A 46,674-nucleotide genomic window follows, 5' to 3' on the forward strand; every position below is an offset into this window, starting at 1 on the left:
AACCCGCTCCCACAGTGGTGGCGGTGTACCTGTGGGAGCGGGTTTACCCGCGAAGAGGCCGGTACAGGCAACCGAAAAACTGAAATGCCTACATCGGCAACAACCGATCCTGGATCACCTCTTTCATCACCAACGTCGAACTCAACCGCTTCACATTGGGAATGCTGGTCAGCTGCTCGTCATACAGCTTCTGGAACGCCGGCAGGTCCTTGGCCACCACATGCAGCAGGTAATCCGGGTCACCGAACAGCCGCTGCGCCTCGACGATCTGCGGTATCTGCGAAACCGCCGCTTCGAAGTCCGCCACCGGCTGGCGGGTAACCTCGCGCAGGGTGACGAACACCAGCGCGGCGAAGTTCAGGCCCAGGGCGCTGGGGGCCAGGCGGGCGTGGTAGCCGAGGATGGCGCCGGACTCTTCCAGCGCCTTGAGCCGGCGGTGGCAGGGCGACAGGCTCAAGCCCACGCGTTCGGCCAGTTCGGTGACCGACAGGCGCCCGTCTTTTTGCAGTTCGGCAAGGATTTTTCGATCGGTTCGGTCCATGAGGGAAGAATCTTCCAGGTTGCTGGCTGAGATGGGGAATATACGAAAGAAAATCCCCGGGCGATATCCGTAATCTTGCTTCCAACGAAACCCCTGTGGAAGGAAGATTCAAAGTGGCCATGAGTGTATTGGCGGCGTTCTGGGCCGTGTCCTTGCTGTTCGTGATCACCCCCGGTGCCGACTGGGCCTATGCCATTTCCGCCGGGATGCGTGGGCGCTGGGTGATGCCGGCGGTGGCGGGGATGCTCTCGGGGCATTTTCTGGTGACGCTGATCGTGGCGGCCGGGGTCGGCAGCCTTATCGCCGGGCACCCGCTGGCGCTGACCCTGCTGACCTTGGCGGGCTGCGTTTACCTGCTGTGGCTGGGCGGCAACCTGCTGCTGCGCCCGGCAGTGCCCGAGGCCGGGGAGGGTGGCGTGACGGACTCCGGGTCGCGCTGGGCGTTCAAGGGTTTCTGTGTAAGCGGCCTCAACCCCAAGGTGTTCCTGCTGTTCCTGGCGCTGTTGCCGCAGTTCACCGACCCGCAGGCGAGCTGGCCGGTGTGGTTGCAGATCCTGCTGCTGGGGCTGGTGCACCTGGCCAGTTCGCTGGTGGTGTACCTGATGGTGGGGTATGGCGCCAAGGCGGTGCTGCGTACTCGGCCGGCGGCGGCACAGATGGTCGGGCGGTTGTCGGGGATGGTGATGATCGTGATTGCGCTGGGGTTGATTGCGGGGCAGTTGCGTTGAGCGTCGGGAGGCGGCTGGCTACCAGGCTCTTTACGAAAAGTATGGTCATCCAACGTTGTGGGAGCGGCGGTGCGCCGATGCGACTTGCCCCGCGATCTGCCGCAACGCGGCAGCAAAGCCTGAGTTTGCGGCATCTTTGACACTGTTTGATATCGGGTACAGGAGTGCTTCGCACTCCATCGCGGGGCAAGCCCGCTCCCACGAAACTCTTCGTACAAAGCCTGGTGCCTACAAGCAGGCGATGCCGCGCGCCGTCACCTGGCTTTCAACACCTTCGGGTTCGAGTTGCCCCAGACCGTGTAGAGGTCGGCCAGCAACGCCCCGTTGATGGTTTCAAGCTCTGCCTGGGTGATCTCGTCAGCCCCTTGCTTGCCGTACAGCACCACTTCATCGCCCGCCTTGACCCCCGGGATATCGGTGACGTCGACCATCAGGGTATTCATGGTGACCTTGCCAATTACCGGCGCGCGCTTGCCATTGATCAGCACCGAAGCCTTGTTGGAGAAAGCCCGACGATAGCCGTCCGAATAGCCTGCGGGAATGTTGGCCACCTGCGAGTCACGGCTCAGGGTGTAGGTGTGGTCGTAGCTGATGCCACTGCCGGCCGGGTAGCTGTTGACCGCTGCCACCTGCGACTTGAACTGCATGACACGCTCGAACTCCTCGTGGCCGCCCACGGGGTAGCCATACAGCGCAGCGCCCGGGCGCACCATGTCCAACCAGCCTTCAGGCACCTCCAGGGTGGTGAAGGTGTTGGCGCAGTGCAGCAGCAGTTTGCTGCGATCGAGCTTGGCCTGCTGGATCAGCAGCGCCGACTGTTCCTTGAATCGGGCAAGGCCCTTGAGCACATCCTCACGTTCCTCCACTGGGAAGTGGGTCATGATGCCGACCACCTCCAGATGCCCGAGGGTAGCCATGGCAACTGCGTCCTTGAGCCCTTGGGGCGTACCCATTTCCACGCCGTTGCGGCCCATGCCGGCGGAGTTGAGTGCCAGGTGCACCTTCAGCCGCTGGCCGCTGCGCTTGGCCAGGGCATCCAGTTGCTGCGCCACTTCCAGGTTGCCGACCAACTCGTCCATGGCATAGGGCAGCGCATCCTGCACCTCGCCCAGGCTGGCGATGCGCAGCCGCATGAGCCGCCCCTTGAAGCCTTTTTCGCGGACCACGCGTGCCTCTTCGTTGCTGGTAACGCCAATGCAGCTGACGCCCATGCGCATGGCCGCTGGCACCAGCAGCGCAATGCCGTTGCCGTAGGCGTCGGCCTTCATGACAGCGCAGACCTGGCTTTTGCCGGCGACGAGTTTCTGGATACGCGCGATGTTGTGCTCGAAGGCAAGCTGGTCGATTTCCAGCCATGCGTTGCTGTGTGCCTGGGTCGCAGCAGTGGGTGCGTCGCTGCGGCCGGTGTCGAGCAAGGGGGCGGCGTGGGCGAAACTTGCGCCGCCGGCGAGCAGCAGGGCGATGGCGATGCGGCTAAGGGCGTGTCGGGTCATGTCGGGGTTTCCGTTCTTGTTGGTAGGGCGGGCTGGCGGTGCTCTCGGCAGCGCAACCCGCCCTCGGAAGTGTCCCGGATAGGCCGCAATGAAACCTGTCGTGATGGGGCTGGGCGGCGACGGATCGAGTCGTTGCAGACGCAATCACGACAGCTCGCGCTGGGCCCTATTGGCGGGGGGAAAGATGAATGCCCGCAATCATGCAGCGCACCGAGCCACCCGCCATTTCGATTGTCGGCACGTCCAGCGGTACCAGCCGCGCCGAGCGCTCTATGCGTTGCCGCTGCTCGGCCGTGAGGCTGTTGCATGCCCGGCGTGACAGCGCAAGAAGCCGCCCATCCCGCCCGGACAGCTCGATGGCGTTGCCCGCGAACTCGTTGATCTGTTGGTTGGTCAGGTCAATCACGTCTCGGCCGGATTCGATCAAGCGCATGCGTACCTCTTCGGCCCGCGCCTTGTTGGTGAAGGTGTCGAACCCCACCAGGGCGAATTCGGTCGCCACGCACATCAGGACGTTGGTGTGGTAGATCGGCGAGCCTTTTTCATCCGCCGTATCGAACACCATCGGCTCGAAATTGAAGTGGGTGCTGAACCGCTCGAGGGCTATCGGGTCGGCGCGGTTCGAGCGTGCGGTGTAGGCAACCCTGGACAAGTGGTCGAACACCATCGCCCCCGTGCCCTCCAGGAACAGTTCGTCTTGCTCCAGGCCCGAGTAGTCGATCACGTCCTGCACCCGGTACTCATGCTTGAGCATCTCGATGACATCGGCCCGGCGCTCGCGGCGACGGTTCTTCGAGTACATCGAGTAGATGGCGACATGGCCACCCGGGTGGGTGGAGAACCAGTTGTTGGGGAACACCGAGTCAGGCGTGTCGTGTTCGCCCAGGTCATCGAACAGGTGAACCCGCACACCCTCGGCCATGAGCCGCTGCGCCGCCTGGGTGACTTCGTCACGCGCCACTTCGGCGAGGGTTGCCGTGGCGATGTCAGGGTTGGCGCTCTGGAAGGCGTTGTCTGCTGCGGTTTCCGGGTTGGGGGTGAAGGCATGTGGGCGGACCATGACCACTGCCGCAGGTGCCTGAATCGAACGTGTTGGAAATGCCATCTGGTAATTACCGGGGTTGAGTGCGTGCAGCAACGTCAGGCTGCGCGTCGGGTTCGTTTGAAAGGAGATATACCCAGGCCACGGATCAAGTCCGAGCGTATCGGGATGTCAATTAAATAGAACACTTGGCAAGTGTGTTTTAACCGCAGGGTGATGCAATATCAGCTGCCGGAAAATTGTGATGAAAGAGGGCGTCAATATGAAGCGTGCAGGTTGCCAGTTTTGAAAGACTTCTACACAATCTGCGCCCCTCGAATGACAATCTGAACAGCCTGGTATTCAACATGGATAATATTGATCGGGCGCTGGTCGCGCTGCTGCGGGACAATGCACGCACGCCAGTCCTGACGCTCGCGAAAAAACTGGGGGTCGCCAGGGCAACGGTGCAGAACAGGATTACCAAGCTGGAAGAACAGGGCGTGATTCTGGGTTACACCATCCGCCTGCGCTCGGATGCTCCCGAGCAAGGGGTAAGGGCCATCACCAGCATCGCCATCAGTGGCCACCATGCTGCCGAGGTCAAGCGTGCGCTACGGGGGCACCCCAATGTGGTCGCCATCCACACCACCAACGGCCGTTGGGACCTGATGGCGGAATTGCGGGCCGACACGCTGGAAGGCTTTGACCGGGTGCTGAACTCCATTCGCTCGATCCCCCATATCGAGAACACTGAAACCAGCATTTTGCTGTCCACGTTCAAAATGTGATCACCCGGCCTGCAGGTTCCGGCCGTGCCACTGGACACTCTGTCAATCGAGGCTGGCACTCTGTATGAAGCGGGGTGCGGTGTGCGCAGTTTGTTATGTTCCGCTTGGCCAGGTCGACTGGCAGAATAAGTCGGCTCAATAGTTGAGAGTTTCAAAAAGCTAGCCAGTCCGGTGAAACTACTCACTGGATTTTTATTGTCGTTTGTGTGGTTTCCCATCCCTGTCTTGCAACTTTCAAGTGCTCAAGAGAACTGTACGTGCGTGCCAGTTTTGCAAGGGTGTGGTTAAAGACCAGGTTTTACCAAAAAGAATAAGAGGTTAATGATGCAACACACCTGTGACGCGCCTGACGCGACAGCAGAAGATGGCCGTGTGCTCAAGCGGCGGCTCGAGAATCGCCACATCCAACTCATCTCGATCAGTGGCGCCATAGGCACCGGCCTGTTCATGGGCTCTGGCAAGATCATCGCGCTGTCGGGCACCTCGATCATCCTGGTGTACGCGATCATCGGCTTTTTCGTTTTCTGCATCATGCGGGCGATGGGCGAGATGCTCCTCGCCAACCTAGAAATGGGCTCGTTCGCCGACCTCGTGCACCACTATCTGGGGCCACGCGCCGGGTACATTCTCAGCTGGTCCTACTGGCTCAGCTGGGTGGTGGCGGCCGTGGGAGATGTGGTTGTGGTGGCGGGCTTCATGCAGTACTGGTACCCCGATCTGCCCACCTGGCTGCCGGCTTTCGCCACGATGTTCCTGCTGTTGGGCCTCAACATGCTCGCGGTCAAGGCGTTCGGCGAGGTCGAGTTCTGGTTCGGGCTGATCAAGGTCGTTGCCATCGTGCTGTTGGTGATCACCGGGCTGGTAATGGTTGCCACTGCCTATACATCGCCAGCGGGCGTGACGGCGTCCTTCAGCCACTTGGTTGCCCCGGGCGTGGTCATGCCCCACGGCATTCTGGGCTTCCTGGCGGGCTTTCAGATCGCGATTTTTTCGTTCGTCGGCACTGAACTGGTCGGCACTGCCGCCGCCGAGGCGAAGAACCCGGAGAAAACCCTGCCCAAGGCCATCAACACCATCCCGGTGCGTATCCTGCTTTTCTACATCGCGGCGCTGGCGTGCATCATCAGTGTGGTGTCATGGGCCAACGTCCCCGCCAATCGCAGCCCGTTCGTCGAGCTGTTCCTGCTGGGCGGGCTTCCGGCCGCTGCCGGCATCATCAACTTTGTCGTGCTCACGTCGGCGGCGTCATCGGCCAACAGTGGCGTGTATTCGGGGTCGCGGATGCTCTACGGCTTGTCCCATCAGCGCCAGGCTCCCTTGGCATTCGGGCGCTTGTCGGGAACCGGCACGCCCGTCCGTGCGCTGATGTTCTCGGGTGTGTGCATGGCCCTGGCCTTGACGCTGCTGTTCGTGATCCCGGAAGTCATGACGGTGTTCACCTTGGTCTCGACCATTTCGGCAGTGATGATCATCGTCACCTGGTCACTGATCCTGATGGCTTACTTTGCCTACCGCCGGCAGAACCCGCAGGCGCACCAGCGATCCACCTTCAAGCTGCCGGGCGGCAAGGCCTGTGCAGCCCTGTCGCAGGTGTTTTTGTTGTTCGTGCTGTGTTTGCTGGCCTTGGAGCCGGATACCCGCACTGCGCTGTATGTCATGCCGTTCTGGTACGCCGGCTTGCTGCTGGCCTACCAGCGTCGCGAAAAAACCAATGCTCGCCAGATGGCGACCCACTAACGACGGCGATTGGCCGGGTGAGCCTTGCGCGGGTTCAAGGGGGATGAATGAACATTAAGCACAAGCTGATGTGGACCTTTGCCGGGATCGCAGTGATACCGATAGGCCTGGTTGCCATGCTGGTTGTCCTCAATCTGCGCAGTGAGGCGCGAGAGAATTTCCTCGACAACAGCACGCGGGAGATTCGCCAGGTAGGCAATGCGATGAGCCTGTTCTTCCAGGGCATCGAGCAGAACGTCAACTACCTGGCCGCGCAACCTTTGGTCACGGCCACGGGCAGTGAGGTCAACAAGTACCTGGGCGCCAGCACCGGCAATGAGCTTGGCGCCCGGGACCAGCAGATTTTCCAGTTCATGACCCATCTGGCGGACGCCCACCCCAGCTATGCCTACGTTTCCTATGGGCTGGCAGACGGTGGTTACGTGGGGTGGCCGGCCGTGAAGGACTTCGCCGACTACGATCCGCGCCAGCGCCCCTGGTATCAGCTGGCGATCGCCAACCCCGGCAAGACCTTGCGCACGGCGCCCTATTACTGGGCCGCCGATGACACCGTGCAGGTCAGCATCGTGCGCGCCGTCGCCAACCCACTGGGCAACCCGGGCGGTGTGGTCAGCATCGACGTATCGCTCAAAGGGCTGACCGAGATCCTCAAGCAGATCAAGCTGGGCGACAGTGGCTACGTGATGCTGGTGGAGAACAACGGCAATGTGATGGTCGACCCCCGGGACGCCAGCCACAACTTCAAACAGCTTGCCAGTTTCGGCGATGGCTACGCCGACCTGGCCAAGGCCGGCAAAGGCCTGCTGGAGGTCGAGATCAATGGCGAGCGCTTCATGGCCAACATCTACCCCGACGAGCAATTGGGCTGGACCTTCATCGGCCTGATCCGCCACGACGAAGTGATGCGCAGCACCTCGCGCCTGAGCTGGCTGATCGGCGCTATCGCGCTGCTGCTGGCTGCAGTGTTCGCCGTGGTCGGTACCGCGTTCGCCAACCTGATCGTACGCCCGATCAACAATGTCAGCCGCGGCCTGGAGGACATCGCCCAGGGCGAGGGCGACCTGACCCGCAACCTGGACATCCGTGGCCGTGACGAAACGGCGCAGTTGGCCAACTGGTTCAACCAGTTCCTCGGTGCCATCCGCAGCCTGATCCAGCACATCGGTGCGGCCGCCGGCAAGATCCTCAGCACCTCTGACAGTTCGACACGTGTTGCCCATGACATGGCCGAGGCTGCCGGGCGCCAGCGTGAAGCGGTGGACATGGTCTCCACCGCCTTCCATGAGATGGTCGCCACCGCCAATGAAGTTGCGCGTTCGTGCAGCCAGGCCGCGCAATCGGCCGACAGCGGTCAGCAGCAGGCCCGTGACGGCCAGCAGCAGATCGACGCCGCAGTGCACAGCGTCGATCGGCTAAGCCAGGAGATCGAGCAGTCGGCCCAGTCGATCCAGCAACTGGAGCGCGACAGCAACGCCATCCAGTCAATCCTCGGCACGATCCGTTCGATTGCCGAGCAGACCAACCTGCTGGCCCTCAATGCGGCGATCGAAGCGGCCCGTGCCGGCGAGCAGGGCAGGGGCTTCGCGGTAGTTGCCGACGAAGTGCGGGCGCTGGCCAAGCGCACCGCCGACTCCACCGCAGAGATCGACGGCTTGCTGGGCAATCTGGCCAACCGTACCGCGCAGGTCGCCGAGCAGATGCACGCCAGCCTGGAAGTCTCGCAGCAGTCGGTCAGTCGCATCGGCCTGGCCCGCGACAGCTTCGGCCAGATCCGCGAGTCGGTGGACGTCATCCGCGACATGAACACGCAAATTGCCACGGCGGCCGAAGAGCAGCACCAGGTGGCCGAGGACATCAACCGGCACATCAGCCAGATTCACGGCGATGCGCAGTTGGTGGCCGAACTTGCCCAGGCGGCGCGCCAGGATTCGCAGAGCCTGGCGGGCTTGTCGAATGAGCTGGATACGCTGGTGCGACGGTTCCGGACCTGATTGATCGGTAGGGGGCGTGCCAATCGCAGCCCCCCGCCAGGCCTACTCCACGCTCTCGACCACCCCTTGGTCCTCGCCCAGGAACCCGCCGCTCTGGTGCTGCCACAGCCGTGCATAGGTGCCGTTCTTGCCCAGCAGTTCGGCATGGGTGCCTTGCTCGACAATGCGCCCCTCGTCCATGACGATCAGCCGATCCATGGCCGCGATGGTGGACAGCCGATGGGCGATGGCGATGACGGTCTTGCCTTGCATCATCTCGTCGAGGCTTTCCTGGATGGCCACTTCGACCTCCGAATCCAGCGCGCTGGTGGCCTCGTCCAGCAGCAGGATCGGGGCGTTCTTGAGCATCACCCGGGCGATGGCCACGCGCTGGCGCTGGCCGCCGGACAGCTTGATGCCGCGCTCACCCACCAGGGTGTCGTAGCCGCTGTGGCCTTGCTTGTCGCTGAGCTGGCTGATGAAACCATCGGCCTGGGCATTGGCGGCGGCGCTGCGGATCTGCGCATCAGTCGCGTCGGGGCGGCCATAGGCGATGTTGTCGCGGATGGAGCGGTGCAGCAGCGAGGTGTCCTGGGTGACCATGCCGATGGCGCTGCGCAGGCTGTCCTGGGTGACCTCGGCGATGTCCTGCCCGTCGATGCGGATCGTGCCGCTGTTGACGTCGTAGAAGCGCAGCAGCAGGTTGATCAGCGTCGACTTGCCGGCACCCGAGCGGCCCACCAGCCCGACTTTTTCGCCGGGGCGGATGTGCAGGGTGAGGTCGTCGAGCACCTGGCGTTCGCCGCCATAGTTGAAGCTCACCTTGTCGAAGGTCACTGCGCCGCCGCGGGTCTGCAGCACGCCAGCGTTGGGCGCATCCTGCACCTTGGGGCCGCGGGTGAGGGTGGCCATGCCGTCCTGCACGGTGCCGATGCTCTCGAACAGCGAGGTCATCTGCCACATGATCCAGTGCGACATGCCATTGATGCGCAGTGCCATGGCGGTGATCGCTGCCACGGCGCCAGCGCCGACCTGGCCCTGGTGCCACAGCCACAGCGCATAGCCGCCGGCACCGAGAATCAGGGCGACCACCAGCGCCTGGTTGACGATCTCGAACTGGCTGACCAGGCGCATCTGGCGAAAGCCGGTGAGCTTGAAGTCTTCCATGGCCGCGCGGGCGAAGTGCGCTTCGCGCTTGGAATGGGAGAACAGCTTCACGGTGGTGATGTTGGTGTAGGCATCGGAGATGCGCCCGGTCATCGACGAGCGCGCATTGGCCTGCTCCTGGCCGACTTGGCCCAGGCGCGGCACGAAGTACAGCATCGCCAGCCCGAACAGCACCAGCCAGGCCATGAACGGCAGCATCAGCTGCAGGGCGAAACCGCCGGCCAGGGCGATGATCGCGATGAAGTACACGCCGATGCCGGGAATGATCTCGATGAAGGTGAACAGCACTTCGCGCACCGCCAGCGCGGTCTGCATCACCTTGGTGGTGACCCGGCCCGAGAATTCATCGGAGAAGAACGACAGGCTCTGGCGCAGCATCAGGCGGTGGAAGTCCCAGCGCAGGCGCAGCGGCAGGTTGATCGCCAGCACCTGGTGTTGCATCAGGGTGCGCAGCGCCACCAGCCCGATACTGGCCAGCAGCACCAGGCCGATGCCCCACAGCACGCGGCTTTCTTCACCGCTTGCGGCGGTGCCCGCCTGCCAGGCCGGGAGCAGGTCGACCACCTGGCCGAGGAAGGAGAACAACCAGGCTTCGTAGATCGATACGCCGGCACTGAACAGCGCAAGGGCGAGGATGTAGCCGCGCGCGCCGCGGGTGCAGGCCCATAGGAAACGCAGCAGCCCCACCGGTGGCGGCGGGACTTCATCGGGTGGGAAGGGGTCTAGCCATCGCTCGAACACACGCAGCATTCAGGTCTCCGAAAAGGTACGTCTGGTTTGTTTTTGACACGGGGGCGCCATGCCGCCCTTGCTTGCATTGCTTGAGGTCAGCGTGGCCAGATGGCGGCAACTGTCTTGCTCGCCATTCCAACAACTGCGCGATCCCTGTGGGAGCGGGTTCACCCGCGAACACGGGCGTAGCCCGTGCCAGGCACCGAGGTGTCATCTTCGCGGGTAAACCCGCTCCCACAGGCAGAGTGCAGGTCTTGAGCCCCGCGATTTCTGTTTTTACGCTGAAATCCTGGGGCCGCGCTGCAGCCCTTTCGCGACACAAGGCCGCTCCTACAGGGGAGGTGCAAATTCATTGTGTGGTCATCCTTTGACCATCGCCCGCAACGCCGCTTTCGCCTCGGGCGTCTGCAGGCGGGCGATGAACGCCAGGCCTTCGCGCTCAACCGTCGCCGCCAGTTCCTGGCGATGGGCATCCTTGAGCAATTGCTTGCTGATGCGAAGGGCATCGCTGGGCAGGCGCTGCAGGCGTCGGGCCAGTTTCACGGCGGCGGCCTGGCACTGTGCGCCGTCCTCCAACAGCTCGGTCGCCAGCCCCCATTGCACGGCCTGCTCGCCACTGAGCAACTGGCTGCACAGCAACACCTGCGCGGCCCGCGCGTGCCCCAGCAGGCGTGGCAGCAGCAGGCTGGCGCCGAACTCCGGGCATACGCCCAGCGGCACGAACGGTGTGCGCAGCTTGGTATCGCGGGTAACCAACACCTGGTCGCAATGCAGCAGCAGGGTGGTGCCGATACCGATCGCCGGGCCGGCAACCGCCGCGATCAGCGGCTTGTCCAGCGCCAGCACCGCCCACATCATGCGGAACACCGGGCTGTTCAGGTCGGTGGGCGGCTGGTCGAGAAAGTCCGGCAGGTCGTTGCCGGCGGTGAAGCACTCGGCGCTGCCGGTCAACACGATCACCTCGACCTGCGGGTCGTCGTTGGCCGCCTCGAACAACTCGGCCAGCCGGGTGTACATGGCGTTGGTCAGCGCATTGAGCTTGTCCGGGCGGTTCAGGCGCAGGGTCAGCAGGCCTTCGTCGAGTTCGTGCAGGATCAGGTCGGTCATGGGGCGGCACCTTGTGTTGTTCTTGTGCTGGGCTCAGAAAGTCGGCGGGGTGATCACCCAGATCACCACCGCATCGACGTCGCCAGGGTTGCCGTAACGGTGCGGCTCCTGGCTGGAAAAACTGAAGCTGTCGCCTTCGCTCAGCTGGAAGTGACGTTCGCCTACCCACAGCTCGAAGGTCCCGCACAGCAGGTAGCCGGCCTCTTCGCCGTCATGGCTGTAGCTTTGCTCGCTGTAGGTGCCCGGGGGGAAGCGCGAATGCAGCATTTCCAGCTCGCGGCTGGGCTGCGGGGTGAGCAGCTGGTCGACGATGCCGTCTTCGTAATGCACGCTCAACCGGCTGTTCCTGCGCACCACATAGCCCTCATCTTCCGGGGCAGTGACCGCTTCGCTGGCAAAGAACCACTGGATGGTCACGCCCAGGGTGCGGGCGATGTTGAACAGCGCCGGGATCGACGGGTAGGACAGGTTGCGCTCCAGCTGGCTGATGTAGCCGGCGGTCAGCCCGCTCTGTTCGGCCAGCTCGGCCAGGGTCATGCCGCGGCGCTTGCGCAGGCCGCGGATGCGGGTGCCGAGGAACTGCGGCGCGGGGCTGCCGTCCTCGGCAGGTGGCGGCGCTTTGGCAATGTGGCGATTCATGGCGGTTTCCAGTCGGCCCTGCAAAGTCCCGGAGTATAAACAGGCTCACAAGGCGGCGGCGACCTTCAACCCTTCATGGATTGCTTCCTCGGCGGTGCGCGGGGCCAGGCAGTCGCCGATGCGCTGCACCTGGGTGAGGTCCTTGATCTGCTCGGCCAGGGTGTCGACCGGCTGATGGCCCTGGCACAGCACCAGGGTGTCGATGCCTTCGAAGATCATCGCCTCGCCGCTGGCGGTGTGCTGCAGGTAGACGCTGTTGTCGTCGCAGCCATACAGGCGGGCATAAGGCGTGATCGGGATGCCCAGCTTGTGCAGCTCGCCGGCCAGTTGGTCGCGCACGTACAGCGGCAGGCTCTCGCCGCAATGGGTGCCGTTGACCGCCAGCTGCACCTGGTGCCCGGCGCGCACCAGGCGCTCGGCGATGCCGGGGCCGATCCAGTCACAGCGCCAGTCCACCACCAGTACCGAACGGCCGAGCTTCACTTGGTCGCGCAGCACTTGCCAGGCATCGACCACCTGCAGCTCGCCGCCACGCTCGAACGCTGGCCAGTAGGGCTCGGCACCGGTGGCGACGATCACCGCGTCCGGGCGTTCGCGCTCGACCAGGTCGCGGTCGACGCGGGTATTGCGCACCACTTCGACCCCGGCCAGTTGCATCTCCCGTTGCAGGTTGGTGCTGGCGCCGCCGAACTCGCTGCGCCGGGGCAGCAACTGCGCCAGCAGCACCTGGCCGCCCAGTTGCGCGCTGGCTTCATACAGCGTCACCTGGTGCCCGCGTGCCGCCGCCACGGCGGCGGCCTTCATGCCGGCGGGGCCGCCACCCACCACCATGACCCGCTTGCGCACGGTGGCCGGGGGCAGGTGGCCGTACTGCTGTTCGCGCCCGGTTTCCGGGTGCTGGATGCAGGAGATCGGCAGCCCGCGATGGAAGTGGCCGATGCAGGCCTGGTTGCAGGCGATGCAGGCGCGCACGTCCTCGGCGCGGCCGCTGTCGGTCTTGTTCGGCATCTGTGGGTCGCAGATCAGCGCGCGGGTCATGCCGCATACATCGGCCTGGCCACGGGCAAGGATCAGTTCGGCTTCCTGGGGCTGGTTGATCCGGCCGGTGACGAACAGCGGTATCTGCAGGCGCGACTTGAAGGTGCCGGCTTCACGGGCCAGGTACGCCGCCTCGATGGCCATCGGCGGGACGATATGGATGGCGCCGCCCAGCGAGGCGGAGCTGCCGGCGACGATGTGCACGTAGTCCAGGCTCGCCTGCAGGGCCTGCACGGCGGCCAACGATTCGTCTTCGGTAAGGCCCTCGGCATCGCGTTCGTCGGCGCTGATGCGCAGGCCGACGATGAACTGCTCGTCGGTGGCGGCGCGTACGGCGGCAAGGATCTCGCGCAAAAAGCGCAGGCGCTGTTCCAGGCCGCCGTTGTAACCGTCGCTGCGGCGGTTGACCCGGGGGTTGATGAACTGCGCGGGCAGGTAGCCGTGGCTGGCGACCACTTCGACACCGTCGATGCCGGCCTGATGCAGACGCCGCGCCGCAGCCGCGTAGCCGGCGACGATCTCGTCGATCATCAACTGGTCGAGCTCGCGCGGCATCACCCGGAAGCGCTCGTTGGGCACGGCGGAGGCGCTATAGGCGACCGCCAGCAGGCCGTCGGCGGACTCCATGATTTCGCGGCCCGGGTGGAAGATCTGCGACAGCACCACGGTGCCCTGGGCGTGGCACACCTCGGCCAGGCGCCGGTAGCCGTCGATGCAGGCATCGTCGGTGGCCATCAGCACATGGGAGGTGTAGCGGGCGCTGTCATGCACCCCGGCCACCTGCAGCACGATCAGCCCGACACCGCCCTCGGCACGGGCTTTGTGATAGGCGATCAGCCGCTCGTTGACCAGGTTGTCGGTGGGCATTGAGGTGTCGTGTCCGCTGGACATGATGCGGTTCTTCAGGCGCTTGCCACGGAGCTGCAGCGGTTCGAATAGGTGCGTGAAGGCGGTCGACATACGGGCAGGCTCCAGCGGGGTGTTGTTGTTTTTTCTTATAAAAGTGTACCCATAGTAAAAAATCAACTTGTTTTTTTACTGGTCGTTGTCTAGTTTCGACAGCACCCCGCCTCAGGGGTGAACCTCACAAAAACAACAAAGAGGGTCCATCGATGAGCGCTTTTGCACGAAAACCCGGGTTGTACGCGGTGCTGTTGTGGCTTGGTCTGGGCAGTGCCCAGGCGGGGTCGGACATGGTCGTGGTGGGCTATGGCGGTGCCGGGCAGAAGGCCCAGGACGTGGCGTTGTTCCAGCCGTTCAGCGCCCAGGACAAGAGCAAGCTGATCCAGACCGAGTACAACGGCGAGATGGCGCGGATCAAAGTCATGGTCGACACCGGCAGTGTCGACTGGGACGTGGTGCAGATCGAAGGACCCGACCTGCTGCGCGGTTGTGATGAAGGCATGTACGAGCGGCTGGACTGGAACAAGCTGGGCCACAAGAACCAGTTGATTGCCGACGCCGCGCAGGAATGCGGTTCGGCGGCGCTGGTGTGGAGCGTGGCGATCGCCTACGACCGCAACAAACTGGCCCAGGCGCCGACCTCCTGGGCCGACTTCTGGGACGTGAACAAGTACCCGGGCAAGCGCGGCCTGCGCAAGCGCGCGGTATATAACCTGGAGTTCGCCTTGCTGGCCGACGGGGTCAAGGTAGAGGACGTGTACAAGGTGCTGGCCACCCCGGCAGGCGTTGACCGCGCGTTCGCCAAGTTGAGCCAGCTCAAGCCCAGCATCCAGTGGTGGGAGGCGGGCGCCCAACCGCCGCAATGGCTGACCGCCGGCGACGTGGTGATGACCTCGACCTATAGCGGCCGCATCGCCGCCGCCGCACAGAACGGCAGCCCGCTGGCGCTGGTGTGGCCCGGCAGCCTTTATGGCATGGACTATTGGGCGATCATCAAGGGCTCGCAACATGTGCAGCAGGCCGAGCGGCTGATCGCCTACACCAACCAGCCCGAGGCGCAGGTGCGTTACGTCGAACAGATTCCCTACGGCCCGACCAACACCCAGGCGGCTGCCGCGCTGGCGCCGGAGCTGGCCAAGTGGGTGCCGACCTCGAAGCAGAACCTTGAAGGCGCCCTGGCCATGAACGTCGAGTTCTGGGTTGATCATGGCGAGGAACTGGAGGAACGCTTCAACGCCTGGGCGGCCAGCAAGTAACCCATCGCGGCTGGACAGTCTTCTACTCTCCAGCCACCCCTCATAAACCTGGAACCCGTGACCATGCCTACCGAACAACACCTGCGCGAGGAGCTGGCGGCCTGCTACCGGCTGATCGCGCACTTTCGCATGACCGACCTGATCTTCACCCATATCTCGGTGCGCCTGCCGGGCCCCGAGCATCATTTCCTGATCAACCCCTACGGCTTGATGTTCGATGAAATCACCGCCTCCAACCTGGTGAAGATCGACCTGCACGGCCATGCCGTCGAGCCTTCGCCTTATCCGGTGAACCCGGCGGGTTTTGTGATCCACAGCGCCATCCATGGTGCCCGGGAAGATGCGCAGTGCGTGCTGCATACCCATACCCGCGCCGGTTGCGCGGTGGCGGCGCTGGAATGCGGGTTGCTGCCGGTGAACCAGATCTCGATGGAGTTCTACGGCAAGGTCGCCTACCACGACTATGAGGGCGTGGCGCTGGACCTGAGCGAACAGCAGCGGCTGGTGGCCGACCTGGGGCAGCAGCCGGTGATGATCCTGCGCAACCACGGCCTGCTGACCGTAGGGCGCAGCGTGAGCGAGGCGTTCATGCGCATGTACTACCTGGAGAAAGCCTGCGAGATCCAGCTCGCCGCCCAGGCCAGCGGCAAGCTGGTGTTGCCGCCCCATGCGGTGTGCGCGCACACCGAGCGGCAGTTCAATGACCCCGGGCGGCCGTTGGAGGAGGGGCAGTTGACCGATCCGGACGCGATGCAGTTGGCCTGGGCGGCGTTGTTGCGCTTGCTGGACAAGGTGGCGCCTGGCTATCGCGATTGAAGGCATGGCGGGTGGACGTCGTTGTCAGGGCCGTCCTGATAAGCGCAAAAAATTGACGTCAACAAGTCGACTGGTAGAATCGCGCGCCCAGTGATGTCGTAGTGATATCATGCGCACGTGACCATTCAATGTTTTCCAGGACGAACCACTTCTTACGAGCCACAGGGATCCTTGGCGCCTTGTTGTTCCCAAGCGCTGTATCGGCGGCGACCCCTGGCGATACGGATCTTATTCGCGAGCGCCAGGACCGCTTGCTCGAGGAGCAGAGCCGTCGCCTGGAGGATCTCAAGAACCTGCCGGGGCAGTCCGGCAACCCGGTAACCCCTTCAGCGCCCAACGATGAGCGTTGCTTCCAGATCAGTTCCATCGACCTGGAAGGGGCTGACAGTCTGTCGAGTGCCGAGCGCCAACGCCTGCTCACCCCCTTCACTGGCCAGTGCCTGGGGGTGGCGCAGCTCGATCTGTTGCTCAAGACAATCACCGATCACTACCTCGGCAAGGGGCTGGTTACCAGCCGTGCGTATCTGCCGCAACAGGACCTGTCCAGCGGCGCTTTGCAGGTGCTTGTCGTCGAGGGGCGCCTTGAGCGTGTTCGTAGCGCCGAGGACAGTGAGTTGTCCGAACGCGAATTGGCCATGAGCTTTCCCGGTAAGCCCGGTGACCTGCTGAACCTGCGCGAAATCGAGCAGATGGTTGACCAGCTCAACCGCCTGGCGTCGAACAACGCGAAGATGGAACTGGCGCCCGGCGAGCGTATTGGCGGCAGTGAGGTTCTGGTCAGGAATACCCGACAGAAACCATGGCGGGTGGGTTTGTCACGGCATAACGATGGGCAGGCGAGTACCGGTGAGCAGCAGTGGGGGGCCTCATTCGATTGGGACAGCCCCCTGGGCTTGTCCGACCAGCTGCTGTTGCGCGGCGGGCATGACGCGGTCAGCGACCGCCAGAAAACCTCGAACAACGCGATGCTTCGCTACAGTGTGCCGTTTGGTTGGTGGAACCTCAGTTACACCTACAGCCAAAGTGAATACCGCTCGCAGATTCAGGCCCTGGGTTTCGACTTCAAGCAGAGCGGTGAAAGCCAGAATCATCAGCTGTACCTGGAGCGGGTGATCTTTCGCGATGCTGTCAGCAAGACCTCGGTGAGCACAGGGCTTGCACACCTGCGCACCAACAATTTCATCGAAGACAGCAAGCTCAGGAACAGCAGCAATCGCATCAGCGAGGCACAGTTCGGCGTCAACCATGGCCGACGGGTCGGCAATGCCTATATCAACCTTGACCTGGGCATGCAGAACGGTATTGGCGCCCTGGACGCCCAGGGCAATCACGCCCCTCGCCCTGGACAACAAGATGCCCGCTATCGCAAGTACACCGCGACGTTGAGCTACCTGCAGCCCTTCCAGTTGTGGGGGGAGTCCTTCAGCCTGAGCAGCCTGGTGACCGGCCAGCGTAGCGAGGATGTGCTGTTCAGCCCGCAGCGTATGAGCCTGGGCGGCCAGTCGTCGATTCGTGGTTACAAGGACCAGAGCCTGTCAGGTGACAGTGGCGGTTACTGGCGCAGCGACCTGCGCTGGAATCGCCCGGTCAGCATCGACTGGCTGCGCCCGGTGCTGGCTGAGTACGGCATCGGCCTTGGCTACGACCAGGGTGTCATTCGCCATGACCGCTACAACGCCGAAATGCACGGGCGTATGTCGAGTCACTCGCTGGAGTTGTTCGCCCGAGGGCAGAACATGGCCGCCAGCGTGACGTTCGCGCACTCACTGGAGCGCCCTGGGCCGATCGAAGCCCGGGAGACACCCACTTATTTCCGCCTCGACTTCTTCCTCTAGCCATTGCGCCTTCTGCTTAGACCGATACGAGATTCTCGACCATGGACGTTCGCCAGCTCGCCTTCCTTGCACGCCAGCCTTCCGCTGCCCTGAGACGCCGTGAGCACTTCCTTGGCCTGCCCAAGCGTTGGCTGGCGTTCATTCTGGCGAATGCCATGTTCTGGCAGCCGTTGCTGGTGCAGGCCGAGGGGCTGGTAGTCAGCGCTCCAGGCACGACGCTTGGGCAGGCGGGTAATGGCGTGCCCATCGTCAACATTGCCGCGCCCAATGGCAGCGGGCTGTCACACAACCAGTTCCAGGACTACAACGTCGGCAGTCAGGGACTGATCCTCAACAATGCCCCTAACCGAACCCAGCCCACCGAGTTGGGCGGGATCATCCTGGGCAACCCCAACCTGAAAGGCGGGGCTGCGTCGGTCATTCTCAACGAAGTCACCGGTAACAGCCCCAGCCAACTGCGTGGCTATACCGAAGTGGCGGGGCAGTCGGCGCATGTGATCGTCGCCAACCCCTATGGCATCACCTGCAACGGCTGCGGTTTCATCAACACCCCACGGGTGACGCTCACTACGGGCAAGCCTGTGATCGAGAAAGGCCGTGTCGAGCGCTTCCAGGTCGACGGTGGCAGCGTCAACTTCGAGGGCAATGGGTACCGGGCGGGCAAGGTCGAGCAGTTCGACGTGATTACCCGCAGCGCCCGGATCAACGCAGAGATCCACGCCAAGAAGCTGAACGTCATCACCGGGCGCAATGATGTCAAGGCCGATGACCTCACTGCTGTCGCCCGAGCCGCTGACGGCAGCCAGGCGCCGGAGCTGGCCATCGACAGCTCGGCGCTGGGCGGGATGTATGCCGGCGCCATTCGCCTGGTGGGTACGGAAAAGGGTGTAGGCGTGCGTCTGGCGGGCAACATGGCCACCAGCGCCGGGGACATCCAGATCGATGCCAACGGCAAGCTCACAATGGCTCAGGCGGTTTCCAGCGGCGCGGTCAAGGTCAACGCCGATAGCGTTCAGCTCGATGGCCCGGTCTATGCGGGCCGCGACCTGACGATCAAGGCTCAGGGGGATCTCGACAGCCAACAGAGCCTGGCGGCCCATGACAGCATTCGCCTTGAAAGCGGTGGCCGGTTGAGCAACGGCGGTAGCATCGATGCTGGCGTCAACCTCGATGGCAGCCGCAATGCCACCGGGGATGTGACGCTAACCGCTGATCAGGTGACCAACCGTGGCAGCGTGATCGCCAGCCGCAAGATAGACGTCGGTGCCACACAAACCCTGGATAACCAGGGTGCCAGCCTTGCGGCCAGCGAAGTCGACGTTTCGGCCGCGCGCATCGACAACCGCAAGGGATCGATCACTGCCAGCGGCGGTACTGCGACCGTGCATGCGCAGGAACAGCTGGATAACCGCGAAGGCAAGGTACTTGCCGGTACCTCACTGCTGCTGACTGGCGGTGAAGTGCTCAACCAGGGCGGTGCGCTCATTGCCGACAACCTGACCGCGCACCTGACCAGCCTGGACAACAGCCTGCAGGGCCGAGTCAGTGCCGAAAATGGCAAGCTCGAAATAATCGCCAGCGATGACCTGAACAACCAAGGAGGGCGCCTGCAGTCCACCACTGGCGCCATCGCGATCGAGGCGGCCAACATCGACAACCGCAGCGGCGTGGTTGTGGGCAAGCAGGTGCATCTGGCCGCCGAACAGGGGCAAATCGACAATCGTGGCGGCCAGGTACTGGGCACCCAGGTGAAACTGCAGGCAGCCGCTATCGATAACCGCGAGCAGGGCAAGGTACTGACCGGTAGCGGGGGGCTCGAACTGGTTGCAGCAGCAGTGCAGAACCAGCAGGGCGCCTTGCTTGCCGAAGACGGTGCGCTGGTACTGCGCATGGGGGATGAGGGCGAGCTGCACAATCAGGGCGGCAGCATCAAGGGTGCCAGTGTAGAGGTAACGGCGGCATCGTTGGACAACAGTGCGCTGGAGGGCACGCTCGGTCTGATCGCCAGCCTCAAGGGCAACCTTCAACTGATCGTGAAGCGGATCGACAACCGCGCAGGCCTGGTGGAGTCCGCCACTGGTCTGGTGGTCGAAGGCGAGCGGTTGGACAACAGTGTTGGGGGACAACTACGAGCGCTAGGCGGTGACGCCAGCCGAATTGTCCTGAACGATGAGCTGGACAACCGCCGTGGCAAGGTGGCGATCGGCAGCCATGGCTTCACGCTCGATGTCCTGAGCCTGCTCAACAGCGATGGCCATATCGAGCATGCCGGCCAAGGCGTGTTCTCTCTTGACCTGGCGGCGTTGCAGAGCAGTCGCGGTCAATTGCTGGGGCTTGGCACGGGCGACTGGCGTGTTGGCCAGGTAGAGGGTGCGGGCAATTGGCAGCTCAACGGTGGCCTGACCTACACCAGCCATCAGGGCCTGACGCTGGCCGTGGGCGAGCGAATCGCCAGTGCGGGTAGCTTGACCTTCGACATGGCCAGCCTCGACAACGCTGGCGAGCTGGTGGCCGACGGTGACTTGACCCTCAAGCTTGCTGGCGACCTGAACAACAGCGGTACCCTTTCGTCGCTGAAGCTGATCGACATTGGCGCCATCAATCTCACCCAGGGCAACGGGCGCCTGGCCAGTGGCGGCGATATCCGACTGACCCTGCAAGGCACGCTGGACAACCTTGGCCGCCTGGTCGCCGACCAGGCTTTGACCATCGAAGCTGCACGCATCAACAACCGAGGCAGCCTCGGCGCCTTGAAGTCGGCCCACCTGACAGCTGCGGATGGTGTCTACAACGACCAGGACAGTGTGCTGTTCAGCGGTACCGGGCTCAGTGTGCGCGGCGACACCTTGAGCAATTACTACGGCGATATCTACAGTGGCGGTGACCTCAGCTTCGCCGGCCTGGATGGCGAAAAGGGCAGCCTGTTCAGCAACCTGTCCGGCAGTGTCGAAAGCGCAGGCAACATCGACATCAAGGCCATCGAGCTGACCAACGCCAAAGCCGAGTTCAAGCTGGGCAAGGGGCTGGTGTCCGGGAGCCTGTCCTGGGTGTGTGGGCAGCACTGCGGTGGTGGGGATTCGTTCAAGCGCGGCACCATCACCATCACCAAGGTACTCGACGAGACACCGACCAAGAACTCGCCGTCGGCGCGGCTGGTGGCAGGTAAAGGCCTGACGGTAGACGCCCAGCACATCGAAAACCGCTACAGCCTGATGGCGGCCAACGGCGACATGACCCTGATCGCCGACAGCCTGCTCAACCAGGGTGCCGTTTCCCGTTCAGGCATCCAGATCATCCAGCGTGGCACACCCGGAAGGATCGCGACCGGGTACTGGGACCAGATGGAGTTCGTCGACGTCCCCGCGTTCAACGCCGCAGTAGCGGGCGGTCGTTTCGACGAGGCGGGTTTCAACGAGCTGATCAGTCGCTCTGCCGATGACCGCTTCAGCAGCATGAGCGACGTCACCACCTGGAGCCCGAACGGCAATACCGTTTACGCCGCGACCATCCAGGCCGGTGGCCAGGTAAACCTGACTGTTGCCAAGAACATTCAGAACGGCAGCCTGGTCGATAACACCCTGGCGCAATTGACGGGGAGCCTGGGCGATGACCAGACCACCGCCTCCAGAGTCGGCGGTATCGAGATTGCGATCAATCCGAGCAGCCCAGCCCCACAGCCCCCGAAGGATGTGACGCGGGTCGAGCAGGTCGGCGCCGATGGCAGTGTGGAGGTCAGCTTCGTGCCGGCTGATTTCAGCGGCTCGCCGTTCGTTGCGGTGGACCCGACGGCACTGCCGACGTTCCGCCTGCCGCAGGGCGACTACGGCATGTTCACCCAGGCGCGTAACCCGCAGGGCCGTTACCTGATCGAGACCAACCCGCAGTTGACCAACCTGAAGAATTTCTTCAGTTCGGACTACCTGCTGGATCAATTGGGCGGCTTTGATACGCAGCAGGCCTGGCGGCGCCTGGGCGATGGTGGTTACGAGACGCGCCTGGTGAGCGATGCCGTTCTGGCGCAGACCGGGCAGCGCTTTCTGGCCAATGGCCTGACCAGCGAGTACGAACAGTTCCGCTACCTGATGGACAACGCCATTGCCTCGAAGGACCAGCTTGGGCTGACCATGGGGGTGAAGCTGAGTGCTGCGCAGGTGGCGGCGCTCACCCATGACATCGTCTGGATGGAGGAACGCGAGGTCGAGGGCGAGAAGGTCCTGGCCCCGGTGCTCTACCTGGCCAAGGTCGACTCGCGTGATATTCGTGGTGGCAGCCTGGTGCAAGGCCGCGATGTGAATGTGCTGAGCGGCAACAACCTGGTCAGCGTCGGCGTACTGCGGGCCAGCAACGACCTGAGCGTGGTGGCGGGTAGCAGCATCTATCAAGGCGGCCTGGTCGAGGCTGGCAGAAACCTGTCGATGCTGGCCCAGGACAGCATTCGCAACGCAATGGCCGGTGATATTCGTGGCCAGAACGTCAGCCTGACCGCGCTGAGCGGCGATATCGTCAACGATCGTACGGCGATTCTGGTCGGGGAAGGCTCCGGCTATCGAACCGTGCTCGACGATGGCGCCGGCATCAGCGCGACCGGCAAGTTGAGCCTGAACGCTGGCCGGGACCTGACCAACAAGAGCCAGATCATCAGTGTGGGCGATGCCACGCTCAAGGCAGGGCGTGACATCAACCTGCTGTCGGTGGCCGACAGCAGCGAGATCCATGTCAGCCGCAACGGTGGTCACAAGTACAGCGTGACCACCCAGGTCAACAACCTTGGCTCCAGCGTGAGCAGTGGAGGTGGCCTGACGATCGAGTCGGGGCGTGACATCAACGTTGTTGCCAGTACGGCAAGGGCTGGCGAGGACCTGACCGTGAGCGCCGGCCGTGACCTGTACCTGGGCTCGGCCACGGATGAAGACAGCGTCGAGGCCCGCACCAAGCAGGGCAAGAAACGCATCAACGAGGAAGACAGCCATACCCGTCAGGCAGCCAGCGAGTTCAGTGCCGGCGGCAAACTTACCGTCGACGCCAAGCGCGATGTGACCGTGGTCTCCAGCAACCTCACCGCTGGCGACGACTTGGCGCTGAAGGCGGGCAAAAACCTGCAGTTGCTGGCGCAGCAGAACACCGACCACACCCTGTACGACATGCAGGAGAAGGGTGGCTTCGGTGCCTTGAAGCTCAAGCGCGACGAAGTCACCCAGGTGACCCATGTCGGCAGCCAGGTCAAGGCGGGTGGCGATGTTTCGCTGACCAGTGGCGGTGACCAGCGTTATCAGGTGGCACAGCTCAAAAGCGGTGGCGACCTGACCTTGGACAGCGGTGGTGAAATCGTCTTTGAAGGCGTGAAAGACCTGCATGACGAAAGCCACACCAAGACCAACAACAACGCGTTCTGGAGTTCGGCCAGCGGTAAAGGCCACACGAACGAAACGTTGCGTCAGACGCAGATGCAGGCGGCCGGCAGCATCACCATCAAGGCGGTCGAAGGGCTGCGCATCGACCTCAGGCAGGTTGACCAGCAGACGGTCAGCCAGACCATCGATGCAATGGTCGCGGCCGATCCGCAGTTGGCCTGGATCAAGGCCGCCGAACAGCGTGGGGATGTGGATTGGCGGCAGGTGAAGGAAGTTCACGACTCCTTCAAGTACAGCAATTCGGGACTGGGTGCTGCGTCGGCGATGATCATCGCCATCGTGGTGGCGTACTTCACCGCAGGCGCGGTGAGTGGTTTGGCCACCAGTGTCGGGTCTTCCGCCACCAGTGTTGCCGGTGCCGCCGGCATCAGCACCACGACAGCCACCACCATTGGTACGGCAGCCAGCGCCGCGACTACCGCTGTGGTCAGTTCGGCGGCCAGCAGCGCGGCGATCAGCACCATCAACAACCAGGGCGACCTGGGGGCGGTATTCAAAGACCTGACTTCGAGCGATGCCCTGCGCGGTTATCTTGTTTCCGGGATTACAGCCGGCCTTACCGCTGGGCTGTTCGACGATTGGATGGGGACTAAAACAGGTCCGGCCGGGGCACTGGAGAACGGCGGAAAAGTAGTCACTACCGAAAGCCTCTCCAAACTGGAAGGCATAGGCCGCTTCGCGGGCAACCAGTTGCTGCAGAACGGCACCTCTACCGTGCTCGATCGTGCCTTGGGCGGCGACAGTTCGTTCAGTGATGCCTTGCGCAGCAGTCTTGCCAATACCTTCGCCGCCGCAGGCTTCAACTGGGTGGGTGACCAGACTAGTCCTGACAGGTGGGACCTGAAGGAGGGCAGCGTCGCCAAGATCGGCCTGCACGCCATCATGGGAGGCTTGGCGGCAGAAGCGGCGGGCGGTGATTTCAAGACGGGGGCGCTGGCCGCTGGGGTGAACGAAGCGCTGGTTGGCAGCCTGTCGCAGTGGTACGGCACGATGGACCCCGAGCAGAAGAAACGCTTGCTGACGATGAACTCGCAGGTGATCGGGGTGCTCACGGCCGCCGCTCAAGGTGGGGACGAGGCGGCGCTGCAGACTGGGGCTTGGGTGGCGGGGACGGCTACGCAGTACAACTATCTGCTCCACGAGGAAGTGGAGGAGATGCTGAAGCGCCAGGACGAGTGCCCGGATCAGCAATGCAAAGAGGGTATCAGGGAGGAGTACGCTCAGCTCGATGAAGAGCGCAATAAGACGTTGCGAGAGACCTGCAGGCAATCGCCTGAGCTGTGTGACGTGTTGCTCACGAAATTGCTTGCAGACCAACCCTTGTTGCAGGAAAAAGTCAAAGCATTAAAGAAGGAGGGCAAGGTCGAGGTTGCCGTTGTCATTGGCTTTGTCGTTGGACAGAGCAATGAAACTGCGATGCAGGAGATTGCGTCTGCATTGAGCCAAGAGTCCGAGTTTAAGCAAGGGCTCGGCCAGGTGTTGCTGGGTGTGGCGACGGGTGGTGGTGGGCGAACGCCGAAGCCTTCAGTCAGTCAGGGTGGTGGAAAGACAGGGCCCACGGGGGGAGCAGGTGACGGGGGGGCGCTTGTTGGTCCAAAAGGTACTTTGCCAGGAAATCAGACAGTCGCTCAGTTTGAAAAGAGCATATCTACCTTGCCACCCGGGGAAAGGGTTGCCCATATCAAAGCTGCGGCAGCTAGCGTAATGGAGAAAAATGGAATGACAAAGGACAATAAATTGTCAAAAATAAATGGGCGCGATATATACAAGGCAAGGGATGGGAGGTTATATGCTCTAGATACTCAGCACGGGCGCTTTGAGGTTGTTAATTCTAAGAATGGTAGGCATTTGGGGGAGGTTAACTTTGATTTTGTGCAAACAAAATCCCCGGATGCATCTGGCGGCCATGATTTAAGGGTGAAATAATATGGCTACAAAAATTAAGTTGGTTGATTTTCATGGTGAATCTATTTGGCATGGAAATATTTTTAGGGTTCCAGGTAAATGCCCGTATGAGAGATTTGTTGATTTTATGGTGTTTGACAATCAATCTGAAGACAGGCCTTATGGGTTAATTGTGACGTCCGGATATAAGGCTGGGTTGATTCTGGTCTATCTGCCTAGGGAGTGCTCCTCTGTAGAGGGGGGGGTGAGTAAAAAGTGGGTGATGTCTAACTGGAGTAAATGGATTTATCCTGACTGTGGTGTCTTGGATGTCTATTTTGTTGATAGGTACGAAGTTCCGTCAGAGCTTTAAAGTGTGTAGTTGCAAGGATGCATGAAAGGTATTGCGTTGGTATTCATGCTCCTGAAGCAAAATGGCATATTCTTTAAGGTGATTTGCGTGATTAGGTCCCAGTTTTGGTAATTAATGCTCGTGAGCGTGGAAGAAATTGTTGGCACCGATGGCTCCGCCAATGTTTATCGCATCACGCATAATGGCGTCGAGCAGAACATTGCAATCAGGATGGGCTCAAATGGCTTTGTGGTTCGAGCTAATCCTGTCAGCTTTTGGAAATAATTACCATGATCAGGTTGCGACTAGCATGTGAGTATTTGGCTGGACCAATAATTTGTCCGGAGCCGGACAAAATGAGGCACACTGATATCGACGAACTGCCAATCTCCGAAGAGTTGAAGGCGAAAATCAGTGTGTGAGACGGTGAGTGTCAGGCTACGTACAATAGCGATTACCCACCGGGCTCGGGTTTCACCTCGTACGAGGCGAAGCTTCTGCATATAGCTGAGGGGCAAGCAGTCGCCAAGATTTTACAAAAATAATTAGGGCGCAGCTATGAGGCTGAGTACTACCCATGGCTGATAGTTGGTTGGTGCAAAGGTGACTCCAAGCGCCGGCTCAATTATCAATTTGGTAGGCAATCAAAGGACGCAGCATGTTTGCTGAGGGATGCTCCTGGCGGAGGGTATCTATGTCCGGGAGTTCCGGGGGAAACAGCTTTCCCAATCTCTTGAGCCGGCGATAAAGTCATGCGCAGTGTTTCTGACTTGGCTACAGATCCTAAAGGTTCGTGGGCACAATTGGGAGCGAAATAAGACGTTGCGAAAAATCTTAAAGCAATCGCCTCAGGTGTGTGAAACGTTGCTTCCGAAATTGATTGCAGGCCAGGATTATTTTAATGCCCAGCAATGATCATATACATATTTGTCCAGTATGCTTTTGCCAGGGTCTCGATGAGCCCGCGTATGATGGTTTTGGATGTGCTTCGTATAATATTTGCCCGTGTTGCGGGGCGGAGTTTGGGTACGATGATTCGACAGTCGCTCATTCTGAGTTAAGAAAAAAGTGGATATCTGAGGGGATGCAATGTTGGAGTAAGCATCAGCTCAAACCTAATGATTGGGATCCGGTAAGGCAGATAGAAAATAATTAAGATTGCAGGAAAAGGTTAAAGCATTAAAGAAGGGTGGTAAGGCTGCGATCGGCGCCGTCATTGGCTTTGTCGTTGGACAGAGCAATGAAACAGCAATGCTGGAGATTGCGTTTGCATTGAGCCAAGAGTCCCAGTTTAAGCAAGGGCTCGGCCGGGTGTTGCTGGGTGTGGCGACGGGTGGTGGCGGGCGAACGCCGAAGCCTTCAGTCGGCCAGGGTGGTGGAAGGACAGGGCCTGCGGGGGGGAGTAGGTGACGGGGGCGTGGTTGTTGGTGCAAAAGAAGTGCCTGCAGTTAAATGGAGTGCTCAGGAGAAACATTTTCCTGGTCATAACTCTTACACTCCAGGCCGCAGCATCTTGACAGCTGACCCTCGCAAGCTTGCTGAAAGCGCCGGAACTGGGCAGCAAGTCGGAAATATTCCAGTCGGTATGCCAGGCTCGAAAGAAAGGGTTGATTTTGGTGGGGCGATAGGGACATATATAGACGGTGCCGGCGTGTCGATGCCGACTACCAATGGGATAATCCATTACTCTAAAGATGGCATTCACATTGTGCCAGCGAGGCCTTAAAAAATGGGAACAGTTATTGATAACCCCGTTGTGATGGCTCGCCTCAGTTTGCAAAGAGCTCTTCTGGGTGAAGTCTCAAAAAAACTACGAGCTGTTGTTTTTTCCGTGTCGGGCGAAGCATTGGATATTAGGTTTTACTTTGATGGGGAAGTTGAGGAGCGTGATATCGAGTCGGCGTCTTGTGTTGAGACTGAGGTGCTTGCTGATTATGAAGAAAGCTTTAAGGTGTGCGCTCGAACTTTCAGGCTGGATGCTCCTGAGCCAATTGATGATGATGGTATATGGGTATTCAGGCGAAACGAAAAGTAAATAGTTAAATGGTGCGAAAGCCGCCACTCGTTTCATCGATGGTATTAAGGTCGTTGATCAAAAAGCTGGACAAATTTTTCAAGGTGCAGTAGATCTTGGTCCAAACTTAGATCGAATAAAATCAGGTGGATCTTTCCCGCATCGAAACGATGGTTCTATATTCCAGAGTCGTGCATCGGATTTGCCGCAGAAGCCAGCCGGTTACTACACTGAATATGTTCATCCTACGCCGGGTGTTGCAGGGCCCGGGCCTCAGCGAGTCGTCGTAGGAAAAGGTGGCGAAATGTATTACACAGCCGATCATTAAAACACCTTCATCCAGATAAAAATTGAGGCCGCTCGAAGATGTTGCCATTCACGTTTGTGGATATCCCGCCTTCATATGACGCGGCTGAGGTCTTTTATGTGCGGATTGACCCTGCCATTGGGAATGCAGAGGAGTTGATAGAGGCGCTGTATTATTTACTTTGGTTGCCAGGGTATTTTGGATTTAACTGGAATGCCTTATATGACTGCTTGAGAGATCTCAGTTGGATTCCCTGCCAAAAAATCGTCCTTGTGCATGCGGCTCTTCCAGGATTACCAAAAAAGGATCTCCAGGTATATCTTGAGGTTTTGCGTGACTCCGTACTTGATTGGGTTGATGACGAAGGGCGCGAAATAGAAGTAGTCTTCAGGGAAGTCGACAGGTTTATGGTCGAAGAACTGCTAAAAATAGCTTAAGCCGTCCGTCGTGCACGACTATACTGGGCGCCAGAGATGCGGAAAAAGTTCCGCAATCTCACTCGCTCGCTGCATCAATAGTATTTATAGGGCGGACTGTAGCTGCGGAAACCCTGAATATTTCGTTGAGGCAATTATGGTGTAGAGCCTTGCCTCTATTGCGAGAAAAAAGTGGGCAGTAATTGACCTCGTGGGACAGGTAGATGCGGACAAAAGCGGCTGGAGATTACCTCCAGCCGTCTTGTGAAAGAAAGTGAAGTGAACCACCTGTGTTGGAGTCGTCGAACCCTGGGCATTGATCGTCTCGATTCTCATCACCTGGCCATTCTCGTGGCTTTGGCCAGCAAACATGAGGCACGCATCCGCGCACAAAAGGAGCCCGGCTTGTCGCCGGCGGGCCATCGGCAGGGGGGTAGTACCCATTGGGTAGCCTGATCGACCTCTGACAAGTGCATCGACCTCAGGCAGGTAGACCAGCAGACGGTCAGCCAGACCATCGATGCAATGGTCGCGGCCGATCCGCAGCTGGCCTGGATCAAGGCCGCCGAACAGCGTGGGGATGTGGATTGGCGGCAGGTGAAGGAAGTGCACGACTCCTTCAAGTACAGCAATTCGGGGCTGGGTGCTGCGTCGGCGATGATCATCGCCATTGTGGTGGCGTACTTCACCGCAGGCGCGGTGAGTGGTTTGGCCACCAGTGTCGGGTCTTCCGCTAGCAGTGTTGCCGGTGCCGCCGGCATCAGCACCACGACAGCCACCACCATCGGTACGGCAGCCAGCGCCGCGACTACCGCTGTGGTCAGTTCGGCGGCCAGCAGCGCGGCGATCAGCACCATCAACAACCAGGGCGACCTGGGAGCGGTATTCAAGGACCTGACATCGAGCGATGCCCTGCGCGGTTATCTTGTTTCCGGGATTACAGCCGGCCTTACCGCTGGGCTGTTCGACGATTGGATGGGGACTAAAACAGGTCCGGCCGGGGCACTGGAGAACGGCGGAAAAGTAGTCACTACCGAAAGCCTCTCCAAACTGGAAGGCATAGGCCGCTTCGCGGGCAATCAGTTGCTGCAGAACGGCACCTCTACCGTGCTCGATCGTGCCTTAGGCGGCGACAGCTCGTTCAGTGATGCCTTGCGCAGCAGTCTTGCCAACACCTTCGCCGCCGCAGGCTTCAACTGGGTGGGTGACCAGACCAGTCCTGACAAGTGGAACCTGAAGGAGGGCAGCGTCGCCAAGATCGGCCTGCACGCCATCATGGGAGGCTTGGCGGCGGAAGCGGCGGGCGGTGATTTCAAGACGGGTGCTCTGGCCGCTGGGGTGAACGAAGCGCTGGTTGGCAGCCTGTCGCAGTGGTACGGCAAGATGGACCCCGAGCAGAAGAAACGCTTGCTGACGATGAACTCGCAGGTGATCGGGGTGCTGGCGGCCGCCGCTCAAGGTGGGGACGAGGCGGCGCTGCAGACTGGGGCTTGGGTGGCGGGGACTGCTACGCAGTACAACCACCTTGATCACGGTGATGCGAAATCGTTCGAAAGAAGCATGGAATCTTGTGGCAGCGATGAGGCTTGCCAGCGGGATAGCTGGATTAAAGAAAAATATGCAGAAGAAAGCATCTACAACGACAAGTCTGTAGAGGGCGTCTCCGGGCCTATGCTGGCAAGGGACAAGATGGGGCAGATTGCTGCGGGACTGGATACCCTGCTGGCGATGACGTGCGCTACGACAACCTGCCAAGAGTACAAGCTGGACCTGATTGGAAGTGCGCTGGCCAATTACAAGAAGCTGAGCGATGTCGCGGGGGAGTGGTCCCCGACGCTGGATCGGATTGGGATGGTTGTGATAGGCGTTGGTTCGGTTGGGACGGAAGGCCCACGCCCAAGGCCCGCTGGCACTCCAATATCGGTTGGTGCTGTTCAGGTTGAAAAAGCACTGGAGTACTTCTCGAAGACCAAAGATGGCGTTAGAGTGGTTGGTGCAAAAGCACCAGACTCTGCATCGAACGTGGCTCTTTTTGAGAGGCTGCGAGCAGATTACGCAGCTCAGGAGATAAGAAATGCACAACCTGTCGGAAGTGCACTTAAAGACGACCCTCTTCATCGTGCCCCCAGCTTTGTAATTGACCAGATTCCAGAGAGCGGTAGGCTTTTCACTATTCGTGGTGGGGATGGAAAGTCGTACAATCTTACCCAGATGGAAGGGGCTGCGGATGGAAAACAGGGAATATTTGAGTGGCTCGTCAACTCGAAGGGTGAGTTGACTCATCAGAGGTTTATCCCTGCCGGAAGAATTACGGGTACGCCCAACCAAGTTCCATCTAGGTTGCCAAGGTAAGAGGTCAGGTATGCATATAATCTTAGAAGGTGGGTTTTGCTTCTCAGAAGCGCCTTGGTTGAGTTGGGGGGAGATTAAGTACGGATTGGATCGTGGTTATTTAACCCCGAAAGGGGTTGTTGAATATGCTCTCAAAAGGCTTTCTGCTGAGTCCACTGCGGATCAGTATGAGTTGGCCTGCCTGGCTGGTGATGAGGTTGATAATATTCGGGAGTGCGTTATTCGTCTTGCGGCTAAGGATGTGCGAGATGACAAGGCTTCAGCGAAGGCCTGGATGTTTCTGATTTTCTTGTGGGTCTTTATTAATAGGGGTGAATATCAGGATCCGTTGGGAGTTGTTGAAGAGCTATATGCGGATTTTGATTATCCGGAGTCTGTTGCTTCTATTGTCCGGTATATGCCGGCGGCAGATCCTTCTTTAGAGGGTGAAGATCAGCTTTTGAAGAACTGGTCAAATTTGTTGGACTCGTTTAGGCGAGAACTTGAGGGTAGTCATTCCTAATCGTTGTTGATGGGGTTCCTCGGACGGTTTACTGGAATGGAAATGTAGGGGCGGTAACTGAAAATTTTGGAAAGCTTGTGGTTACTATTCTTCGTAGGGCTAGCGAATGAATGAGTGGTTATACCCTAAGGCGGTTGAGGCTGTTGAGCGTGCGTGCGCTTTATTTCTGAGCGGAGAATTGTCTGCATGCGACCTACAAGCTGCTTTGTACAAGGCAGAGCAGGAAATTGTCGCATATGAGGAACGATGGCTTAGGTCTTTGCTGTGCGATGCTGAAAATAGGATTGAAGAAATCACTTACACGGAGTCATCTGAGCGACATTCCACGTTAATTATTTTAGTTGTTCACCAACTACTTGAAAGCATGCAGCGTGGTCATTCACTCCATGCGCAGTGACTCCACATTTCTCCGACGCCGGCCCCGCGCCGGTGTTGTTTTTTCTGCGACCAACGCCAGGCAGGAGCTGCCTATCCACGATCCTGCCCCTGAACTCTTCCAGGATAGCCTCGATGCGATTGACGGAGTTTTTGAGGCCCGGCGAGTACGAATGAAATAGAGGTTTTCCCCGATTTCCCCTGATGATGTATGTCGGCATCCAGGTTAAGGCGGGTGGCGCTAACATCAGTCTCTGAGCATGAGCTATCACCAGTGACGCGACTTGCTATACAGTCGTTCAACTGCATATCCCGCCACGAGACCCACCCATGTCCCAGGAAGCCCGCTTCAGCCGCATGCTGCCCGAACTGCGCAAGGCCAATCTGGTCGAGGCCACCCTGGCCTGCCTGAAACGCCATGGCTTCCAGGGCGCCTCGATCCGCAAGATCTCCGCCGAGGCCGGCGTGTCGGTCGGCCTGATCAGCCATCACTATTCCGGCAAGGACGAACTGGTCGCCGAAGCCTACATGGCCGTCACCGGCCGGGTGATGCAGCTGCTGCGCGAGGCCATGGACCAGGTCGCGCCCAACGCCCGTGAGCGCCTGTCGGCGTTCTTTCGTGGCTCGTTCAGCGCCGAACTGCTCGACCCGCAACTGCTCGACGCCTGGCTGGCCTTCTGGGGCGCGGTGAAAACCGCCGAGGCGATCAACCAGGTGCACGACCACTCCTACGGCGAATACCGCCGCGAACTGCGCAGCCTGCTCAGCGAGCTGGCACGGGAGGAGGGGTGGCAGCGCTTCGATGCCGACCTGGCCGCCATCAGCCTGAGCGCGTTGCTGGACGGCCTGTGGCTGGAGTCGGGCCTGAACCCTGGCACCTTCACCCCGGCCCAGGGCGTGCAGATCTGCGAAGCCTGGGTCGACGGCCTGCAAGCCGGCGGTCGGCAACGCTTCACCCTGCCCGCCGAGGGCTGTTGATCGACCGTTCAGCAATCGCTAGTCTTGGCCCACTCTAATAAGAAACACGCCCACGGGCGACTCAGGACCAAACGCAATGACCTCTCGGGTACTGATCGTCGACGACGATCCGCTGATTCGTGATTTGCTCCAGGCCTACCTGTCCCAGGAAGGCTATACCGTCCACTGCGCCGCCACCGCGGAACAGGCCGAGGCGCTGCTGGCCGAGCAGCCGGTGGAGCTGGTGATGCTGGATATCCGCCTGCCCGGCAAGGACGGCCTGACCCTGACCCGCGAACTGCGGGTGCGTTCGGAGGTGGGGATCATCCTGATCACCGGCCGCAACGACGACATCGACCGCATTGTCGGCCTGGAATGCGGCGCTGACGACTACGTGAGCAAGCCGCTCAACCCCCGCGAGCTGGTGTCGCGGGCCAAGAACCTGATCCGCCGCGTGCGCCACGCCCAGGGCACGCGGCCCGCCACCCAGGCATCTGCGGCCCTCAAGCAGTTCGGAGAGTGGGCACTGGACTGCGACCGCCGCCGCCTGATCGATGCGCAAGGTGGCGAAACCCTGCTGACCCACGGTGAGTTCCAGCTGCTCAGCGTGTTCCTGCGCAACAGCGGCCACACGCTGAGCCGCGACCAGTTGATGGACCAGATCCGCAACCGCGAGTGGGTGCCCAACGACCGTTCCATCGACGTGCTGGTCGGGCGCCTGCGGCGCAAGCTGCACGACGACCCCGCCGAACCCGAGCTGATCATCACCATCCACGGCGCCGGCTACCTGTTCACCGCTAGCGTGGCCGCGTGATCCGGCGCCTGTTCGGCCTGCTGTTGGTGCTGCTGAGCGGCGCATTGCAGGCCGCCGAGGTCGTCCGTTACTGCGATTACCCGGTCTACCCGCCGGTGTCCTGGAGCGATGGCAAGCAACCGCGCGGCCTGGCGCCGACGGTGGTGCGCGAGCTGTTCGGGCGGCTGGGCTACCGGGTCGAGATGGTGGTGCTGGGCAACTGGCAGCGGTGCCTGCTGGACGCCGCAGAAGGGCGGGTGGACGTGGTACTGGCCTACGCCTCGCAGCAACGCGCCCAGGCCATGCGCTTTTCCACGGTGCCGGTGCTGCGCGAAGAGGTGGCGGTGTTTGCCAATCGCCAGCGGCCGCTGAAGTTTTCAAGCCTCGAAGACCTGGCCCGGTACCGTGGCGGGCTGCTGTTCGGCGAAAGCTACGGCGCCGACTTCGACCGTTTCGTGGCGCGGCACCAGAACATCGAGTGGGTATCGGACAGCGGGCAGAACTTCGGCAAGCTGATGCGCGGGCGCATCGACTTCGTGATCCAGGAGCGGCGCACCGGTCAGTTGTTCGTCGAGCACCTGCCCGGTGCCCGGGACATCGTCGCGCTGGGGCCTGCGCTGAGTGTCGACTACCTGCGCGTGGCGGTGTCGCGCCACTCGCCCTTGAGTGAGCACATGAACGAGATCGACGAGCAGTTGCAGAAAATGACCGAAGCCGGCGAACTGGAACGCTGGCTGCATGAAAGCGAGGTCACTTACCGCGACATGGTCAGGCAGCCATGACCCGCCTGCAACCGGGTGGCCTGCTGCGTCGGCTGCTGCTGTTCATCCTGCTGTTCAGCCTGTGCTTCACGGTGCTGGCCAGCAGTGTGCAGCTGTACTTCGAGTACCGCCGCGAAATGCGCGACATCGATGGGCGCATGGAGCTGATTCGTGCCGGTTACCTGGCCAGCCTCGAGCGCAGCCTGTGGGACCTGAACCAGGAGCAGCTGAACGTGCAGCTGCGTGGGCTGGTGGACTTCTCCGATGTGGCGCGGGTGCGCCTGAACAGCGACGATTTCACCTTGCAGCAAGGGGATCCGGCGCCAACGGGGCCGCTGCGGGTCGAGCGCTTTGCCCTGGATTTCCAGCCGCCTTCCGGGCCTGTGCGCCATCTGGGCGAGCTTGAGGTGAGCATCGACCTTGGCGCGGTGCACCGCCGCCTGTTCACCACCGGCCTGACCAGCCTGCTGTGGATGAGCGTGTTCCTCTGCGGGCTGGCGCTTGCGCTGTCGGGGCTGTTCTATCGGCTGGTGACCCGCCACTTGCAGGTGATGGCCGACTTCGCCCGACGCATCGGTGCCGGGCAGTGGCATGAACCGCTGCGCCTGAACAAGCGCCGCTCAGCGTACCCGGACGAGATCGACAGCGTGGCACTGGCGCTGGACGATATGCGCCGGGCGATCCTCAGCGATATCGAGCGCCGCGAGACCGATCGCCTGGCCCTGCAGGACAACCGCGACGAACTGCAGAAGCAGGTCGAGCGGCGCACCGCCAGCCTGCTGCGCGCCAAGGACGACGCCGAGGCGGCCAACCTGGCCAAGTCGCGCTTCCTCGCCACCATGAGCCACGAACTGCGTACGCCGCTCAACGGCATCCTCGGCATGGCCGAACTGCTGCGCGACGCCGGGTTGGCGGCGCAGGATCGCAAGCGCCTGGAGGCGCTGTACAAGGCCGGCGAAGGGCTGCTGGGCATCCTCAACGAAGTGCTGTATTTCGCCAGGCTCGAAGAAGGCGAAAGCCACCCGGAAACCGTGGGCTTCGCCCTGCGCCAGTTGTGCGACGAAGTGCTGACGCTGCTCGAACCCCGGGCCCTGGCCAACGACAGCCTGGTGCTGTGCCGCATCGACCCACGATTGGCCACGCACCAGCGCGGTGCCGAGCAGTACCTGCGCCAGGTGCTGAGCAACCTGCTGGCCAATGCGATCAAGTTCACCGAGGGCGGCGAGATCCTGGTCGAGGTAGAGGTGCTGCGAGAGCAGGCCGGGTGCCAGCACCTGCGGCTGAGTGTCAGCGACGATGGCATCGGTATCTGCGAGGCGATGCAGCCGAAGATCTTCGACCGCTTCGTCCAGGCCAGCGAGGCGGTGGCGCGGCGTTATGGCGGCACGGGCCTGGGGCTGGCAATCAGCAAGCACCTGGTCGAGCAGATGGGCGGGCAGATCGGCGTGCGTAGCCGCGAGGGGGAGGGCAGTTGCTTCTGGTTCGAGCTCGACCTTGAGGCCGTGCAGCAGGCCGAGGCGCTGCCGGCCGCCGTTGCAAGCACGGCGCCCCTGGACATTCTGGTGGTGGAGGACGTGGCGCTTAACCGTGAGGTGGTGCGCGGGTTGCTGGAGCGTGACGGCCACCGGGTGTGGCTGGCCGAGGATGCCGAGCAGGGGCTTGAACTGTGCGCACAGCGGCGCTTCGACCTGCTGCTGCTGGATGTGCACCTGCCGGGTATCAGCGGCGTGGCGCTGTGCCGACAGGTGCGTGCGGGCGATACCGCCAATCGGGACACGCGCATTTTGGCACTGACCGCCAGTGTCCAGCCGGGGCTGGTGCGCGCTTACCTGGATGCCGGCATGCAGGGCGTGCTGGGCAAGCCGCTCAAGCTTGCCAACCTGCGCCAGGCGCTGGCAGGCCAGGACCAGCAACAGCAACCGCCAACGGCTACCTGGCTGGACCACGACTTGCTGGATACCCACCGCAACCTGCTCGGCGCGCAGAAGCTGCAAGGCCTGCTGGCCGGTCTGCGTGACGCGCTGCACCAGCAGCGCCAGGCACTGCTTGAAGCGGTCGCGGCGGGTGACTGTACCGAGGTGACTCACCTGGCCCATCGGCTGGCTGGCAGCAGCGATTCCATGGGCTTTTGCGGGTTGGCGGCGACGTTGCGCAGCCTCGAAGCGCACGCCCTGGCGCGGGATAAAACCGCGGTGCAGGCCATGGCCGCGTCGCTGATTGAGCAACTGCTGCGCGCCGAACACAGCCTGGCTGAACTCTTGGCCGCCTGAGCGACAAAAAACTTACGACTTTTTACATCTTCGATCTTTACGGTCAATCGGGCCTTACATCGCTTTCCAATAATCGGGGCAGCCGCTGCACACGCGGCCCTAAAGGCTTATTGGAGATAACAATAATGAAAGGCCGTAAAGCTGAAGGTATCCAACTCACACGGGCATTGAAGAGCCGGCACATCTTCATGCTCTCGCTCGGTGGCGTGATCGGCACCGGGCTGTTCATGGGCTCGGGCGTGACCATCAACCAGGGCGGGCCGGTGGGCGCGATCCTGGCTTACCTGGTGGCCGGTTTCCTGATGTACCTGGTGATGGTCTGCCTGGGCGAGCTGTCGGTACAGATGCCGGTGTCCGGCTCGTTCCAGGCCCATGCGACGAAATTCATCGGCCCCGCCACCGGCTTCATGATCGGCTGGGTGTACTGGATGAGCTGGGCCACCACCGTGGGCCTGGAGTTCACCGCCGCCGGCATGCTGATGGAACGCTGGTTCCCAGGGGTGCCGATCTGGTACTGGTCGGCGCTGTTCGTTGCGGTGCTGTTCGGCATCAACGCGCTGGCGACCCGTGCCTTCGGCGAGGCGGAATACTGGTTTGCCGGCATCAAGGTGGCGGCGATTCTCGGCTTCATCATCGTCGGGGTGCTGGTGATCTTCGGCGCCATCCCGCTGACCAGCGGGGCACCGGCGCCGATGATGAGCAACCTGATCGGCGAGTCACTGTTCCCCAACGGCCTGTCGGCGGTGTTCGCGGTGATGATGACCGTGGTCTACGCCTTCCAGGGCTGCGAGATCATGGGCGTGGCGGCGGGTGAAACCGACCAGCCGGAAAAGAGCATCCCGCAGGCGGTGCGCAACGTGGTGTTCCGCGTGCTGATCTTCTATGTGCTGGCCATCGTGGTGCTGTCGGCGATCGTGCCCTGGCAGCAGGCCGGGCTGATGGAAAGCCCGTTCGTGCAGGTGTTCGACATGGTCGGCATCCCTTATGCGGCGGACCTGATGAACTTCGTGATCCTCACCGCGATCCTGTCGGTGGGCAACTCGGGGCTGTATGCCTCCACCCGTATCCTCTGGGCGATGTCCAAGACCGGCATGGCGCCCAAGAGCCTGTCGCCGCTGAGCAGCCGTGGCGTACCGCTGCGCGCGCTGTTCATCACCCTGTGCTTCGCGCTGATCTCGCTGATGACCAGCTTCGTCGCGGCGGACACTTTGTTCATGGTGCTGATGGCGGTGAGCGGCATGTCGGGGACGGTGACCTGGATCGTGATTGCCCTGGCGCAGTACCGCTTCCGCCAGCAGTTCCTGCGCGAGGGCGGGCAGGTGAGCGAGCTCAAGTACCGTGCGCCGTTGTACCCGCTGGTGCCGTTGCTGTGCATCACCTTGTGCAGTTCGCTGTTTGTGTTCATGGCGATGGATGAGACCCAGCGGCCTTCGTTGTATTGGGGCTTTGGGTTTATTGCGCTGTGTTATGCGGCGTATTTCGTGGTGCAGCGCAGGCGCCAGGGGGTGGCGGTGGAAGTGCCGGTGGTTTGAGGAGGGGGGTAGGTGTTCGCCGGCGAATTAGGTGAGGGCCACCAGGTGCCCGCCGGTGATTTTGCAGCGCCTATCAGATCGAGCGCCGCCCGCGCGGCGCTTCGCGGGTAAACCCGCTCCCACAGTCTGTTTCGGGCCAGTCTCTCCTGGACCATCTCCTGGTCCGCCTTGTTGGTAAGACGCGGTTTCAGCGTGGGCGTTGCCGCCGCCCCACATGACTCAAGGCATGCACCAAGGCAGGCACCGGTACTTTCACAGGAGTAATTGGCCCGAAACAAACTGTGGGAGCGGGTTTACCCGCGAAGCGCCGCGCGGGCGGCGCTCGATCTCATAGGCGCCGCAACCCTGTCGCCATGCACCTTGTAGCCAAAACGCGATCCTGTTCTCCCCCTGATTCCCCACCACTTGTTCGAAGTTGTAACACCGCCTTCTCCCCCAATTGCCTCCTTGTTGAACACTCGTTTAGCATGAGCCTCAAGTCACCCACCCTCAGCACAATCACAACAATCCGAGGCCCGTCATGACTGCTCCGTCGTCCCTACTCATCCAGGTTGAAGCCGGCGTCGCCTGGATCACCCTGAACCGCCCCGACCAGCGCAACGCCCTGGACATCCCGACCCTCAAACACCTGCACGCCACCCTGGAAGCCTGCAACAGCGACCCGGCCGTGCGCGTGGTGGTGCTGACCGGCACTGGCCGCAGCTTCTGCGCCGGGGCCGACCTCGCCGAATGGGCCGAGGCCGAAGCCCGTGGCGCACTGGAAACCTACGGCTGGACCGAAACCGCCCACGCCCTGATGCAGTGCCTGCACAGCCTCGACAAACCCACCATCGCCGCCATCAACGGCACCGCCGTCGGCGCCGGCATGGACCTGTCGCTGTGCTGCGACCTGCGCCTGGCCGCGCAATCGGCCCGCTTCAAGGCCGGCTACACCAGCATGGCCTACTCGCCGGACGCCGGCGCCAGTTGGCACCTGCCACGGCTGATCGGCAGTGAACAGGCCAAGCGCCTGCTGTTCCTCGACGAACTGTGGGGCGCTGAGCGTGCCCTGGCCGCCGGCCTGGTGGGTGAAGTGGTCGCCGACGAGCAACTGGCCACGGCCGCCGCCGAACTGGCTGCGCGCCTGGCCCAGGGCCCGACCTTCGCCCATGCCCAGACCAAGCGCCTGATCCGTGACGGTGCCCAGCGCAGCCTGGCCGAACAGCTCAGCGCCGAACTGGCCGCCGGCTTGCTCTGCGGGCGCAGCCAAGACGGCGCCGAAGCCTTGCGCGCCGCCAGCGAAAAACGCGCGCCACGCTTCATCGGCAAATAAGCACTCCCTTTTTCCCCCGGTTACCCAGGAACAGGCCATGAATTTCCAACTGACCCAAGAACAAGAAATGTTGGTGGATGCCGTACGCAGCTTCGTCGCCAAGGAGCTGCTGCCCCATGAAGAGGCCGTGGACCGCGCCGATGAAGTCTCTCCCGAACTCGCTGCGCAGATCCGCGGCAAGGCCATCGCCGCTGGCTTCTACGCCTTCAACATGCCCGAGGAAGTGGGCGGCGGCGGCCTCGACTACCTGTCCCAGGCGCTGATCGAGCGCGAGCTGTCGAAAGTCTCCTGGGCGCTGCATGTGTTCGTCGCCCGGCCCTCGAAGATCCTCATGGCCTGCACCGGCCAGCAGATCGACGATTACCTGCTGCCCTGCATCCAGGGCGAGAAGATCGACTGCTTCGCCCTGACCGAGCCGGGCGCCGGCTCCGACGCCAACGCCATCAAGACCCGCGCCCTGCGCGAGGGCGACGACTTCGTGCTCAACGGCAGCAAGCACTTCATCAGCCATGCCGGGCACGCCGACTTCGCCATCGTCTTCGCCGTCACCGACACCTATGAGCACAACGGCCGCAAACGCAACGCGGTGACCGCCTTCCTGGTCGACCGCGACACCCCGGGCATGACCATCCGCCGTGGCCCGAAATGCGTGAGCAACCGCGGCTACCACACCTACGAGATGTTCTTCGACGACTGCCGGGTGCCGGCAAGCAAGGTGCTCGGTGAAGTCGGCAAGGGCTGGGAGGTGGCCAACGCCTGGCTGACCGCAGGCCGAGTGATGGTCGCCGCCAACTGCGTCGGCCAGGCCCAGCGCGCGCTGGATGCGTCGCTGCAATGGGCAGCCGACCGCAAACAGTTCGGCCAGGCGATCGGCAGCTACCAGGGAGTGTCGTTCAAGCTGGCCGACATGGCCACGCAGATCCGCGCGGCCGAGCTGTTGACCCTGCACACCGCCTGGAAAATGGACCAGGGCACTATGACCGATGGCGAGGCCGGCATGGCCAAGCTGTTCGCCAGCGAAGTGCTGGGCAAGGTGGCCGACGAGGCCGTGCAGATCTACGGCGGCATGGGCCTGATGGACGAAGGCCCGGTGGAGCGGATCTGGCGCAACGCGCGGATCGAGCGGATCTGGGAAGGCACCTCGGAGATCCAGCGCCACATCATCTCCCGCGAACTGCTGCGCCCGCTGCTGCGCTGACCGGAGCCTCGCCATGTCCAACGCCATTCGTGACAACCTCAAGCGCCTGCTGGCGCCCCGGCACCTGGCCTTCATCGGCGGGCGCAGCATGGCCCGCGCACTCAAGCGCTGCGCCGACGGCGGCTACCAGGGCCAGCTGTGGCTGGTGAACCCGCAGCACGACAGCATCGACGGCGTGCCATGCGTGCGCAGCGTGGCCGAGCTGCCCTGCGCGCCGGACGCGGTGTTCATCGCCACCAACCGCGAACTGACCCTGGCCTGCGTCGCCGAACTGGCCGCCAAGGGCGCGGGCGGGGCGATCTGCTATGCCTCGGGCTTCGCCGAAAGCGGCGCCGAAGGCCAAGCCCTGCAACAGCAACTGTTGGCCGCCGCCGGCGACATGGCCCTGCTCGGGCCCAACTGCTACGGCCTGCTCGACTACCTGCACAGCGCCGCCCTGTGGCCCGTGGCCCACGGCGGCAAGGCGGTGGACAAGGGCGTGGCGGTGCTGACCCAGAGCGGCAACTTTGCCTACAACCTGTCCATGAGCGACCGTTCGCTGCCGGTGGCCTACATGGCCTCGGTCGGCAACCAGGCCCAGCTGGGCATCGCCGAACTGATGGACGTGCTGCTCGACGAGCCACGGGTCACGGCCATCGGCCTGCACCTGGAAGGCTTGAAGAACGTGCCGGGCTTTGCCCGCGCCGCGCACAAGGCGCTGGAGAAGGGCATCCCGATCATCGCGCTGAAGACCGGCGTGTCGCAGATCGGCGCCGAACTGGCGCTGAGTCATACCAGCTCGCTGTCCGGCTCCGACGCCCTGTACGACAGCCTGTTCGAGCGACTTGGGGTGATCCGTGTCAGTGGTCCGGTGAGCTTCGTCGAAACCCTCAAGGCCGCCGCCTGCGGTAACCTGCCCAAGGGCGACAGCCTGATCGCCCTGGCCTGCTCAGGGGGGGACGCCGGGCTGATCGCCGACTACAGCGAAAGCAATCAGCTGCGCCTGCCTGCCCTGGACAGCAGCCAGGTCGATGAACTGGCCCAGGTGCTGCCTGCCTACGCCAACCTGGTAAACCCGCTGGACTTCACCACGGCGATCTGGGGCGACGGCGAGGCCAAGCAGCGCATGCTCGACAGCGCCCTGCGCAGCGACGCCGACGCGGCCATGCTGGTGCTGGACTACCCCGCCGAGTTCACCGGCGAACGCAAGGAATGCGACCTGCTGCTGGGGTTGTTTTGCGAGGCTCTGCAGCGCCATGGCAAGACCGGCTTCGTCACCTCGGCCTTCCCCGAACTGCTGCCGGCCAGCGCCCGCGAGCGTTTGCACGCGGCCGGCGTACCGGCCCTGCAAGGGGTGGAAGACGGCCTGGCGGCCTGGGGGCGGGTGGCCCGCTATGCGCAAAAACGCGAGGCGTTGCTGGCCCTGGGCGAATCGGCGCTGGTGCCGCTGTGCCCGCATGCACTAAGCGGTGACAGCCATCTGCTCAATGAGTGGGAGTCCAAGCAGGCCCTGCGTGGCTTTGGCCTGCCTGTCCCGAATGGCGTGCTCAGCAGCCCGCAGCAGGCGCTGGCCGATGCGCGCAAGGTAGGCTTCCCGCTGGTGCTCAAGGCCGTCAGTGCGCAGTTGCCGCACAAGACCGAGGCCGGTGCCGTGGCGCTGAACCTGGGCGATGAAGCGGCCCTGAGCCGAGCGTTGGAACAAATGCGCACACGCATTGCCGCCTACGCCCCCGGCGTCGTGTTCGACCAGGTGCTGCTCGAACCCATGGCCAGTGCACCGCTGGCCGAGTTGATCGTCGGCATCAAGCGCGAGCCGGACTTCGGCCTGGCGCTCGTCATCGGTGCCGGCGGCATCCTCGTCGAGCTGCTCAAGGACAGCAAGAGCCTGCTGTTGCCGACCACCGACGGCGCCATCCGCAACGCCGTGCTCGGCCTGCGCAGCGCCGCCTTGCTGCAGGGCTTTCGCGGTAAGCCCGCAGCGGACCTGGACGCGCTGGTCGCCGCCATCCGCGCGGTGGCCGACTACGCCTGCGAGAACGCCAGCCAGCTGCTGGAGCTGGATGTGAACCCATTGATGGTCGGTGCCACCGGCACCACCGCGGTCGATGCCTTGATCCGCCTCGGCCAGGTGTAAGGACATGAACATGACGAACAACACACTGACTGGTGGCCAGGCGCTGGTGCGCCTGCTGGCCAATTACGGCGTCGACACCGTCTTCGGCATCCCCGGCGTGCACACCCTGGAGCTGTACCGCGGCCTGCCCGGCAGCGGCATCCGCCATGTGCTCACCCGCCACGAGCAGGGCGCCGGCTTCATGGCCGACGGCTATGCGCGGGTCAGCGGCAAACCGGGGGTGTGCTTCATCATCACCGGCCCCGGCGTGACCAACGCCGCCACCGCCATTGGCCAAGCCTACGCCGACTCGATACCGCTGCTGGTGATCTCCAGCGTCAACCACACGGCCAGCCTGGGCAAAGGCTGGGGCTGCCTGCACGAGACCCAGGACCAGCGCGCCATGACCGCGCCAATCACCGCGTTCTCGGCGGTGGCCCTCAAGGCCGAGGACCTGCCGGAGCTGATCGCCCGCGCCTATGCGGTATTCGACAGCGAACGGCCGCGCCCGGTGCATATCTCGGTGCCGCTGGATGTGCTGGCGGCGCCGGTGGCGCGGGACTGGAGCTTTGATGTGGTGCGCCGCCCCGGGCGCGGCCCGGCGAACCTTGCAAGCGTGGAGCAGGCGGCCAGCAAACTGGCGGCGGCCAAACGCCCGATGATCATTGCCGGGGGTGGCGCGCTGGGCGCTGCGGCCGAGCTGCAACTGCTGAGCAAGCGCCTGGCCGCGCCGTTCTTCACCAGCGTGGCCGGCAAGGGCCTGGCGCCATTGGACTCACCGCTCAACGCCGGCTCCAGCCTGTGCGTCGAGCCCGGCTGGGACCTGATCGCCCAGGCCGACGTGGTGCTGGCGGTCGGTACCGAAATGGCCGACACCGACTTCTGGCGCGAGCGCCTGCCGTTGACCGGCGAGCTGCTGCGGGTGGATATCGACCCGCGCAAGTTCAACGACTTCTACCCCTGCGCGGTGGCGCTGCATGGCGATGCCGGGCAGACCGTGGCTGCGCTGCTCGAGCAATTGCCAGACAGCGTGCGCGATGCCACAACGGCCAGCGCCTCGGTGGCCACACTGCGCAGCGCGGTGCAGGCCAGCCACGGCCCGTTGCAGGCGCTGCACCAGTCGATCCTCGACCGCATCGCCGCCGAGTTGCCGGACAACGCCTTCATCAGCACCGACATGACCCAGCTGGCCTACACCGGCAACTACGTGTTCAACAGCCGGGCGCCGCGCAGTTGGCTGCACCCGACCGGCTACGGCACCCTCGGCTACGGCCTGCCGGCCGGCATCGGCGGCATGTTCGCCAGCAGCGAGCGCCCAGGCCTGGTGTTGGTGGGCGATGGCGGCTTCCTCTATACCGCCCAGGAACTGGCCACTGCCGTCGAAGAGCTGGACCGCCCGCTGGTGGTGCTGCTGTGGAACAACGACGCGCTGGGGCAGATCCGCGACGACATGCTCAACCTGGACATCGAGCCCATCGGCGTGCTGCCGCGCAACCCGGACTTCGCAGGCCTGGCCCGCGCGTTCGGCTGCACGGTCGCCCAGCCGCAAAGCCTCGACGAACTGCAACGGGACCTGCGCGGCGGCTTCGCCCGCAACGGCGTGACCCTGATCGAGCTCAAGCACGCCTGCGCGCGCTGAGCCCATCCCGCACAACAGGATATTTGCCATGCGTTTTTCTTCCCTGACCCAACGGATCGCCGGTGACGGCGCTGCCGCCTGGGAGATCCACTACCGCGCCCTGGCCATGCTCGAACAGGGCCGCGACGTGCTGTTGCTGTCGGTGGGCGACCCGGACTTCGACACCCCGGCGCCTATCGTCCAGGCCGCGATGGACAGCCTGCAGGCCGGCAACACCCATTACGCCGACGTGCGTGGCAAGCGCAGCCTGCGCGAGGCCATCGCCCGGCGGCACCAGCAGCGCAGCGGCCAGGCGGTGACGGCCGACCAGGTGACGGTGCTGGCGGGGGCGCAGTGCGCGCTGTTCTGCGTGGCCCAGTGCGTGCTCGAGCCGGGCGATGAAGTGATCGTCGCCGAGCCGATGTATGTCACCTACGAAGCGGTCTTCGGCGCCTGTGGGGCGAAAGTGGTACCTGTGCCCGTACGCCCGGAGCATGGTTTTCGTGTGCAGCCCGAGGATGTGGCCGCGCGAATCACCCCGCGTACCCGTGCCCTGGCGCTGAACAGCCCGCACAACCCCTCCGGCGCCAGCCTGCCGCGCAGCACCTGGGAAGCCCTGGCCGAACTGTGCATCGCCCACGATCTGTGGCTGATCAGCGACGAGGTGTACAGCGAGCTGCTGTTCGACGGCGAGCACATCAGCCCCGGCAGCCTGCCGGGCATGGCCGAACGTACGGCGACGCTCAACAGCCTGTCCAAGTCCCATGCCATGACCGGCTGGCGGGTGGGCTGGGTGGTGGGTTCGCCGGCCCTGGCCGGGCACCTGGAGAACCTGGCGCTGTGCATGCTGTACGGCTCGCCGGACTTCATCCAGGACGCCGCGGTGGCTGCGCTCGAGCAGCCACTGCCAGAGCTGGAAGCGATGCGCGAAGCTTACCGCCAGCGCCGCGATCTGGTCTGCGCGTGCCTGGCGGATTGCCCGGGTGTGCGCGCGCTCAAGCCCGATGGCGGGATGTTCGTGATGGTCGATATCCGCGAAACCGGGCTCAGTGCGCAGGAATTTTCCAACCGCCTGCTCGATCTGCATGGGGTTTCGGTGTTGGCCGGTGAGGCCTTCGGCCCGAGCGCGGCCGGGCATATTCGCCTGGGCCTGGTGCTGGGCGCAGAGCCTTTGCGCGAAGCCTGCCGGCGTATCGTGCTGTGTGCCGGCGAGCTGATGGAGGCGCAACGCAATGCGTGAGTACAGCCGTTTGTTCATCGATGGCCGCTGGCAGCAGCCGCTGGGGCAGGGCATGGCCGAGGTGATAGACCCGGCCAGCGAAGCGGTCGCCGGCAAGGTGCCGCTGGGTAACGAAGCGGACGTGGAGCGGGCGGTGCAGGCGGCACGCCGGGCATTTGCCGACTGGTCGCGAACGCCTTCCAGCGTGCGCGCCGGGTACATTCGTGCCCTAGTCGAGCAGCTCAAGGCCCGAGCCGACGAGATGGCCGCGGTGATCACCAGCGAGCTGGGCATGCCGGTGCAGTGGTGCCTACCGGTGCAGGTAGACGGGCCGATCGTCGGGCTCGAGCAGTACATCGAGCTGGCCGGGTTGATGGACGATGTGCGCGAGGTCGGCAACTCGCTGGTGTACCGCGAGGCAGTGGGCGTGTGCGCGTTCATCAACCCGTGGAACTACCCGCTGCATCAACTGATCGGCAAGCTGGCGCCGGCCTTGGCGGCCGGTTGTACCGTGGTGGTCAAGCCCAGCCAGGAAACGCCGCTGCATGCCTTTGTGCTGGCCGAGATGATCGAGGCCATCGGCTTGCCGGCCGGGGTGTTCAACCTGGTCAGCGGGCCGGGGTCGAAAGTGGGCGAGGCCTTGGCCCGGCACCCGCTGGTGGACATGGTCTCGTTCACCGGCTCCACCGGCGCGGGTGTGCGTGTATCCCAGGCGGCGGCGCCGTCGGTGAAGCGGGTGTGCCTGGAGCTGGGCGGCAAGTCGCCGCTGCTGATCGGCGCCGATGCCGACCTGGACGCGGCAGTGCGTTATGGCGTGCAGGACGTGATGATCAATTCGGGGCAGACCTGCACCGCGCTGACCCGCATGCTGTTGCCGGCGTCGCGCTATGCCGAGGCGTTGGACATCGCGGTGGACGAGGTGCGCGGGCTGGTGATGGGCGACCCGCAGGATCCGCGCAGCTTCCTTGGGCCGATGTGTTCGGCGGGGCAGCGGCGCACGGTGCAGGAGTACATCCGTGTCGGCCAGGAGGAGGGCGCACGGCTGCTGTGCGGTGGTGGAACGGCGCCGGGCTTCGCGCGCGGGTTCTACCTGCCGCCGACGCTCTTTGCCGATGTCGACAACCGTATGCGCATCGCCCAGGAGGAGATCTTCGGGCCGGTGCTGTGCCTGATCCCCTATGCCGACGAGGCCGAGGCGATCGCCCTGGCCAACGATTCGCCGTTCGGGTTGTCCAGCGCGGTGTGGGCCGGCAGCCGGGACAAGGCGCTGCAACTGGCGCGGCAACTGCGCGCGGGGCAGTGCTTCGTCAATGGTGGGGCGTTCAATTACCAGGCGCCGTTTGGGGGGTACAAGCAGTCGGGCAATGGGCGCGAATGGGGGGAGGAGGGGTTGGCTGAGTTTGTCGAAGTGAAAGCGATCCAGCTCTGAGGGCCTCATCGCGGGTCAAGCCCGCTCCCACGAGGTAGTCCACTGTGGACTACCCCCAAAGGTCGGATTGGTGTCCAGCTTCTTGGGGTAGTCCACAGCGTGGGAG

The 46,674-nt window shown here is 62.7% G+C and carries 33 protein-coding genes and 1 pseudogene; 27 read left to right on the top strand and 7 right to left on the bottom strand.

All coding sequences use genetic code 11. The annotated features are described in order from the left end of the window. Positions 1-88: 88 nt before the first annotated feature. Complete coding sequence (locus ACO6VM_RS12575; RefSeq protein WP_110992853.1) at positions 89-541, bottom strand: Lrp/AsnC family transcriptional regulator; 453 nt, start codon at positions 539-541, stop codon at positions 89-91. A gap of 113 nt (positions 542-654) precedes the next feature. Here ACO6VM_RS12575 and ACO6VM_RS12580 point away from each other — a divergent pair, with 113 nt between their 5' ends. Further along, positions 655-1,269 (top strand): LysE family translocator, encoded by a 615-nt coding sequence (locus ACO6VM_RS12580; protein ID WP_401059095.1) that lies wholly within the window; start codon positions 655-657, stop codon positions 1,267-1,269. A gap of 254 nt (positions 1,270-1,523) precedes the next feature. Here ACO6VM_RS12580 and alr read toward each other — a convergent pair whose 3' ends face one another. Both alr and ctlX read right to left on the bottom strand, forming a co-directional pair. Then, complete coding sequence (gene alr / locus ACO6VM_RS12585; protein ID WP_401059017.1) at positions 1,524-2,762, bottom strand: alanine racemase; 1,239 nt, start codon at positions 2,760-2,762, stop codon at positions 1,524-1,526. Positions 2,763-2,928: 166 nt separating this feature from the next. Beyond that, positions 2,929-3,867 (bottom strand): citrulline utilization hydrolase CtlX, encoded by a 939-nt coding sequence (gene ctlX, locus ACO6VM_RS12590; protein ID WP_401059015.1) that lies wholly within the window; start codon positions 3,865-3,867, stop codon positions 2,929-2,931. A gap of 284 nt (positions 3,868-4,151) precedes the next feature. Here ctlX and ACO6VM_RS12595 point away from each other — a divergent pair, with 284 nt between their 5' ends. The 4 genes and pseudogenes from ACO6VM_RS12595 to ACO6VM_RS12610 all read left to right on the top strand — a co-directional run bounded on the left by ACO6VM_RS12595 (position 4,152) and on the right by ACO6VM_RS12610 (position 8,302). Further along, positions 4,152-4,574 carry an Lrp/AsnC family transcriptional regulator gene (locus tag ACO6VM_RS12595; RefSeq protein ID WP_110992856.1) on the top strand — a complete coding sequence of 141 codons (423 nt, stop codon included), beginning with the start codon at positions 4,152-4,154 and terminating at the stop codon, positions 4,572-4,574. 324 nt (positions 4,575-4,898) lie between these two features. Further along, positions 4,899-6,311, top strand: coding sequence for an amino acid permease (locus ACO6VM_RS12600; protein WP_401059094.1), 1,413 nt, complete (start codon positions 4,899-4,901; stop codon positions 6,309-6,311). 203 nt (positions 6,312-6,514) lie between these two features. Beyond that, a pseudogene (locus ACO6VM_RS12605) lies at positions 6,515-7,444 on the top strand (cache domain-containing sensor histidine kinase); the annotation flags it as partial. Positions 7,445-7,573: 129 nt separating this feature from the next. Further along, on the top strand, positions 7,574-8,302 hold the full coding sequence (locus ACO6VM_RS12610; protein WP_422403363.1) for a methyl-accepting chemotaxis protein: 729 nt from the start codon (positions 7,574-7,576) through the stop codon (positions 8,300-8,302). A 42-nt stretch (positions 8,303-8,344) separates the two neighbouring features. Here ACO6VM_RS12610 and ACO6VM_RS12615 read toward each other — a convergent pair whose 3' ends face one another. The 4 genes from ACO6VM_RS12615 to ACO6VM_RS12630 all read right to left on the bottom strand — a co-directional run bounded on the left by ACO6VM_RS12615 (position 8,345) and on the right by ACO6VM_RS12630 (position 13,924). Continuing rightward, the gene (locus ACO6VM_RS12615; RefSeq protein ID WP_422403349.1) at positions 8,345-10,198 is read right to left on the bottom strand and encodes an ABC transporter ATP-binding protein; all 1,854 of its coding nucleotides are present in this window, start codon (positions 10,196-10,198) and stop codon (positions 8,345-8,347) included. Positions 10,199-10,540: 342 nt separating this feature from the next. Continuing rightward, complete coding sequence (locus ACO6VM_RS12620) at positions 10,541-11,287, bottom strand: enoyl-CoA hydratase-related protein (protein ID WP_258642000.1); 747 nt, start codon at positions 11,285-11,287, stop codon at positions 10,541-10,543. A 33-nt stretch (positions 11,288-11,320) separates the two neighbouring features. Beyond that, on the bottom strand, positions 11,321-11,926 hold the full coding sequence (locus ACO6VM_RS12625; RefSeq protein ID WP_110992860.1) for a cupin domain-containing protein: 606 nt from the start codon (positions 11,924-11,926) through the stop codon (positions 11,321-11,323). Between the two features lie 45 nt (positions 11,927-11,971). Further along, positions 11,972-13,924, bottom strand: a complete 1,953-nt coding sequence (locus ACO6VM_RS12630) for an FAD-dependent oxidoreductase (RefSeq protein WP_422403350.1) — start codon at positions 13,922-13,924, stop codon at positions 11,972-11,974. A 152-nt stretch (positions 13,925-14,076) separates the two neighbouring features. On the opposite strand from ACO6VM_RS12630, the gene ACO6VM_RS12635 reads away from it, so the two are divergent. The 22 genes from ACO6VM_RS12635 to ACO6VM_RS12740 all read left to right on the top strand — a co-directional run bounded on the left by ACO6VM_RS12635 (position 14,077) and on the right by ACO6VM_RS12740 (position 46,568). After that, positions 14,077-15,123, top strand: a complete 1,047-nt coding sequence (locus ACO6VM_RS12635) for an ABC transporter substrate-binding protein (protein ID WP_422403351.1) — start codon at positions 14,077-14,079, stop codon at positions 15,121-15,123. A gap of 63 nt (positions 15,124-15,186) precedes the next feature. Next, the gene (locus tag ACO6VM_RS12640) at positions 15,187-15,939 is read left to right on the top strand and encodes a class II aldolase/adducin family protein (protein ID WP_125858911.1); all 753 of its coding nucleotides are present in this window, start codon (positions 15,187-15,189) and stop codon (positions 15,937-15,939) included. Positions 15,940-16,067: 128 nt separating this feature from the next. Then, positions 16,068-17,774 carry a ShlB/FhaC/HecB family hemolysin secretion/activation protein gene (locus ACO6VM_RS12645; RefSeq protein ID WP_422403352.1) on the top strand — a complete coding sequence of 569 codons (1,707 nt, stop codon included), beginning with the start codon at positions 16,068-16,070 and terminating at the stop codon, positions 17,772-17,774. Positions 17,775-17,815: 41 nt separating this feature from the next. Beyond that, complete coding sequence (locus ACO6VM_RS12650) at positions 17,816-25,111, top strand: DUF637 domain-containing protein (RefSeq protein ID WP_422403353.1); 7,296 nt, start codon at positions 17,816-17,818, stop codon at positions 25,109-25,111. A 1-nt stretch (position 25,112) separates the two neighbouring features. Further along, positions 25,113-25,442: an Imm45 family immunity protein gene (gene imm45, locus ACO6VM_RS12655; protein WP_422403354.1), complete on the top strand. Its 330-nt coding sequence runs from the start codon at positions 25,113-25,115 to the stop codon at positions 25,440-25,442. 1,417 nt (positions 25,443-26,859) lie between these two features. Continuing rightward, positions 26,860-27,147 (top strand): polymorphic toxin type 50 domain-containing protein, encoded by a 288-nt coding sequence (locus tag ACO6VM_RS12660; RefSeq protein WP_422403364.1) that lies wholly within the window; start codon positions 26,860-26,862, stop codon positions 27,145-27,147. A 3-nt stretch (positions 27,148-27,150) separates the two neighbouring features. Continuing rightward, the gene (locus ACO6VM_RS12665) at positions 27,151-27,456 is read left to right on the top strand and encodes a hypothetical protein (RefSeq protein ID WP_422403355.1); all 306 of its coding nucleotides are present in this window, start codon (positions 27,151-27,153) and stop codon (positions 27,454-27,456) included. Positions 27,457-27,571: 115 nt separating this feature from the next. Then, positions 27,572-27,763: a ribonuclease domain-containing protein gene (locus ACO6VM_RS12670; protein WP_422403365.1), complete on the top strand. Its 192-nt coding sequence runs from the start codon at positions 27,572-27,574 to the stop codon at positions 27,761-27,763. Positions 27,764-27,801: 38 nt separating this feature from the next. After that, positions 27,802-28,179 carry a barstar family protein gene (locus tag ACO6VM_RS12675; protein WP_422403356.1) on the top strand — a complete coding sequence of 126 codons (378 nt, stop codon included), beginning with the start codon at positions 27,802-27,804 and terminating at the stop codon, positions 28,177-28,179. A gap of 585 nt (positions 28,180-28,764) precedes the next feature. After that, positions 28,765-30,510 (top strand): DUF637 domain-containing protein, encoded by a 1,746-nt coding sequence (locus ACO6VM_RS12680; RefSeq protein WP_422403357.1) that lies wholly within the window; start codon positions 28,765-28,767, stop codon positions 30,508-30,510. A 10-nt stretch (positions 30,511-30,520) separates the two neighbouring features. Then, entirely contained in the window at positions 30,521-31,012 is a 492-nt protein-coding gene (locus ACO6VM_RS12685; protein ID WP_422403358.1) for a DUF2247 family protein, read from the top strand. Positions 31,013-31,717: 705 nt separating this feature from the next. Then, positions 31,718-32,365 (top strand): TetR family transcriptional regulator C-terminal domain-containing protein, encoded by a 648-nt coding sequence (locus tag ACO6VM_RS12690; RefSeq protein ID WP_110992864.1) that lies wholly within the window; start codon positions 31,718-31,720, stop codon positions 32,363-32,365. A 76-nt stretch (positions 32,366-32,441) separates the two neighbouring features. Next, entirely contained in the window at positions 32,442-33,158 is a 717-nt protein-coding gene (locus ACO6VM_RS12695; RefSeq protein WP_232884501.1) for a response regulator, read from the top strand. Next, positions 33,158-33,919, top strand: coding sequence for a substrate-binding periplasmic protein (locus ACO6VM_RS12700; RefSeq protein ID WP_422403366.1), 762 nt, complete (start codon positions 33,158-33,160; stop codon positions 33,917-33,919). The genes ACO6VM_RS12695 and ACO6VM_RS12700 overlap by 1 nt, the downstream gene beginning before the upstream one ends. Further along, positions 33,916-36,168: an ATP-binding protein gene (locus ACO6VM_RS12705; protein WP_422403359.1), complete on the top strand. Its 2,253-nt coding sequence runs from the start codon at positions 33,916-33,918 to the stop codon at positions 36,166-36,168. The genes ACO6VM_RS12700 and ACO6VM_RS12705 overlap by 4 nt, the downstream gene beginning before the upstream one ends. A gap of 125 nt (positions 36,169-36,293) precedes the next feature. Further along, complete coding sequence (locus ACO6VM_RS12710; RefSeq protein WP_422403360.1) at positions 36,294-37,700, top strand: amino acid permease; 1,407 nt, start codon at positions 36,294-36,296, stop codon at positions 37,698-37,700. Positions 37,701-38,220: 520 nt separating this feature from the next. Beyond that, entirely contained in the window at positions 38,221-39,012 is a 792-nt protein-coding gene (locus tag ACO6VM_RS12715; RefSeq protein ID WP_401058987.1) for an enoyl-CoA hydratase/isomerase family protein, read from the top strand. A 37-nt stretch (positions 39,013-39,049) separates the two neighbouring features. Beyond that, positions 39,050-40,210 (top strand): acyl-CoA dehydrogenase family protein, encoded by a 1,161-nt coding sequence (locus ACO6VM_RS12720; protein WP_401058985.1) that lies wholly within the window; start codon positions 39,050-39,052, stop codon positions 40,208-40,210. Between the two features lie 13 nt (positions 40,211-40,223). Then, positions 40,224-42,323 (top strand): acetate--CoA ligase family protein, encoded by a 2,100-nt coding sequence (locus tag ACO6VM_RS12725; protein ID WP_422403361.1) that lies wholly within the window; start codon positions 40,224-40,226, stop codon positions 42,321-42,323. Positions 42,324-42,333: 10 nt separating this feature from the next. Then, on the top strand, positions 42,334-43,941 hold the full coding sequence (locus ACO6VM_RS12730; protein WP_401058981.1) for a 5-guanidino-2-oxopentanoate decarboxylase: 1,608 nt from the start codon (positions 42,334-42,336) through the stop codon (positions 43,939-43,941). 28 nt (positions 43,942-43,969) lie between these two features. Then, positions 43,970-45,160: a pyridoxal phosphate-dependent aminotransferase gene (locus tag ACO6VM_RS12735; RefSeq protein ID WP_125464344.1), complete on the top strand. Its 1,191-nt coding sequence runs from the start codon at positions 43,970-43,972 to the stop codon at positions 45,158-45,160. Continuing rightward, complete coding sequence (locus ACO6VM_RS12740) at positions 45,153-46,568, top strand: aldehyde dehydrogenase family protein (protein WP_422403362.1); 1,416 nt, start codon at positions 45,153-45,155, stop codon at positions 46,566-46,568. Before ACO6VM_RS12735 ends, ACO6VM_RS12740 begins: the two co-directional genes overlap by 8 nt. Positions 46,569-46,674: the final 106 nt, after the last annotated feature.

The sequence above is a fragment of the Pseudomonas sp. GZD-209 genome (genome assembly GCF_049310485.1).
Classification (GTDB): domain Bacteria; phylum Pseudomonadota; class Gammaproteobacteria; order Pseudomonadales; family Pseudomonadaceae; genus Aquipseudomonas; species Aquipseudomonas sichuanensis.

Coding starts and splice junctions, on each gene's coding strand:
- ACO6VM_RS12575 (WP_110992853.1), bottom strand. CDS start 541: ATGGACCGAACCGATCGAAAAATCCTTGCCGAACTGCAAAAAGACGGG.
- alr (WP_401059017.1), bottom strand. CDS start 2,762: ATGACCCGACACGCCCTTAGCCGCATCGCCATCGCCCTGCTGCTCGCC.
- ctlX (WP_401059015.1), bottom strand. CDS start 3,867: ATGGCATTTCCAACACGTTCGATTCAGGCACCTGCGGCAGTGGTCATG.
- ACO6VM_RS12595 (WP_110992856.1), top strand. CDS start 4,152: ATGGATAATATTGATCGGGCGCTGGTCGCGCTGCTGCGGGACAATGCA.
- ACO6VM_RS12600 (WP_401059094.1), top strand. CDS start 4,899: ATGCAACACACCTGTGACGCGCCTGACGCGACAGCAGAAGATGGCCGT.
- ACO6VM_RS12610 (WP_422403363.1), top strand. CDS start 7,574: ATGGTCTCCACCGCCTTCCATGAGATGGTCGCCACCGCCAATGAAGTT.
- ACO6VM_RS12615 (WP_422403349.1), bottom strand. CDS start 10,198: ATGCTGCGTGTGTTCGAGCGATGGCTAGACCCCTTCCCACCCGATGAA.
- ACO6VM_RS12620 (WP_258642000.1), bottom strand. CDS start 11,287: ATGACCGACCTGATCCTGCACGAACTCGACGAAGGCCTGCTGACCCTG.
- ACO6VM_RS12625 (WP_110992860.1), bottom strand. CDS start 11,926: ATGAATCGCCACATTGCCAAAGCGCCGCCACCTGCCGAGGACGGCAGC.
- ACO6VM_RS12630 (WP_422403350.1), bottom strand. CDS start 13,924: ATGTCGACCGCCTTCACGCACCTATTCGAACCGCTGCAGCTCCGTGGC.
- ACO6VM_RS12635 (WP_422403351.1), top strand. CDS start 14,077: ATGAGCGCTTTTGCACGAAAACCCGGGTTGTACGCGGTGCTGTTGTGG.
- ACO6VM_RS12640 (WP_125858911.1), top strand. CDS start 15,187: ATGCCTACCGAACAACACCTGCGCGAGGAGCTGGCGGCCTGCTACCGG.
- ACO6VM_RS12645 (WP_422403352.1), top strand. CDS start 16,068: ATGTTTTCCAGGACGAACCACTTCTTACGAGCCACAGGGATCCTTGGC.
- ACO6VM_RS12650 (WP_422403353.1), top strand. CDS start 17,816: ATGGACGTTCGCCAGCTCGCCTTCCTTGCACGCCAGCCTTCCGCTGCC.
- imm45 (WP_422403354.1), top strand. CDS start 25,113: ATGGCTACAAAAATTAAGTTGGTTGATTTTCATGGTGAATCTATTTGG.
- ACO6VM_RS12665 (WP_422403355.1), top strand. CDS start 27,151: ATGGGAACAGTTATTGATAACCCCGTTGTGATGGCTCGCCTCAGTTTG.
- ACO6VM_RS12675 (WP_422403356.1), top strand. CDS start 27,802: ATGTTGCCATTCACGTTTGTGGATATCCCGCCTTCATATGACGCGGCT.
- ACO6VM_RS12685 (WP_422403358.1), top strand. CDS start 30,521: ATGCATATAATCTTAGAAGGTGGGTTTTGCTTCTCAGAAGCGCCTTGG.
- ACO6VM_RS12690 (WP_110992864.1), top strand. CDS start 31,718: ATGTCCCAGGAAGCCCGCTTCAGCCGCATGCTGCCCGAACTGCGCAAG.
- ACO6VM_RS12695 (WP_232884501.1), top strand. CDS start 32,442: ATGACCTCTCGGGTACTGATCGTCGACGACGATCCGCTGATTCGTGAT.
- ACO6VM_RS12705 (WP_422403359.1), top strand. CDS start 33,916: ATGACCCGCCTGCAACCGGGTGGCCTGCTGCGTCGGCTGCTGCTGTTC.
- ACO6VM_RS12710 (WP_422403360.1), top strand. CDS start 36,294: ATGAAAGGCCGTAAAGCTGAAGGTATCCAACTCACACGGGCATTGAAG.
- ACO6VM_RS12715 (WP_401058987.1), top strand. CDS start 38,221: ATGACTGCTCCGTCGTCCCTACTCATCCAGGTTGAAGCCGGCGTCGCC.
- ACO6VM_RS12720 (WP_401058985.1), top strand. CDS start 39,050: ATGAATTTCCAACTGACCCAAGAACAAGAAATGTTGGTGGATGCCGTA.
- ACO6VM_RS12725 (WP_422403361.1), top strand. CDS start 40,224: ATGTCCAACGCCATTCGTGACAACCTCAAGCGCCTGCTGGCGCCCCGG.
- ACO6VM_RS12730 (WP_401058981.1), top strand. CDS start 42,334: ATGACGAACAACACACTGACTGGTGGCCAGGCGCTGGTGCGCCTGCTG.
- ACO6VM_RS12735 (WP_125464344.1), top strand. CDS start 43,970: ATGCGTTTTTCTTCCCTGACCCAACGGATCGCCGGTGACGGCGCTGCC.
- ACO6VM_RS12740 (WP_422403362.1), top strand. CDS start 45,153: ATGCGTGAGTACAGCCGTTTGTTCATCGATGGCCGCTGGCAGCAGCCG.